Origin of the sequence: Bacillus sp. SKDU12 (genome assembly GCF_010093085.1) — a bacterium.
GTDB classification, from domain to species: Bacteria; Bacillota; Bacilli; order Bacillales; family Bacillaceae; genus Bacillus; species Bacillus mexicanus.
In genome coordinates, this window is sequence record NZ_MSRC01000011.1 from 1 (window position 1) to 57,671 (window position 57,671).

Here is a 57,671-nt window from a genome sequence, read left to right on the forward strand (position 1 = left end):
TGGCGCTGAGCCGTTTCTTCAAATAGCTGATGAACCGTTTTGTCTGTCGGCACAGGCAGTGTTTTTCCTTTCCATGCCTCAAGAAGCGTTTGTTTTTCTGTTTCAGTAACGAGTGACAGGCTCGAAAGCGGCTGGTTCGGGTTTCCGGTTACTGCATCTAGAATTTGCATCCAGTATTGCTTCCAACGTTCAATTGTTTCAGGCTTAAACAGCGCTGTATTGTATTCAAGCACGAACGTCAGCCCTCCGTCCGTTTCGTCAGCCGTCAGTGTGATGTCAAACTTGGCCGTTTTCCGCTCAAACGGATGCGGCTCAAGCTGAATCCCTTTCATCGTTAAATCCTTGATGTTCGCATTTTGCATTGAAAATACGGCATCAAATAACGGATTTCTGCTCGTGTCTCGCTGAACCTGTACGTTCCCGATCAGGTCCTCAAGCGGGTAATCCTGTGCTTCAAAAGCGCTGAGTGCTGTTTCTTTCACTTCGCGAAGATAGTCAGTAAATAACTTTTCACCCTGCGGATACGTGCGCAGCGCCAATGTATTGACGAACATTCCGATCACGCGGCTGACTTCTGCTTGAGACCGTCCAACTACAGGTGAACCGACAATGATATCGTGCTGTCCGCTCAGTTTGGATAAAAATGCACTGTATGAAGCCAGAAGCACCATGTACAATGTGGAATCCGTTTCTTTTGCAAGCCTGCGCAGTTCATCAGCTTTGCCCGCTTCCAATGTAAAAGCAATGCGGTCACCTTCGAACGTTTGAACCGCAGGCCGGCTATAGTCAGTTGGAAGCGTCAGCACCGGCAGCTCGCCTTCCAACTCCTTCAGCCAATGCTCCTCTTGCTTCCTGTAAAGCTCAGACTGAATGAACTGCTGCTGCCACACGGCATAATCCTTATATTGAATACGGAGCGGTTCAAGGGTTTCTCCGTCGTACAGCTTCGAAAGCTCCTCAATCAGCACACCGACAGACGTACCGTCAGAAATAATATGATGCATATCGAATAGCAGCACATGCTCAGTGTTTGAATGCTTGATCAGACCCATTCTGAATAGCGGAAGCCGATCGACATGGAAAGGCTTGATAAACTCAGATACAATCCGTTCCGTCTCTTCTTCTGCAGCTTCAAAATAGGTCAGCTCACACTCAGCTTCCTCCCAGATCCGCTGCACCGTTTCTCCATCTTTCATTTCAAAGGTGGTTCTAAAGGCTTCATGTCGCTGCATTAACTGCTGCATGACGCTGTTCAGCCTTTCAACATCAAGTTCACCCGTAAGGCGCAGAACCGCCGGCATGTTATAGCTCGTTTGCGCTCCCTCAAGCTTTTCGAGTACGTACATCCGTTTTTGCGGTGAAGAAACAGGGTACGTATCTTGTTTCTTTGCCGGGCTGATGCTGATGGCTGTCCCTTTTTCAGCAGTGGCAATAACCTGTGCAAAGCCTTCAAGCGTCGGTGACTGGAAGAGATCTTTGAGTGACAGCTCAACACCCAGTTCCTGATGGACCAAGGCAAGCATCTTCATGCCTGCTAATGAATGTCCGCCGATATCAAAGAAATGGTCATAAACGCCGACTTGTTCAGCCTGAAGCACCTGTGCCCAAATGTCTGCGAGTTTTTCTTCGGTTTCATTTCGAGGCGCAACATATGACACACCTCTTGAGACACTGGCATCAGGAAGCGGGAGCGCTCTCCGGTCGATTTTTCCGTTTCCGGTCAGCGGCAGCTCGTCCATTTGGATAAATACCGCAGGAACCATATAAGCCGGCAGATCCTTCGCCGCATGCTCCCTTAGCTCTTGAGATGGGATGTCTCCCTCTCCGACAAAGTAAGCGCAGAGCAGCTTGCCTCCCGCTCCTTGATCAACAGCAAGCACGACAGTTTCCTGCACACGGTCATGGGTTTGCAGCTGATGTTCGATTTCTCCAAGCTCAATGCGCTGTCCGCGGATTTTCACCTGATGGTCGATTCTCCCGATGAATTCAATGTCGCCATTCGGCAGCCATCTGGCAAGGTCACCCGTTTTATACATGCGTTCGCCGGACATAAACGGATTCGGAACGAACTTCTCCTCAGTCAGTTCTGGACGGTTGTAATAGCCTTTCACAAGCCCTTCGCCGCTGACACAAAGCTCTCCGGCAATCCCTGCAGGCTGCACGTGTCCCGCCTGATCAAGGATATATACCTCTGTATTACTGACCGGTTTTCCAATCGGAACAGACAGTGTATGCTCCGGCAATTCATCAACCGAATGATATGTTGCGAAAACCGTGCTCTCAGACGGCCCGTACATGTGAAGCAGTTTGCCTTTCCCGACCGTTTGCAAAGCTTTTCTGATATGCTCAACCGAAGCCCGCTCCCCGCCAAACATAATCTTGCGCAATGTTGACAAGCACGATGGATTCAAGTCCACAAGCAGATGAAACAAAGCGGTTGTAATCATGAGAATGCTGATGTTTTCCCGCTCAATAACGCGAGACAGGCGAGCCATATCCAATACGGTTTCCTTCGGTATCAGCACAAGCTTGGCACCGTTTAATAAGGAACCGAACATATCAAACATAAACGCGTCAAACACGTAATTGGAAAGTCCGAGAATCGTATCCTGTTCAGTAATACTGAGATAATTCGTTTCCTTCACCGTGCGCAAAATATTGGCATGTGTCACGATATTCCCCTTTGGTGTTCCTGTCGTTCCGGAAGTATACGTCAGGTTGGCCATCGCCCCCGAATCAAGAGGCAGCGCGAGATTTTGGGCATCGGCATGATAGCTTTCTTCCTCATCCGCGAGTACAACAGCACCATCGAATTCTGCTTTTTCTGCTAAATCCTTTAATGTCTTCTGAGTGAGAAGCACCTTCGCTCCGCTGTCATGGAAGAAATGCCGCATCCGCTGGATCGGGTGCTCCGGATCAATCGGAACATAAGCTGATCCTGCTTTTAACACCGCGAGAATCGACACAATCATGTCCAGGGACCGATCACATAATACAGCCGCTGTTCTGCCTTCGCCTGCGCCAAGAGGAAGAATGCCGCGCGCTAACCGATTGGCCCGTTCATTCAGCTCACGATAAGTAAGTGATTCGCCTTCATATTGAAGCGCAGGATGATCTGGTGTTTTCGCCGCTTGCTCTTCAAACAGCTGAACGATCGTTTTGTCTTTCGGATAAGATGTTCTTTCTGGATTAAACTGTTGAATGTGAGAAGCAGCCTCCTCTTCAGAAAGAAGCGTGTATTCAGCTATTTGTCTTTCAGGCTCAGCCGAAGTATCTTCAAGCAAACGTGCAAAATGGTTGAGCATCCTTTCAGCCGTGCTTTGTTTAAATAGCTTCGTGCTGTAGTCCAATTCAAGCTCAATGCCTTGATCGGTTTCTCTCGCCTGCATCGTCAAATCAAATTTAGCAATCTTGAAGTTGGTCTCATGAACAGATATAGCCAGATCACCGACAGCCGGAATGCCCTCTGTCGCGTTTTGAAGACTGAACATCGTGTCAAACAGCGGATGTCTGCTTACATCACGCGGGATATTCAAATCATCAACAAGCCACTCAAACGGATAATCCTGATGAGAAAAAGCCTCCAGCACGTGCTTGCGTACGCGCGCGATTAAATCGGTAAACGTCTCGTTCTGCTTCACCTCACTGCGGATCGCGAGCGTATTGACAAACATCCCGACAATGCCCTCTGTATCAGAGTGGTTTCTGCCCGCTAACGGCGTCCCGACAATAATGTCATCTTGCCCGGTATACTTTGACAAAAGCGTATAGTAAGCAGATAGCATGACCATATACAGCGTGGCGCCATTTTGTTCAGCCAAACGATTAAGGCGATCCTTCAAACAAGCATCCAGCTTGATTGACACCCGGTCTCCTTCAAAGCTTTGAACAGACGGTCTCGGGTAATCGGGCTGAAGCTGAAGCACAGGAAGCTCGCCCGCAAAAGTTCCCTTCCAATACGCCCGGTCGCTCTGATACCCTTCAGCGGCCTGACCGCTTTGCCACACGGCGTAATCCTTATACTGAACACGAAGCTCTGGAAGCTGTTCGCCTCTGTATAACTGTGCTAACTCCTCCAAGATAATGCCGATGGATACACCGTCAGAAATCAAATGATGCATGTCAAACAGCAGCATATGACGGTTCTCTTCAAGCTCCATCAAGCCGATTCTGAATAGCGGCGCTTTTGCCAAGTCAAATCTTCGGACAAATGAAGTTATAACCGCTTCATCGGAACGGCCGCCTCTTTCAATCAATTCAATATTGAAATCAATGCTGTCATGAATTTTCTGTCTCGGCGTGCTGCCTTCAAGAACAAATGACGTTCTTAAAGACTCGTGGCGGAGGATTAACCCTTGAAATGCGCGCTCCAGCTTGTGGATTTCTAAAGGCCCTTCCAAAATCGCTGCCGCAGGCATGTTGTATCCGACTCTGGTATCGTCGAACTGGCTGACGATATACATTCGCTGCTGGGACAAGGAAAGCGGGTAATGCTCCTGTTTTTCGGCAGGTTCAATCGCCGCAAATGCCCGGCTGTCTCTGTGATCGACTTCCTCTGCAAGTGAAGCAATCGTCGGATGCTCAAACAAATATTGAAGCGGAATCTCAGCACCTGTTTCCTTATGAATCTTTGTTAAAAGCGTCATCGCCTTTAAGGAATGACCGCCCGTTTCAAAGAAATTGTCAAAAATCCCCGCCTTTTCAACATTCAGCACGTCCTGCCAAATGGCTGCGATTGCTTTTTCCGTCTCATTGCGCGGCGCCGTATAGACCGTTCCGCTGACTGCCTTCACCTCTAGTGCAAACAGCTTGCGTCGGTCTACTTTACCGCTTGGCGTAAGCGGAATTTCTGTGATTTCTGTAAAATATGCCGGCACCATATAGTCAGGAAGCTTTCTCGCCGCATGCTCCCGCAGACTGACTGGAGCAAATTCGCCGCCAGGCTTCCGCACCACATAGGCGCAAACCTCAAGATTTCCCTGTTCGTCAGGACGAGCCAAAACAACCGCTTTCGCAACGTCTGGCGCCTGCTGAATCACAGCTTCAATTTCACCAAGCTCAATCCGATATCCGCGGACTTTGACCTGATCATCTTCTCTTCCTAAATATTCGATTGTTCCATCTGGCAGCCAGCGCACCACATCTCCTGTACGGTACATGCGATCGTCTGGCACGAACGGATCTTGTAAAAACTTCTCATCCGTCAATTCAGGCAAATGCAAATAACCTCGGCCGACACCATCGCCCGCGATGTAAAGCTCGCCCGTCACGCCTTCCGGCTGCAGCCGGCCTTTTTGATCCAAAATATATAAGCGGTTATTTCCCAGCGCTTTCCCGATTGGCACATACGCTGATTGAACGGTACTCTCTGGATTAACCGGATGAACAGACGCGTCCACACACGTTTCGGTCGGTCCATACACATTTGTCAAACGCAGCGCTGTGCCTGCTTCCTTAAACAGCTTTAGCAGCTTGTCTGCAACAACAGACGAGAGGCCCTCTCCTCCGATCAGCATATGCTCCAGTTTGAGCCCTTCAAAATCTCCCGCTGCGATCAGCATTTGCAGATGGGCCGGTGTTCCGTCCGTCGCTTCAATGCTGTTCCTGCGATAATAGGCAGCAAGCGCAGATCCGTTCGTCACTGTTTTTTTCGGTACGATATAAAGTGTTTGTCCCAAAAGAAGCGACGCGAAGATCTGCTTTACTGACGCATCAAAATGGAACGGCGCAAGCAATGCCATCCGCAATGTCTGGCTGCCGCTTTGGTAAATCGTCCGCTGTAAAGATTCAACCAAATGATGAACCTGGCGATGCTCGATCATTACGCCTTTCGGACGTCCGGTTGTTCCCGATGTGTAAATAATATAAGCAAGGTTTCTCGCGTTCACATCTGCATTCAAGCTTTCACTCGCACCTTCTGCCATTGCCTGATCAAAATCAATCAGCTCAGCATTAGCTGCAGGAGTCGCAACCTTCGATTCAGTCAGGATAAAGTCCGCACCGCAGTCCTCCAGAATATATTGAATGCGCTCTGCCGGAAAAGCGGGATCGATCGGCACATAAGCTCCGCCGGCTTTTAAAATCCCCAAAATAGACGTAATCACCCGTTCTGAGCGTTCAATCAGTACCGCGACAGGACTGTCCGGGCCAATGCCTTTCTTTTTCAGCACATTGGCGATACGTGCAGATTGCTCATGTAACGATTGATAGGTCAATGTTTGATCTTCAAATACAACCGCCGGCTGATCAGCAAGCCGTTCAGCCTGTTCGCGGAACAGTTCTGGAATCGTCATATCCTTACGATAGCTGACAGATTCACCGCCGGCCATCTCAAGCAGCTTCTCTTTCTCCGACTCAGAAACCAGCGTTAATTCATCAATCGCAAGATCTGGATGCACTAACGCGTTTTGCAGCATCGTCATCATGCGTTCACAAACATTTTTGATTTCTTCACGCGAAAATAGATCAGTGCGATAATCAAAATCAATGGTAAGTTTCCCAGTATCCCATCGATCCTTCACATGAATGGAGACATCATTTAATCCGCTGCCGCTGAAAATCGGCTCAGTCAAAAAGGCAAGACTCTCTTCTTTCTGCCACTGCATCACTTGATATTCAAGAGATACCGTAAACAGCTTCGTCAAAGAACTTTTCGATTCACGCAAATCATTGATCAGAAGGTTATAAGGGTACTTTTGGTGACGAAGGGTCTTCATGAGATCCTTCATTCGGTCTTTGACAAAATCTAAAAACGCTTGTCCGCCGTCAATATTTGTTCGAAGCGGAACCGTGGAAACAAACATTCCGAGCATCTGCTTCTCTTTCGCATTCGTCCGGTTGCCCATAAAGGTTCCCGTCACAACATCATTTTGGCCGCTGACTCTGTATAAATAAGCGGCAAGCACCGATTGAAACACAGAAAGCACACTGACCTTGTTCGCCTCACAAAATGATAGAATCTGCTGATGAAGCGCTTCAGGCACATCTTCAGAGAACCTCTCAGCACTTAAACTTCCTCCTGCACCAGTATTCCGTTTCAAGGAAACAAGTTCAGGCACCGATTCAAATTGTTTGTTCCAAAACGTCTTGTCCTTTTCAAACCGCTTTGATTGAGCATAGTCCTGTTCAGATAAAACATGATCGATAAATGAATGCGAGATGCCTTCTTTTGTGTCTGAACCGCTGGCTAATTCTGAATAAATGTGCATAATCGCATTTCCGAGAATATTCATAGAAATTCCATCCGAAATCACGTGATGAACATTTGCATAAAACCACACTTCATTTTCCTTTAACGTAAACAAGGAAAAACGGAACAAATCACAATCGTATAACGGCAAAGGTTTTTTCGTTTCCTCCCGGCTCCATTGTGAAATGGACTCTATCGCATTTGGATCTCTAGTGGTGTCTGTATGTTTTATATCAACAGGCCGATACTCGCTTATATATTGGACTGGCTCCCCGTTTTCATCGAGCCGCAAACGAAGGCGCATGGCGTCATTTCTCCGGATAAACTCTTGAATGGCCTTCTCAACAAGCTCCCATTCAATTTTATCAACTGAAACCAGCTTACCAATCCCAGCAAGATTTGAAATACTTGTGTGAGGATAAAATTTTTCTGTATACCAAATTCGTTTTTGTGCATCCGTTAAAGGGTAAAAAGTTATTTCCATATTATGATTCCTCCCCTAATCTTTATAAGCCGTGAACATGTGCAACGTATTTTCTTTTTCTTATCCATAAAACCTTTTAATTCTTATGACCTAATAATCAAAAAAGTCTAAAGAACCACACAAAAAGCAGTGCAACGAAACAAAAAAAGCAGTTTACCTCTATTAAACGAACTGCCGCCAACCATCATTGTGGGTTTAACAAGCAGATTACGCCCCGTATCCCCCTCATTCCATTAGGAAACATTTCTGTCTATTTATTCATTGTTTTCAATATTTTTTACCTTGTCACCGTTCACTTTAAATGAAAAAAATATTTTTATCACCGAAAATTAGGTTAAAAGTTTCATGCGGTATACCGAAAGATTCCAGTTTATTTACTGGGATATTTTTGCGTCATGCCGCAAAAATTTCCACTAAACATTATTTACAGAAAAATAAAAACATTTCAAAAAAACGCTCGACCTATTTACCATAAGCTTTTTAATTCTTTACATAACATCTATTTACAGCGCAAAAACCGAAAAACACACAAAAAAAGACCTCTTTATGATAAGAGGTCTTACAACGATTCTTTAATGACATTTTTATTGATATCAATCAATTCCATATAGCCTTTCCCCCACTCATACATAGCTTCAAGTATGGGCATCAGGCTTTCTCCTTGCGGGGTTAAGGAATATTCAACTTTCGGCGGGACAACCGGATATACTTCCCTGTGAACAATCATATCCTCCTCAAGCTCTCTCAGCTGATTCACGAGAATCTTCTGCGTAATATCAGGAATCAAAGCTTTCAATTCATTGAATCGTTTTGTGCCTTCTTTTCCTAAATGCCACAAAATGAGCATTTTCCATTTACCACCGATCACCGCAAGCGTTAATTCTTTCTCACAATTAAACCTTTTGTTGTCCATCCGGCTCAAAAGAAATCCCCCCCTCAGTATATTTTTTGTATGTTAAATACGTATCATCACTTACTTACTTTTTTGCAGACACATTTTTATTATAAACACTCATAAAAATAAGCGAAAGAAATCTGATTGTTTTTCCTAACAGTATCCTCCAAGTAACTAGTTGACTTCAAAGTGCCTACTTCTCAATAAAAGAGGGAACCTATAGAATGAACAATACATTCGCAAAAAGGAGTAGATCAGAAATGGAATTACAACTAGCATTAGACCTCGTAAATATCCCAGAAGCCATCGAGCTCGTCAAAGAAGTGGAACAACACATCGACGTAGTTGAGATCGGAACACCGGTTGTCATTAATGAAGGCCTCAAAGCCGTTAAAGAAATGAAAGAAGCATTTCCGAAATTGAAGGTATTAGCAGACCTGAAAATCATGGATGCCGGCGGATACGAAATCATGAAAGCGTCAGAAGCAGGCGCTGACATCATCACTGTGTTGGGAGCTACAGACGACGCAACGATTAAAGGCGCTGTAGAAGAAGCGAAAAAACAGAACAAGAAAATTTTAGTAGATATGATTAACGTGAAAGATATTGAATCTCGCGCGAAAGAAATTGACGCACTCGGCGTTGATTACATTTGCGTCCACACTGGCTACGATCTTCAAGCAGAGGGCAAAAATTCTTTCGAAGAATTAACGACAATCAAAAATGCCGTAAAAAACGCAAAAACTGCAATTGCGGGCGGAATCAAACTTGATACGCTGCCAGAAGTGATCAAGCAAAAGCCTGATCTTGTCATTGTCGGAGGCGGAATCACAAGTGCAGCTGATAAAGCGGGAACAGCTTCAAAAATGAAACAGCTTATTGCCCAAGGATAACGTGATGAAAACGACTGAATACGTAACGGAAATTCTCAATGAGTTACGCCGTTCAGCGGCATATATTTCTGAGGAAGAAGCTGATCAGCTTGCCGACCGCATTCTCTCATCCAACCAAATTTTCACTGCGGGTGCGGGACGGTCTGGCCTGATGGCAAAATCCTTTGCGATGCGATTGCTGCACATGGGCTTCAACGCACATATTGTCGGTGAGATTCTCACTCCGCCGCTCCACGAAGGAGATCTCGTCATAATAGGCTCAGGGTCAGGCGAGACAAAGAGCCTGATCCATACAGCAGAAAAAGCAAAAAGCTTACACGGAGTTGTGGCCGCTTTAACGATCAATCCGGACTCAAGCATCGGCAAACAAGCGGATCTCATCGTCAAAATGCCTGGTTCTCCTAAAGACCAATCAAAAGGAAGCAATAAAACCATACAGCCAATGGGATCATTATTCGAGCAAACTTTGCTGCTGTTCTATGATGCAGTGATTTTAAAACTCATGGAGAAACAAGGACTCGATTCTAAAACCATGTTCACCCATCACGCAAACCTTGAATAGCGTCACACAACCGGCCTGAAGATCAGGCCGGTTTTATTATTTTCTAAAATAAAACTTTAAACCTGAAAATCCGATAAATAATATGATCTGCAAATCATAAAAAGGAGGAAATATAGTGATAAAACAACTAAAGCTTAAACTAGGAACAAAAATTCTATTCCTGGTTTTCGTGATTATTCTTTTGTTTTCAATATCTGTCGGCACTGTGATGCTTAAGGAGATTACAGGCGGCATGAAACAAATGGCGACTGAAAAAGCGAAAGGTGATCTCGCTTTAAGCAGCACATATATTGATGATGTCGTTTCAGGGGACTGGCAGGTAAAAAACAATAAGCTTTATAAAGGCCAAACACAAATTAACGGAAATGAAGATATCGTTGATCTGCTTGGCGAAAAAACAGGCGATACTATAACTATTTTTCTACAGGATACTCGTGTTGCAACCAATGTCATGAAAAACGGCGAAAGAGCTGTCGGCACTCAAGCTTCTTCTGAAGTTACTGACGCTGTTTTAAAGAATGGAAAACAATTCTACGGACAAGCAGACGTGGCGGGTTCTTCTTATCAGACGGCATACATGCCTTTAAAAGATCAAAACGGGAATATTATCGGCATGCTGTATACTGGAGCCAATCAAAACATCTTAGCATCACTGACGCATTCTCTTTTCACTCAATTCTCTATCGTTCTTGTTATTGTCATCATTGTATCAATTATCCTTGTTGTGCTTTTCACCAGAAGAATCAATAAACGGCTGAACACTTTAAAATCCGCCTTTGAAAGTGCCGGAGACGGAGATATGACAATCGAGGTGTCAGACAAATCCGGTGACGAGCTATCAGAACTCAGCGTCTATTACAATAAGATGAGAATGAAATTGAATGATACCATTCAAACCGTACAGCACTCAGCCCTTCAGCTAGCGTCTGCCTCTCAGCAGCTCTCAGCGGGAGCAGAGGAAACAAATCAAGCTTCAGAAAAGATTACAGAAGCTGTACAACAGATAGCAAATGGAGCTCAGCATCAAATCACCCGAATTGAAAACAGCGAAAGCTCATTAAAACAAGCTTCAGCGGACATCCGGCATATTTCTGCAAACACATCCGCTATCGCTGACAAAGGACAGCTGGCACAATCAAAAGCTGACATTGGGCAAAAGGAAATTTCAGATATACAGGCACAAATGGATGCGATTCACGATTCGATCGAGAAAAGCGGAGAAATCATACTCCAGCTGGAGGGCCGCTCTAAGCAAATTGAGGATATTTTGTCTGTTATCACCCAAATTGCCGATCAGACAAACCTGCTTGCGCTGAATGCCGCGATTGAGGCTGCAAGAGCCGGTGAACACGGTAAAGGATTTGCAGTTGTTGCTGATGAAGTACGTAAATTAGCGGAAGAATCTCAACGATCCGCGGGACAGATTTCAAAACTAATCACAGAAATACAAAAAGATATGAACCAATCTGCAAGATCTGTTGAGCATGTGAAAACAGAGGCTGCGGAAGGTGTCACCATGATCCAGCGCACCAGAGATGCATTTAAGGAAATTACAGCGGCAACAGGAGAAATCAGCGCTGAAATCAGTGACCTCTCAGCATCTGTATCAAACATTTCAGCCAGTACACACGACATAAATGAATCCTTTTCAGCCAATACAGCCGATATTAAAAGTTCTACTGAACATACCCGGCAGGCGGCTGCGTTAACAGAAGAGCAATTTGCTGCAATGGAAGAGATTACTGCAGCGTCTGAAACATTATCTCAATTAGCCGAGGAGCTTACTGGTATCATAAGCCAATTTAAAATGATTAATCAACCCGAAAACAGTCAATAACTTACTGTCAATATTGTAAATTGGCAAAGGTATTCTACTGAAAATTAATATTTCGATCTGCTAAAATTACAATTTCAGCAAAAAACTGATCGTAAAACTAAAAATTTCATCCTTTACACCATATACTTTCTGGATTACCCTTGGAACAGCTTTAAGTTGCTAAAAGCGGGAGGTGAACAGCACGATGAACATCATAAAAACAATACTTCTCGCCATCATCGTCATAGCAGCTGCAGCTGCCGGCCTGATAAAGGGAGACTTTTTCTCAACTGATCAAAAACCATCTCCAACGAAAGAGGATGACAAAACAATCGCTCTCCCTTCTGACCGTTATCCCGAAACGGCCAAACACATTAAGGATGCGATTAATGAAGGACACTCAGATGTGTGCACCATTGACAGAGATGGAGCTGAGGAACGCCGTGAGCAATCATTAAAAGACGTATCGCCAAAAACAGGGTATGACAGGGATGAATGGCCAATGGCCATGTGCAAAGAAGGCGGTGAAGGGGCTTCTGTAGAATATATTTCTCCCGCTGACAACCGCGGTGCAGGCTCTTGGGTTGGTCATCAGCTTACCGATTATCCAGACGGCACAAAAGTTTTATTCACGATTCAATAAATAATAGAGGAGGAACAGCACATTGATCAAGTCATGGAAACCGCAAGAACTGTCGATTTCATATCATCAATTTACTGTATTTCAAAAGGGTTCTGCACCTCCTGTTATGGATTGGACTGACGAAGCGATCGAAAAAGGATTTGCGGCGGCGGACGGAGCGATTTCTTTTGAAGCACAGAGAAATACAAAGGCTTTTATTCTTGTGCGCCTAAACAGTTTAGAAACCGTAAACTCCTGCGAAAAGAAAGTGACTGTTCCTTTTCAGGTCACAGAAAACGGAATTGAAATTGAAAGCATCATGTCTAAAAGGCTGGCCTATGACCTTCCGAAGGGAGACTATCAATTGACATGCTGGACTGTGCCGGCTGAAATGTCAGACCTTCACGCAGACACTTATATTATTGATGCTGTTTCTGTGTAATGATAATGTCCCTGAGAGTATGACTCTCTCAGGGACATTTCATAAACTTTCCCCATTCGTCTTCATTACATCCGGATACCTAAAACGTTTTAAATGATTCATCGATATTTTTTTAAAAAATTCACTTACAAAACTGGCATTATACCCTATAAAAAAGCACCCAATTCCTGTTGGATGCTTACCGTTGATGTGTATGAGGATGAGGCTTTGGTACAAAGCCGTTTTGTTTCATCATGTCAAAGTGTTTGTCCATGTGATCTTTGATGTGTTCTCCTCTTTCTTTTGGCAGAACACCGTATTGAACATACTTTGAAATTACATCTTTACGCTTTTTTAGTATCTCTGCTTCCAGCTGTTCAATTTCCTTCTTTTGCTGATCTGTCAATGTGACATTTGCGGGAGGCTGCTGCTGTTTGTCAGCGGCTTCAGCTGCGCCGGCCAGAGATATGAGTGTCGCGGCAATGAATATTGTGATGATATTGAGTTTTATTTTCTCCATCCAATTTATTCCTCCAATCGTATTTTTTATAGGGTTTGCTGCCGCGCTTTTTTTATACATGCAAAATAAAAAGAGCGAAACCATTATTCGCTCTTTCTAATCTGTTCGTCAGTATAAAGTTCTTCTTCACCAGGAGACGCGTAAGTGACATACGTTCCCGCGATTAAATCATGCAGTGTCCGTTTGTCATCTCGAACGCCAATCATAATCAGGCTGGCGATCAAGCCGAGTCCAAAGGTTATAGTGTATACCAGACCGGCAACAATAACCCGCAAAAACATTGTTAATAGATTAACCTGCGTCCCATCTTTTTTTACGATTCTGATTCCGCAGATTCTTTTTCCGATAAGATAGCCCTGCCAAAATACCGGCAGCACCATAGAGTACAGCAGGACAATCAGACTGATGAACATACTGTCGTTTGGGTCTTTTCCTGTAATCACCCAATAGATCAGCAAAAGAGGCACCGAGACAATAATGTAATCTAGCAATGAAGCTCCCAGTCTAATCCAAAATCCAGCTGGTTTGTAAATATTCATGTGACTCCCCCATTATGGTTTCAGTATTGCTTTGATGTTTCCATCTTTTTTCTTATCAAATATATCATATGCTTTAGGGGCGTCTGCAAGACTTAATTTATGCGTAATGATATCTGTTGGATCGATTTCTTGCTTTTTCACCATTTCATACAGCATCGGCATGAGATGGATGACTGGCGCCTGCCCCATTTTAATAGATATATTTCTTGTGAAGAAATCACCGACCGGAAAGCCGTCCGCTTGAGAAATATAGGCCCCTGTCAGCTGAACTGTGCCAAACTTTCGGACGGATTCAGCAGCGGTCAGGATCGGGCTGATTGTTCCAAACTGATTTGGCTTTTTAGACATATCTTCTTTAGAAAGCGGCGTTCCGTCCATTCCCACGCAATCAATGACAACGTCTGCTCCGCCATTTGTTTCATTATAAAGAAGCTTCCCGATTTCATCATGCTCTGTAAAATTAAATGTCTCTACCCCGTTTGTCCGTTTTGAGTGCTCAAGCCGATGCGGCACTTGGTCAACGGAGATGACACGTTTTGCACCCTTCATCCAAGCAAATTTTTGCGCCATCAATCCAATTGGTCCTGCTCCTAAAATTAAGACGGTATCACCTTTTTTCACACCGCTGTGCTCCACGCTCCAATACGCGGTCGGCATGACATCGGATAAAAATAATACTTGTTCATCCTCAAGCTCGCTGTCTGCCGGAATTTTAAAAGAAGAAAAGTCAGCGTATGGGACACGGAGGTATTCCGCCTGTCCACCTGGAAAATTGCCGTTAAATTCGGAGAATCCAAATAAGCCGCCTGCATCTGTATGCGGATTAGGGTTTGATTCATCACATTGGCTTTCCATCTGATGCTTGCAATAGAAGCATTCACCACAGCCAATGTTAAACGGAATGACAACACGATCGCCCTTTTTTAACGTTTTGACATCGTTTCCGACTTCTTCTACGATCCCCATTGGTTCATGCCCGATGATATAATCCGGAGCCGCTGGAATTCCGTTTTTATATAGATGAAGATCGGAGCCGCAAATTCCTGTTGCGGTAATACGAATAATGGCGTCCTTCGCATCCTGAATCCCAGGGTCTGCTACGTTCTTCACTTCAACATGCTCTTTTCCTTGATATGTCAGTGCTTTCATGCTTGTACAACTCCTTTTTTATCACTGGTTCCCTTTGCAGCTGCTTTTAAACGTTTCACACGTTTTTGTATACACAATTCTAACTTTTTGAAAACGCCATCAACATGTTGCAACCCATTATGTTCAATGCTATCTTTTTAGTTGATTAACAGATTGGGGGAAACATAGGTGAAATCATTCAAAGCCGTCATTTTCAGCTTTACAATGGCTTTCTTTCTTATATTGGCGGCCTGTTCCGGCAAAAATGAAGCCGAAAATACAGGCTGGGAGCAGATCAAAGAAAAAGGGAAAATTGTTGTTGCTACATCAGGCACGCTTTATCCCACGTCTTTTCACGATACCGATTCTGGTTCTGATAAGCTGACAGGCTACGAGGTTGAGGTCGTTCGTGAAGCGGCAAAACGTCTTGGGCTGAAGGTTGAGTTCAAGGAGATGGGTATTGACGGGATGCTGACAGCGGTGAATAGCGGCCAGGTTGATGCAGCCGCAAATGACATCGATGTCACGAAAGACCGTGAGAAGAAGTTCGCGTTCTCTACTCCATATAAATATTCATACGGCACAGCTATCGTCAGAAAAGACGATTTATCTGGGATTAAAACGTTTACGGATTTAAAGGGAAAGAAAGCGGCTGGCGCAGCTACGACAGTCTACATGGATGTCGCAAGAAAATACGGTGCCAAAGAAGTGATTTATGATAATGCGACCAACGAGCAGTATTTAAAAGATGTCGCCAACGGACGCACTGATATCATTTTGAATGACTATTACCTGCAGACGCTTGCGCTCGCAGCGTTCCCGGATCTCAACATTACGATCCATCCTGACATCAAATACATGCCGAACAAACAGGCGCTTGTTATGAAAAAAAGCAATGCGGCACTTCAGAAAAAGATGAACGAAACGCTGAAAGAGATGAGCAAGGATGGCACTTTGGCTAAGCTGTCGAAGCAGTTTTTCAATAAAGCAGATGTATCAAAGAAACTGGATACCGACGTTCAAGACGTTGATTTGTAATCGGACGCCATGATCAATAGCATTCAGTGGGAATATATTTTCAATACAAAGCTGGCCATTGAATCGTTTCCTTATGTCATTAAAGGCATTGGGTACACACTGCTCATCTCTTTTGTAAGCATGTTTGCCGGAATGGTGCTCGGCCTGTTCCTATCACTCGCCAGAATGTCTCAGCTTGCCTTGTTAAGGTGGCCGGCGAAGCTCTATATTTCCTTTATGCGAGGCGTTCCGATTTTGGTGATCTTGTTTATCCTTTATTTCGGATTTCCTTATATCGGCATTGAATTTTCCGCTGTCACAGCAGCTTTGCTTGGCTTTAGCTTTAACAGTGCCGCCTATATTGCGGAAATTAACCGTTCAGCTATTTCATCCGTTGACAAAGGACAATGGGAAGCCGCATCATCTCTCGGCCTTTCCTATTGGCAGACGATGAAGGGCATTATTTTGCCGCAATCAATCCGTATTGCCCTGCCGCCCCTTGCCAATGTATTGCTCGACTTAATCAAAGCGTCCTCTCTCGCTGCGATGATTACAGTGCCGGAATTGCTCCAACACGCAAAAATCATCGGCGGCAGAGAGTTTGATTACATGACCATGTATATTCTGACCGCTCTCATTTATTGGGCCATTTGCTCAGCAGCGGCCGCTATTCAGAATATCCTTGAGAAAAAATACGCTCATTATGTTTAAACAAACGTTTCATTAATAAAAGCCGCTCCGCAGGGGACGGCTTTTTTCTATTGATTCAGCTTCATCCCCACAATGCGCGCTAGGCTTGTTCGCAATAGAATATGCCAGACGCACCAGATAATTCTTAGAAGCGAACAGTTTTTTGGTTCACCATTTTAAAACCTAAACATCAGCCGGGCTGCTTTCTGCTCTCAAGCTTTTTTTCCAGTAAAAGCTTGCGGCAAGCACGAGCGCAAACGCCAGCAGCGCGATACAGGCAAACGTGATAAAACCGATTGCATATGTGCCTGTCATCTGTTTTAGCGATCCTAAAATGTTTGGCAGGAAAAAACCTCCAATACCGCCGGCTGCGCCGACGATTCCCGTCACCATGCCGATTTCTTTGCGAAAGCGCTGCGGGACGAGCTGGAATACGGCTCCATTCCCCATTCCGAGTCCCATCATTCCGACAAATAAAAGAACAATGACCATTGAGAGAGATGGCAGGCTGCTGACCCCGGCCATACAGAGGGTCACGATGATAAATAAGACAGAAAGAACTTTCGTGCCGCCCACAAGATCTGAAATCCAGCCCCCGACAGGCCGGAAAAAGCTTCCCGCTGCCACACATAATGTAACGAAATCACCCGCGTGAATTTTTGACAGCTGGTATTGATCGACAAAGAAAATAGATAAAAAGCTTGATAGCCCGACAAACCCGCCGAATGTGACGCTGTACAGCAGGCAGAAAAACCATGTTTCCTTTTGCCTGAACACATGCAGATAGTTTTTAAGCGGCTGCGGCGCCAGCTGTGCAGGAGAATCCTTTGCCATAGATAGAAAAAGAACAAAGACGATCAGTAAAGGAATAAGCGCAAATCCCATGACGATATGCCAGCCGAACTGCTCGGCGAGACGCGGGCCAAACAGGGTTGCAAACAACGTACCGCTGTTTCCCGCACCAGCGATCCCCATCGCCAGCCCTTGCAAATGAGGCGGATACCACCGGCTTGCCATAGGCAGTGCTACAGCAAAGCTTGCCCCCGCCACGCCAAGCAGAATCCCGATGGCATAAAGCTCAGGCAACGAACGGCCGCCAAATGTCCCCCACAGCAGCGGAATCATTGTCACCAGCATTCCGATTACTGCCGTTTTTTTCGGTCCGATTCTGTCTGTTAACACACCTAAAATGATTCGAAATACAGATCCTGATAAAATCGGCACAGCTACGACAAGCCCTTTCTCAAAAGGAGACAGGCCAAAATCCTGAGAAATATAAACACCCAGCGCTCCAAGCATAACCCATATCATAAAACTCACATCAAAGTATAAAAAGGAACAAAACAAAGTGAGTGGATGTCCGCTGGTTTTCAGTTCCGATAGCTTCATAAGATTCCCCTTTCTTGGCTCTCGATTATTTTAAATTTTCTGAATTAAGGATATATGACCATTTTTTTCTGGAAAAGACATGTGTCAGTTTTTATGACACGTTTAATGCGTTAACAATGCATTGTGACATAATTTTTGATAAGAGAACACTTACATGCTGCGTCAAAGGAGGTCTGGTACATGAAGAAGCAAAAATTGGTGTTAGCAGGAAACGGAATGGCCGGTATCCGCTGTATTGAAGACATTTTAAAGCTGAATCGCCACTTGTTCGACATTGTCGTTTTCGGAAGCGAACCGCATCCCAACTATAATCGTATTCTCTTATCCTCAGTGTTGCAGGGTGAGGCGTCACTCGACGATATTACATTGAACAGCAAGGATTGGTACGACAAGCATGGAATTACCCTGTATACAGGTGAAACGGTTGTTCACATTGATACAGATCAGCAGCGGGTCATCACAGATCAGAAACGCACTCTATCTTATGACAAATTAATAGTGGCAACAGGCTCCTCCCCTTATATTCTCCCCGTCCCCGGGGCGGACAAAGAAGGTGTCTTCGGATTTCGAACAATAGAAGACTGCCAAGCATTGATAAGCATGGCCAAACCCAATCGAAAGGCAGCGGTGATCGGAGCCGGGTTATTAGGACTGGAAGCAGCAGTCGGGTTACAGCATCTCGGCATGGAGGTCAGCGTCATCCACCACTCTGCCGGCATCATGCAAAAACAGCTCGATCAAATGGCGTCGCGGCTGCTGCAGTCGGAGCTGGAACGAAAAGGCTTAACCTTTCATTTGGAGAAAAACACCGTATCTATTTCTGGCACCATGCAGGCAGATGGAATTCGTTTTAAAGACGGCTCTTCATTGAAAGCAGACTTGATTGTGATGGCGGCTGGGGTGAAGCCGAATATTGAATTGGCTGTATCATCTGGAATCGCAGTCAACCGCGGGATTGTCGTGAATGACTATATGCAAACGAGCGAACCTAATGTCTACGCCGTCGGTGAATGTGCTGAGCATAGCGGAACAGTATACGGTTTGGCAGCTCCCCTTTATGAACAGGGAAAAGTCCTCGCCAAACATATTTGCGGAGTTCCTTGCGAGGGATATCAAGGCTCGGCGCGATTTGCAGCTTTAAAAATAGCAGGGATTGATGTGTGGTCAGCCGGAAAGGTTCACGAGGATAATCGCACAACGAGCATCAACATTTACGATGAACAAACTGGCATTTATAAAAAAGCACTCTTTGAGGATGACAAACTGGCCGGCATCATTTTATTCGGAGACACACGTGACAAGCAAAAATTTCTCGACGGCCTGCTCACACAACGAGACATCTCGATCGTGAAAAAACAGCTGCTTGAACCAGATAACTCGGATACATCTTTTGAATCCATGCCATCAAGTGAAACGATTTGCCAATGCAACTCCGTAACGAAAGGCGCGATTGAGGAGGCGGTGAATGTAAATGCCCTAACAACCGTCGAAGAAGTCAAACACTGCACCAAAGCATCCGGCTCCTGCGGTGGATGCAAGCCGCTCGTTGAAGACCTTTTGAGATACATGACCAGCGGCCAGTATACAGAACCCGCCGGCACACCTTCGTTTTGCGGCTGCACTGATTTTACGGAAGACGATATCATTGCCGAGCTTCAGCGCAGGCCATTCAGTAATCCGGCAGAAGCGATGAGCCAGTTTGGCTGGAAAACGAAAAACGGATGCAGCACTTGTGTTCCTGCGATTCAATACTACCTGGAAATGCTGTACCCCGGTTTCATCCAGCCTAATCCAGCCGCTGAAGACACTTGCATCCTGGTTCCGCAAATGTACGGCGGACGCACAAACGCGGAGCAGTTAAGAAACATCGCCAACATCATCGAGGCATACAGCATCCCTGACGTATCCATCACTCACAGCCAAAGACTGAAGCTTTCGGGGATCAACTCCACGGATCTCCCGCATATCAAAAAGGCTTTGAAAATGCCCGCTTTTTTAAATGAACGCCGGCGCGCGCTGCAAAGTGTCAAAGCTTGTACATGCGCCCAAAACCGGCCGATTCAGCAGCTGGCTGCTCAAATCGAAAGGCAGCTTGAGAGCCTTTCCATGCCGGCTTCTATTTCTATCAGCTTATCGTGTGAAACAGACTGCAGTGATGCCGCTATACAAGATGTTGGTGCGGTTCGAACGCTGGCTGGCTGGGATATCTACATCGGCGGTGTCCGAGGAATTCATGCACATTCCGGCACTCTGTTTTGCGTAACTGACAATGAAGACAGCACCGCCGCTATGATCAAAGGACTGATCCAATATTATCGTGAAACAGCTCATTACTTAGAAGCCGTTCATCAGTGGATGGACCGGCTCGGGATCGTTCGTATCAGAGAAGAGCTATTTGAAGAGTACCTTAGGGATCAGCTGCTGGAAAGCCTTCAATCAGACCTGTTACTAATTCAAAACGCTGGCGCACATCAGAAAGGATGAGACATTTTGACTGAACCGTTGCTTAGATATTTCCGCGAGAAACAGCAAGACATCCAATCAGAAAAAACGTATGACACCCAATGCCCGTTTTGCAGCATGCAGTGCAAAATGCAGCTCGTGGAACAAACCATCGGCACACGGAAAAAGTTCACAGCGATCGGGATTAATAATCCTACGACACAGGGCCGGCTATGCATGAAAGGCATGAACGCCCACCAGCATGCCCTGAACGCCTCCCGCGTCACCCGGCCGCTGCTCAAGAAAAACGGCGAATTTATGCCTGTTTCCTGGGAAGAAGCACTGCACCATATCAAAGACCAAGTAACGATGATACAGCACGAACACGGACATGACGCCATGGCTGTATACGGAAGCGCCTCAATTACGAATGAGGAGGCGTATTTGCTAGGGAAATTCGCACGGGTTGGCTTACAGACAAAATACATCGACTACAATGGAAGACTTTGCATGTCCGCCGCAGCAACCGCGGCCAACCAAACATTCGGGGCAGACAGAGGCTTGACGAATCCCTTATCAGACATCCCCCACACCCGTGTGATTATTTTAGCCGGCACCAATATTGCGGAATGCCAGCCAACGATGATGCCGTATTTTGAAAAAGCGAAAGAAAACGGAGCCTATATCATCGCCATTGATCCGCGTGAAACAGCCACCACCAACATCGCCGACCTTCATTTAAAAATCAAACCAGGCACAGACGCCGACCTTGCCAACGGTCTCGTCAAAATCATCATTGACGAACAGCTTGCGGACGAAGATTTCATTCAATCACGAACAAATGGATACGAAGAGCTGAAGCGGCATACGGACACGCTGAGCCTGGAGGATATCGCTGAACAGACGGATATTCCGCTGGCACATATGCGTAAGGCCGCTGTGAAGTTCGCCAAGGAAACATCAGGCCTGCTGTTCACAGCCCGCGGGATTGAGCAGCAAACCGATGGAACAGCGGCTGTGAAGGGTTTCTTAAACATGGTGCTGATCACAGGAAAAATCGGCAAACCGTACTCGGGCTATGGAGCGATCACCGGACAAGGAAACGGGCAAGGCGCCAGAGAGCATGGGCAAAAAGCTGATCAGCTTCCGGGCTATCGATCTATTGAAAACGAACAACACCGGGCGCATATTGCGAAAGTGTGGGGAATCCACCAAGATGATCTGCCGCGAAAAGGCGTCTCAGCCTATGAAATGATGGAAAAAATCAATGACGGCGATATCAAAGGACTGTTCCTCATGTGCTCCAACCCTGCTGTCTCCAGTCCAAATGCGAACCTCGTCAAAAAAGCTTTGAGAAAACTGAGATTTTTCGTCGCGATCGATTTGTTTATTTCTGAGACTGCGACATACGCAGATGTGATTTTGCCCGCCTCCTCTTATTTAGAAGATGAGGGCTCGATGACAAATGTCGAAGGCCTCGTGACATTAAGAGAAGCAAGCAGACCGTGCCCCGATGAAGCAAAGCATGATTGGCAGATCATTTGTGAAATCGCAGCTGCTCTTGGAAAAGAACGCTATTTTTCCTACTCATCAGCAGAGGATATTTTTAATGAATTAAGAGCAGCGAGCCGCGGCGGGATTGCTGATTATTCAGGCATCACATATGACAGGCTCAGGCGTGAAGGCGGTATTCATTGGCCATGTCCGGAACCGGATCATCCCGGAACAGGGCGTTTGTTTGCGGACTCATTTGCACATCCGGATCAAAAAGCGGCACTCAGTGTGATTCCGAACGAACCGACCGTTCCAAAAGAGAAACCCACAGCCGACTATCCGCTTTATTTAACGACCGGACGTGTCATGTCTCATTACTTAACAGGTGTCCAAACGAGAAAAAGCGCCGCCCTTGCCGCGAGACATTTTGAATCGTTTATGGAAATTCATCCGCAAACAGCGAGAGCCTACCATATTGAAGACCGTGTCCTCGTAAAAATTGAATCCCCGCGGGGAAGCATCACCGTCCGCAGCAAATTTTCAGAACAAATCAGAAAAGACACCGTTTTTGTTCCCATCCACTGGGCAGAGACTCAAAATGTGAATGATTTAATCGGCGAAGCCTTAGACCCAGCCTGTAAAATGCCCGGTTTTAAGGTGTGCGCCGTCCGAATCAGACCTATTTAAATTATTCATAAAATTTTTAGAACTTTTCGTATATTTTGTTACATTTTATAACATGCATCTTAAATATTTCTTTTCGCTATGCTACGCTGGAAAAAACATTGATAAGGAGCGGATCATCTGATGGGGAAAAAACAGCTAGTTCTTGTTGGAAATGGAATGGCCGGAGTAAGGGCCGTTGAAGAGATACTGAATGTGGCAAAAGACGAGTTTGAAATCACAATTTTCGGTGCCGAACCGCATCCCAACTACAACCGAATCCTTTTGTCAAAAGTGCTTCAAGGCGATACCGACCTCAAACATATTACGTTAAATGATTGGGATTGGTACGAAGAAAACAATATTCAATTGTATACAAATGAAACAGTCATCAAAGTGGATACAGAAAACAAAACGGTGATTACAGCCGCAGACAGAATCCAGCCATACGATGAATTGATCCTGGCGACAGGCTCTGTCCCTTTTATCCTTCCGATTCCGGGCGCAGACAAACAAGGTGTCACAGCTTTCAGGGACATAAAAGATACAGACACGATGCTCGCCGCGTCAAAACAATATAAGAAAGCAGCCGTCATCGGCGGAGGCCTGCTTGGTTTGGAAGCCGCTCGCGGACTGCTGAATCTCGGCATGGAGGTATCTGTCATCCACCTCGCTCCATACTTAATGGAACGACAGCTTGACCCAACGGCGGGACGTCTGCTGCAAAACGAATTAGAAAAACAAGGAATGACCTTTTTACTTGAAAAGCAAACCGAAGAAATTGTCGGTGATAACCGTGTCGAAGGCCTCCGCTTCAAAGACGGCACAAGCATTGAAGCGGATTTAGTCGTCATGGCTGTCGGCATCCGCCCAAATACACAGCTTGGCACAAAAAGCGGCATTCCGGTCAACCGCGGAATCATTGTCAACGACTATATGCAAACTGAAATTCCGCACATTTATGCGGTCGGCGAATGCGCTGAGCATCGGGGAATCGCATACGGGCTCGTGGCTCCGCTCTATGAACAGGCAAAAGTGCTGGCGAAGCATCTGTGCGGCATTGAAACCAAACCGTATGAAGGCTCCGTCCTCTCTACTCAGTTAAAGGTATCAGGCGTTGAAGTCTTCTCTGCCGGTGACTTTAATGAATCAGAGGACAAAAAAGCCCTCAAGGTCTTCGATGAGCAGGACGGCATCTATAAAAAAATCGTCTTGAGAGGCAATCAAATTGTCGGTGCTGTTTTATTCGGCGACAGCAGCGAAGGCAATCGCCTGTTTTCTATGATTCAAAAAGAAGCCGATATCACTGACACCTCAAAAATATCAGTCTTACAGCCGCTCAACCAAGAAGCAGGCACAAGCATGACCGCTGCAATGAGCGACGATGAAATCATCTGCGGCTGTAATGGTGTCTCAAAAGGCGACATCATTACAGCCATACAGGAAAAAGGATGCTCGTCAACAGACGAGATCAAAGCATGCACCGGTGCATCCCGCTCATGCGGAGGCTGTAAGCCGCTCGTAGAAGAAATCCTCCAGCATACGCTCGGATCAGACTTTGACGCGACAGCGCAAAAAGAAGCGATTTGCGGCTGCACCACATTGTCGAGAGATGAACTCGTAGAAGAAATCAAAGCCAAAGGGCTGTCGCATACAAGAGAAATCATGAACGTGCTCGGCTGGAAAACGCCAGAAGGCTGTTCCAAATGCCGACCGGCTCTGAACTACTACCTAGGCATGATCAATCCAACCAAATACGAGGATGAACGGACATCCCGCTTTGTGAATGAACGAATGCACGCCAATATTCAAAAAGACGGCACATACTCAGTCGTTCCCCGGATGTATGGCGGTGTGACCAACTCCACAGATTTACGCAAAATCGCAGATGTCGTCGACAAATATGAAATTCCGCTTGTCAAAATGACCGGCGGCCAGCGGATTGATCTCATCGGCGTGAAAAAAGAAGACCTTCCGAAAGTATGGAAAGATCTTGATATGCCATCAGGCTATGCGTACGGAAAGACACTGCGGACAGTAAAAACATGTGTAGGCGAGCAATTCTGCCGCTTCGGCACGCAGGACTCCATGGCGCTTGGCATTGAGCTTGAGAAAAAATTCGAAGGGCTTAACACACCGCACAAAGTCAAAATGGCCGTATCTGCCTGCCCGCGGAACTGTGCCGAATCCGGTATTAAAGACCTTGGCGTTGTCGGCATTGACGGAGGCTGGGAGCTTTATGTCGGCGGAAACGGCGGAACACATTTACGCGCCGGCGATTTGCTGATGAAGGTAAAAACAAATGAGGAAGTCTTAGAGTACGCAGGCGCTTACCTGCAGTATTACCGAGAAACCGCAAAGTATCTGGAGCGTACATCCGCATGGCTTGAGCGCGTCGGTTTACCCCATGTCCAATCTGTATTAAACGATCCTGAAAAACGGCAGGAACTCAACGACAGAATGAACGAAACACTTTCTGTCCATAAAGATCCATGGAAGAACTTCCTGGAAAACAAACAAACCTCTAAAGACTTATTTGAAAATGTCGTGACCACATCATAATGACAAAAACAAACATTAAGGAGGAACGGATATGGTAAACAAAGACGCAACAAAAGTATGGATCGGAAAAATTGAAGAATTGCCTGAACAATTGGGAAAAACAGTGTATATTGAAGATAAGGAACTTGCGGTCTTCAAGCTTTCAAACGGAAGTATCCGCGCCATCGAAAACCGCTGTCCGCACAAGGGCGGCGTCCTCGCAGAAGGCATCGTCAGCGGGGAATATGTTTTCTGTCCGATGCATGACTGGAAAATTTCTTTAGAAGATGGAAAAGTCCAGGAACCTGATCACGGATGTGTCAAAACATACGAAACGCTGATCGAAGGAGAACATGTTTATCTCATATATTAAACAAAAGACCGGATCACTTTTTTAAGTGACACTCAGATCGTTGGCAAAATCCTAAAACGGGTTATGGTTTTAGGATTTCAACATCTTGCGTGATTGAAAACCCTTGAAGTCTAGGAAGGCAGAACTTGAAGCAGACTTGCACAGAATGTGATGGCGGCGTTTTAGCGATTAGCCGCCATTCCTTTCCAAACCGCAGGCTTGACACAGAATGCGGGGTTTGTCGATACGCTGTGGATCACTTTTCAAGTGATCCTTCATTTTTTACAGTGACGGAAGGATGACATGATCATGAAGAATGGAATCGTTTATTTCGTGGGAGCCGGTCCCGGCGACCCAGGGCTGCTCACCATCAAAGGAAAACAGGCGCTGGAGGAAGCAGACGTGATTTTATATGACCGGCTCGCAAACCCGAAGCTGCTCGAATACGCATCATCGCACTGCCAGTTTATTTATTGCGGAAAACTGCCAGACCGCCATTTTATGAAGCAAAGAGAAATCAACGCCCTGCTGGTTGAAAAAGCCTTAAAGGGTTTAACCGTCGTCCGTTTAAAAGGCGGAGACCCGAGTGTGTTCGGCAGAGTCGGTGAAGAAGCGGCTGCCCTTCATGAGCAAGGCATCCGCTATGAAATGGTTCCTGGCATCACATCTGGCATTGCAGCGCCTCTCTATGCGGGCATCCCCGTCACACATCGGGATTTCGCTTCGTCTTTCGCCATGATTACAGCCCATGATCAATCATTAAAAGGCACGCCGAATCTTGACTGGGAGGGGCTTGCCCGAAGCGTTCAAACCCTTGTCTTCTACATGGGCGTCAAGAATTTGCCTTATATTTGCCAGCAGCTTATCGCGCACGGTAAATCTTCTTCTGTTCCTGTCATTGTGGTCCAATGGGGAACGTGGGGCCGTCAGCGGAGTGTGAAAGGATCGCTTGAGAATATTCAGCAAAAGGTTCAGGAGCACCAGATCACAAACCCTGCGATTATCGTCATCGGAGATATCGTTAACTTCCAAACACACAGCTGGTTTGAAAGCAAACCGCTCATCGGCCGTCACATGATGGTTGTTACTCATGGCGATGATGAAGATCCGCTCGCAGACAAGCTGCGCGCTTCTGGCGCCGATGTCATCGAATGGCCGAAATGGCGGACGGAGAGCATGCCTGTCAATGAAAAGATTCTTCGAGAGGTCGGCACCTTTGAAGAGATGGTTTTCACATCGCGCCGTGCGGTTTGTGAATTTTTTCAAGCGCTCACTTCCAAGAAAATCGACATCCGCCAACTGACAGCCCGATTGAGCGCGGCATCTGAACATGCAGAGACAGAGCTTAAAAACCGGGGGTTTCTCGTCTCCCCTATGCAGCCTGATTCAGGAAAACGCCTTGTTGTCGGAAGCCGCCATTCAGTGGAAAACATGCAGATGCATGAGTCCTCTTCGTTTTATATCACCCATGAACATGTCATAGATGGCCGGTTCACCCATATGATTCAGCGAACCATCAGTGAATCTCCGCTGCACATGGTCATTTGCCCAAACAAGCCGGCCGTTCAGCAATTGATCAGCGCCGGCGAACAAATCGGCATTTCACCGGAACCGTCAGCAAGCCGGCCTCCTATCTTCTGCAAAGATGATGACAAAGCTGCCAGCGCCTATGGATTCACAGCGGTCCAAAAGCAGGATGAATTATTTGCTTTCATTCAGAAACAACAAACAGAAAAAAAGCTTATTCACAGCTGATGGTAAACAGCCCTTTTATCTAGGGCTGTTTTATTTATGAGCCAATTTTTTGTGATGGGTAGAATACATCGCCATATTCTCGGCCTTAGGGTTCAGATAAGCCTTTGCACTGTTGACCGCTGTCGGGCCTTCTGTAAAGCCGCCGGCAATCAATCTCAGCTTGCTTTCATAAGAAGCTGCGTCACCCGCCACAAACACACCCGGAAGATTCGTCCGCATATGCCTGTCAGCTTTTACCCTGCCTTCTTCAATCTCAAGCCCCCACTCCTTCATTGACCCGAGATCAATCTTGAAGCCATGATTAACGATCAGCTCATCAATCTCTATGTCTTCACTTTGACCAGATTCAGTATGGCAAATTGTCACGCTTTGGATGCGCTCCTCTTCCCCGTTAAGCTGTTCCAGCCGATAAGGAGTAAGCACTCGCACCGATGATTGCTTCATTTTCGTCACACTGCTTTCCATTCCGCCGAATTCCTCACGCCGGTGAATGACAGTCACAGACGCCGCAATCGGTTCCAGCTCATTTGCCCAATCGACCGCAGTATCACCGCCGCCTGATATCACCACCCGCTTCCCTTTAAACGCATCAAGCTTCTCCACTCCATAATGAAGGTTTTTGCCCGCATACCGGGCGGCATCTTCACTGTCAAATTCCTTGACTTCAAGCGTTCCCATACCGCAAGCCAAAATCACAGTTCGTGTATAATGCTTTTCACCTTCAGAACCTGTCAGCAAAATGGTGCCGTCCTCCAAACGATCAAACCCGGTCACGCGCTGATTCAGTATAATGTCAGGCTCAAACGTCGCCGCCTGCTCCTTCAGCTGCTCAATCAGCTGCTTTCCCGCGATTCCCGGTATCCCGCCGATATCACGAATGATTTTCTCTGGAAAGAACAAAGACACCTTCCCACCGACCCGCGGCAAAAATTCGATTACTTTCGTTTTCAGCTCCCGCATCCCGCAGTAAAAAGCCGTAAACAGCCCGATCGGCCCCCCGCCTATAATCGTAACATCATATACCTCTTGATTCTCAGCCATCCATCTTGCCTCCCGTTCTCATCTATATCAACACTGTTTTAATTGAGAATGAATATCAATAAAAAGTATATCATATTTCTCGTACCATTGTTTATTCATTTCTTCTCCTTGTGATAAAGGGTTGAAAACCCTATAATAGGCAAAAAACAAATCGGAGGAACAGATGAAAAGACGAGTCGAAATGATCACTTTCGAAGGGTATACACTAGAATATTCTGTTACTGGCGAGGGAGCCCCCATTCTTGTCATGCATGGCGGGCATTCAAATTGTTACGAGGAATTCGGGTACACGGCGCTGGTTGAACAAGGGTATTGTATCATCACCCCATCAAGGCCCGGCTATGGCCAAACGTCAACAGAGATTGGGAAAAGCCTTGCCGACGCCTGCCGTTTCTATGTAAAACTATTAGATCACTTACAAATCGACAGCGTCCATGTAATCGCCATCTCCGCAGGAGGGCCGAGCGGCATATGTTTTGCCTCCCATTATCCTGAAAGGGTCAACACTTTAATCCTGCAATCCGCTATCACAAAAGAATGGCTCACCTCAAAAGACATTAAATGTCAAATAGGGAGAATGCTCTTTCGCCCGCCGATGGAAAAGTGGGTATGGAAGCTGATTTCTTCTTTGAACAACACCTTCCCCCGGTTAATATTTCAAGTCATGAGTCCGCAATTCAGCACACTTGCGTTTCAGCGAATCAAGTCTCTGATGGATGAAAAAGACACAGAAGCATTTCGGAAAATGAACAGCCGGCAGCGCTCAGGTGAAGGATTTCTGCTTGACCTATCACAAACCGCCGCTATCTCTTCAACAGAGCTGCAGGCCATCTCATGCCCCGTACTGGTCATGCATAGTGTTTATGATGGACTAGTCGACAAGTCACATGCACATTATGCAAAAAGACACATCCCTGACGCTACTCTCTGTTTGCTTCACTCATGGGGGCACCTCATCTGGCTCGGGATAGAAAGAGCTGAAACAGATAGAAGCCTATTCGAATTTTTAGAACCCTAAGTGAAACAAGCAGTGCCTTTTTTCTGGTATGATAAGAGGCAGTTTAATATGAGCGGAGGTTTTATTGTGACAGCACAATCATCTTTTCTTCAGCTGAATTCTATTTTTATCAGCATTTTAATAGAAGCCATTCCGTTTATTCTGATCGGCGTCATCCTTTCGGGAATCATTCAAATGTTTGTTTCTGAAGAAATGATTGCAAGAATCATGCCAAAGAACCGCTTTCTTGCCGTTTTATTCGGGGCGCTAGCCGGCGTATTATTTCCCGCCTGCGAGTGCGGCATTATCCCGATTACGAGGCGGCTTCTGTTAAAGGGGGTTCCACTGCATGCGGGCGTTGCTTTCATGCTGACCGCGCCGATCATCAATCCTATCGTCTTATTTTCTACTTTTATTGCGTTCGGGAATAGATGGAGCGTGGTCTTTTATCGGGGCGGACTGGCGCTATCCATTTCGGTGATCATTGGGATCATCTTATCCTATCAATTTAAGGATAACCAGCTTTTAAAGCTTCAGGAACCCGGGCATCACCGTCATCATCAACACACCCTGCTACAAAAACTGGGTGGGACCTTGCGTCATGCCATTGATGAATTTTTCTCAGTCGGGAAATATTTAATTATCGGTGCCTTTATCGCAGCCGCTATGCAGACGTATGTCAAAACATCCACTCTGCTTGCGATCGGACAGAATGATGTATCCTCTTCCCTTGTGATGATGGGGCTGGCGTTTGTCTTGTCGCTTTGTTCAGAAGTTGATGCGTTCATCGCGTCTTCCTTCAGCAGCACATTTTCATTAGGATCGTTAATCGCCTTTCTAGTGTTTGGTGCGATGGTGGATATTAAGAATCTATTGATGATGCTTGCGGCCTTCAAAAAACGATTTGTTTTCCTGCTGATTACGTACATTGTCGTGCTCGTCTTAGCGGGATCACTACTGGTAAAGGGGTGATTCAATGTTTCGACTATTTGTGCTGATGGGATTTACGTTTTTCTTTTATCATCTCCATGCCTCAGGAAACCTTACAAAGTATATTAATATGAAATATTCCTATCTTTCTTTTATTGCGATCTTCCTGCTGGCCATTCTGACAGCCGTTCAAGCCTATGTATTTATCAAATCGCCTGATAAAGGCCGGCATCACGATGATCATGATTGCGGATGCGGCCATGATCACGAACATGACCATGAACAAAACAAGCCATTTTATCAACGTTATTTGATTTATATTGTTTTTCTTTTTCCTTTGGTGTCGGGAATCTTCTTCCCGATTGCGACGCTTGACTCATCTATAGTCAAAACAAAAGGGTTCTCGTTTAAGGCGATGGAAAGCGGAGACCATTACTCCCAGACACAGTATTTGCGGCCTGATGCGAGCCTTTATTACGCGCAAGACAGCTATGACAAACAGATGAAACAGCTGTTTAATAAGTATTCCAGCAAGAAAGAGATTTCTCTGACCGATGATGATTTCCTAAAAGGAATGGAAACCATCTATAACTATCCAGGTGAATTTCTAGGCCGGACGATTGAGTTTCATGGATTTGCGTACAAAGGAAACGCGATTAACAAAAATCAGCTCTTCGTGTTGAGGTTTGGCATCATTCACTGTATCGCTGATTCCGGCGTATACGGGATGCTTGTGGAGTTTCCGAAAGACATGAACATCAAGGACGATGAGTGGGTTCAGATTAAGGGCACTCTCGCCTCAGAATATTACCAGCCTTTCAAGTCAACGCTCCCTGTCGTGAAAGTGACTGACTGGAAAACCATTAAAAAGCCTGATGACCCGTACGTTTACAGGGGATTTTGAAAAGATTTGAGGAACCAAACTATATCGGTTCCTCAAATCTATTTACATTTTTTATATTACTTTATCTCTCTAAATATTAATTCAATTTCTTTGGTCAGTTAAGTTTGATCACTCGACTGCATTGATTTGACACATAAGGATCATGAGTTACTATTATTATTGTTTTATTCATCTGATTCAATTCTTTTAACAGAGTGATAATTTCATTACGATTATTTACATCTAAAGATCCTGTCGGTTCATCTGCCAGAATAATATCACATGGTTTTAATATAATTCTTGCTATTGCTAATCTCTGTTGTTCGCCCCCAGAAAGTTCATGGACTTTTTGGTTTAAGGACACTTTTTGCAAGCCCACTTTTTCAAGAACCTCAATCTTCAATTTTTCCTTTTCTTCTCTCTTCAACTTTTTATAAGTTAATGGGACATCTAAATTCGCACTGATACTAGCATTATCAATCAAGGCGTAATTTTGAAACAAATATGATATTCTAGACCGTAACAATTTATTGGCTTTTCCAGAACCGATTCTCGGAGCAACATCTCCAAATATTTTAACAATACCACCATCTTGCTTCTCGAGCATTCCCATAATATTAAGTATTGTTGTTTTTCCGGAACCACTGCTTCCTGTAATTGCAACCATTTCCCCTTTTTCTATAACAATGTTGATGTTTTCCAATACAACATGTTCTCCGTAAGCTTTTCTTATATTCTGCAATTCCATAACATAACCCAATTAATCAGAAACCTCCTTTCATAACTTTAATCTTGTTTCTTCGTTCTATAATAATTAATGCAATTATCGAAGTAACCAATTCTAAAATTAAAAGAAATACAATACAAATTAATAGGTTTAAAGTTATTCCTCTTTTGACAACAATACAAGATATAAATTGAATGAGCCCTAGTATGAAAAACAAGGTCATATAATCTTTAAATGTTCTAAAAAAACCAATACCAAACAATCTATAGACTATAAACTTTTGTTGCTTTTTATTGAAGTATATTACAGAATTTTGCACGATAAGAAGAACCAAAGCGATAGCTAATACAACAGCTAGAGCTAAAAGCGAGCTAATTTCGCTATGTAACTCCTTTATTTCATTCAAAGCATATTGATTTAAAGAGACCAAGTACTTCAAATTATCATCAAGATGATATTTTTTTAAATAAGGCTCTAATATATTCATTGTCTTTTTTGAATCTCTATCATTTAATTTTATTTTAAGCGGATCTCGACTTCCATTTCCTAAAATTGTATTTCTGTCACCTACCAAGCTATTATTCTCTGTAACAACTTGTATAATAGGATCTATAATTATATTATCCTCAGCTTTAAAAACTTCTGGGTTAAAACTGAAAATTTTCTGACCACTAGCTGTCCAAATAATATGTATTTCAGGTTCTTTTAAATACTTTGGTACATGTCTCCCTAAAAATTCTTCATCATACGCTATTGCAGATTCTTTTCTATCTTCTCTAAAAAATTTTATTATTTTTTTTCTTTGTTGTTTATATTTCTCTGGGACAAGTAATATTAATCTTTTTTCTCTCTCATTGATTGATATTGATTGTTTTTCCGAATTGTATACAGGAAATTGTTTTAAATAATTATCATTTACAATGATAGACCTGATTCCCTTATAGCGTGAGTTTAATCGAATAAATTCCTCTTCATATTCTCTTGTATCTATTAAGAGAGCTCCCATTTTGTTTAAAACGGGATAAATATTGTCTATATCATTTGTAAGTTGCGGCTTTCCCTTATTTACATCCTCAATATCATGGCCTATATATAAAGGATTAAAAACACCATAATCCTTACTGACCTTCCAATCTTCTAAATGAGATTGTTTTGTTTTCACCTCGTTATATTGATTTAAAGTGGAACTACCTATTACAATTATTAAGACAGAACAGACTACTTTTAAAATAGAATTAATGATAAAGATGCTATTTGTATCTTTCTTATTCTTTATTGCTTGATTAACCTTTATCCTCCTTATGTAAAAATAAGTGATGATTGACAACAACCCTATAATCAAATAATTAATAAATAGTTTCATAACGGTATTCACAAAAAAAGAAAATGTCGATCCAGGTAAGAAAATTGTACATATGATTGATAAAAACAAGGAAAAACAAAAAGTTAATATTAATAATTTCCCTACTATTTGAAGCCAAATTCTTAAATTGGAATACCCATGTAATTTTAAAACACCTATTGTTTTTGACTCATTCACAATATAATAAATAAGAAGAAATAATGTTACAATAAGAACCAAATAGTTATACTGTTGTAATGATGAAGTAGACATTTCCGCGTAACCATCATTCACTTCTCTGTTTTGTAAAAAGTCACTTACTTCAAACGACGAATCAAATTTTTCATTTACCTCATTAACAAATCCATTTAAAAAATCTTCAAAAGAATATTTACCTTTAGTTTCAGCATAATATGTACCGTTTACAGGAAGATAATCAAAAGACTTTTTTAGTGGTTTAATTGTTATTTTAGAAGTGCTACCAAATATTTTTAATTGTCCTATCTGATTTTTATCCTTAGAATTTTCCGTACTTATGTATAAATTTTCAGATTGAGTGTCTAACTTACTAAAAAATGTCCCTTTTGAGAGTTCAAGGCCATTAAAATAGTCAGTTTGTTGAGTTAACAATACATATTTAGAAATTTCTACTTTATCGTTTGTAGAGAAATTAATAGCCGGACGGAAAATATTTGATTTATATTTTTTTGAACTACTAATAATTAGTTCTATCATTTCTTTAGGATCATTTAATAAGGGATCATCCGGTATTGTAAAAGGTTTACCGACAGAACTATCTAGCTGTTCAAACTCTTCAATTTGTTTATTTGCAGTTTCCCTAAAGGAAATCAAAAAGGAGAACAGTGAAGAAATCACAAGGAATAAAATCACAATTTTTCTCACAAAAAAAACTCCTTTATAAAAAGGAGAATCATCGAAAACTCTTTCTAAGTTTTCGATGATATCCTTATCATAGTTTTATATTAGTAAGTTTTCCAATTGGCCTTTGTCTTAGCATCTGTTGCTCCGCCTGACAAACTGGAGTATGAGGTTGTTCCTGCTTTAATTTTACCGCTTGAATTAGTTCTTGTCCCAAGGGCACAGGATGAAGCATGGGCCTTATCTTTGTGATAATAATTTGACCAAACTTTCTTTTTAATTCCCCAATCAAAGTAACCAGCTGTACCATAATCCCAGTTTCCTCCGCCAACATTTTCATTTTCAAATGGAGTTACTTCAGAGTTTTTCAGAGGGGTATTAGTTAAATCAACCTCGCCACTTGTTTCTGCACCTGCTGCTGATGCTGCTTGTCCAGTTGAGAATGCTAATGCTGCTATTAAAGCTGCACTCATGAGACCTTTTTTCACCATAACTGATCCACTCCTTCTTTTTTAATTTTAATGGAGATTGAATGACAGCGCGCTCACCCGTTCAATAACATCCTTATTATCCCATATAAGGGATATATATTAAATTAACAATTTTTCCTATAAATGGATTGTAAGAAAAAGTACTCTAGATATATTCTATTAACAAACTGGTAGAAGAACTCTCTTAAACAATCTGTTTTATTTCATCAGCATCAAATCAAGATAGAGCTGACATCGCGTTCTGAAATCACTTAAATTGATCGATGTCATTTCAGTAATCTGTTTAATGCGGTAATTTAGTGTGTTTTGGTGAATAAACAGCTGTTCTGCTGCTGGTTTTGTTTTGCAGTTGTTGAGGAGATAGATTTCCAGAGTTTTAAGCAGCTCGGTGCTGCTTTCTTGGTCCTTCGCTTTTAATAAAGATAAATCCTTATTTTCGTATTCCAAAAATTCGTTTTTCTGCTCAATGCTTTCTAAATAGCGGTAAATGCCGAGTTTGGCATATTCATATGGAATGTTTTCCTGATTTCCGGTGATTTCTGCGGCTTTGATGACTTCAAGTGCTTCTATGTAGCTCTTTCCAAGTTTTAAAAGATGATCATATTCGTTTCCGATACCGATATATATAGGGGTAGGAATTTTTTGAAAGTGAAAATGTGTTAACAGCTTGTTAATAAATTCAGAAGCTGCCGAGGAGACGGAGCTTTTTTGGGAAAAACTCGCTACGACGATGACAATATTTGATTCGATCGTTAAGACATGACTGACTTTATCTCGTAAATTCAAGTACGACCTGATATTTTCCTTTAAATCCTCTACCGCTTCCCCATCCCCGTTCGCGGCATGCAGGATGACAACCGAAAACATGGAAGGCAGCACGGTGTTGATCCTTTCGGCTTCCCGCCTGAGTTCCTTCTCAGTGGTAAATTGCTGATAGATCGCCCGTTTGATGAGATCTTCAGCTTTTTCTTCTTTTTCCTGTTTCAGCTTATTCGTTTTATAAATGATTTTCCCGACATGGAAAGAAGTCTCATACAAAAAATCAAGTTCTTCTTCCGTCAGATTTTGGTCCAGCTCCTGAACCCAGATATAGCCCATGACTTCCCCTTTATGCTTCGCACTCACGACGACCCTCTGATTTAGGCCGATGCTTTCCATTTTATTGACGCGAAAAGGCTCAGGTTCTGTTTTCAGTTTTTCAATGATGCCGTCCTTCAGAAACCTCTCAAAAATCTGAACCGGACATTTTTTCGAAAAAATAGTCTGCTGGTTGGCAGAATCAAAATGATTAATATAGTAAGAATTATAAGCTAACAAAAAGAAATCTACACTTTCCAGTATGACTGGTTTTTGCAATTCATAACTAATAAAATCAATCAGCTTATCAACATCTGAAAATGAAAAAACTCTCTCTAAAAGCTCTTCCATACTTTTTTCTCCTATACTTTTTTTACTTTAATCATATCCATACAGAGGCTTTTTGTATAGAAAAAAATGCGCTTGTTTCCAAAAAGAAAAAGTGGCCGTTTAAAAGGAGAAAAGAGGAAAAAGGGACAGCCCCTTCCTCCTCCTTTTGACCCTTATTGCGACATTGTATCTTGGTATTCTTTAAACTGGTCTGCGACAGCTTGTGACGGAGCCTGCGTCAATACACTGACGATAAAGACAGATAATAGACTCGCAGCAAAACCAGGTATCATTTCATACAGAAAGTCCGAAAGACCGGCATTCGCCCAAATGATTACAGTTGCTGCTCCCACAATCATGCCGGCGAGTGCCCCCCATTTGGTCATTCGTTTCCAAAACAGACTGAGCAGTACAACCGGTCCAAATGACGCACCGAAGCCCGCCCACGCGTAGCTTACCAATCCAAGGATCGTATTGTTTTTCTCCCAAGCAAGACATAATGCGATGACAGAAACCACAAGCACAGCCAAACGGCCTAAAAACACCAGCTCTTTATCAGATGCTGAGCGTCTGAACATCGACTTATACAAATCTTCTACCAGAGAGCTTGATGTCACAAGCAGTTGGGAAGAAATTGTACTCATAATTGCGGCCAAAATAGCTGAAATCAAAAAACCTGTGATAATCGGATGGAACAAAATGTTCCCTAATTGAATAAAAATCGTCTCAGGGTCCTTCAGTGTCATGCCATTTTCGTGGTAATAAGCGATTCCGCCTAAACCCGTCAGCACAGCACCGACTGCAGACAGCACCATCCAGCCCATTCCGATTCTGCGCGCTCTTTTGATCTCTTTGACAGACGTTATCGCCATAAAACGCACAATGATATGCGGCTGGCCAAAGTACCCCAATCCCCAGGCAAACAAAGAAATAATGCCAAGAATGCTTGTTCCTTTGAACATATTAAACATATCTGGATCAACAGAGCGGATTTCTGCAACTGTATCACTTGCCCCGCCCGTGTGGAAAAATGTAACGATAGGAACAAGGATGAGTGCGGCAAACATAATAATCCCCTGAACAAAATCTGTCCAGCTGACAGCCAAAAAGCCGCCAAACAAGGTATATACCACAACAACCCCCGTCACAACCCACAATCCGGTGTGATAATCCATCCCCAAAATACTGTTGAATAAAACGCCGCCGGATACCATTCCGGACGATACATAAAATGTGAAAAAGACTAATATCACAATTCCCGAAAACAGTCTGAGAAGCTTTGTTTGATCTCCGAAGCGATTTTCAAGGAATCCGGGAATTGTAATGGAATTCCCCGCCTGTTCAGTGTAGGTTCGCAGCCGCGGCGCAACGTAAAGCCAGTTCGCCCATGCGCCAAGACAGAGTCCGAACACAATCCAAATACCGCTCAGCCCTGTTGAAAACATGGCGCCCGGGAGCCCCATTAACAGCCAGCCGCTCATATCGGCAGCACCGGCACTGAGAGCAGTTACCGCCGGACCTAAGGAGCGTCCTCCAAGCATGTAATCCGTCAGATTGGATGTGCGCTTGTAAGCAAAGTAGCCGATCAGCAGCATTCCCGCCATATAAATACAAATCGAAATAATCAGCTGTGTGTTTTCTATGGCACTTCCTCCTCTTTTTTATAGGTTATGGATGAAATGGACATCCCCGCAGGGAGGATGTCCATTTAGTCCCGTTTTAGAACATTTCACTGATTGTTTTAGCCTGCATGTGGAGTGCCAAGTAATCCGGCCCGCCCGCTTTTGAATCCGTTCCGGACATTTTGAAGCCGCCAAACGGATGGTACCCGACGATAGCACCTGTACAGTTGCGGTTGAAGTACAGGTTTCCGACATGGAATTCCTGTTTCGCACGCTCGATGTACTTGCGGTTGTTTGTGATAACCGCACCTGTCAAACCATATTCAGTATTGTTCGCCACTTCTAAAGCTTCATCAAAGTCTGACACTTTAGAAAATGCGATGACAGGTCCAAAAATTTCTTCCTGCATGAGTCTTGCTTTCGGATCAAGGTCAGCAAAGATCGTCGGTTTGATGAAGTATCCTTTCGAATCATCACCAGTGCCGCCGCTTACTAAGCGTCCTTCCTGTTTTCCGATCTCAATATAGCTCATGATTTTGTCATAAGAACCTTGGTCAATGACAGGTCCCATATAAACATCCGCACTGTCAGGTTTTGCGGTAACTTTTGATTCCGTAATTTCGATGACACGCTTCAATACTTGATCATACACGTTTTCATGGACAACTGCACGTGAACCTGCAGAACATTTTTGTCCCGCAAAGCCGAACGCAGATTGGAAGATGGATTGTGCAGCTAGGTCAACATCGGCATCTTCACAAACAACAACTGTATCTTTTCCGCCCATTTCTGCAATCACACGCTTTAAGTGCTGCTGGCCCGGCTGAACTTTCGACGCACGTTCGAAGATTCTCGTCCCCACTTCTCTTGATCCCGTAAATGTAATCAGGCTTGTTTTCGGATGGTCAACAAGGTAGTCGCCGACTTCCGCTCCGCTGCCTGGAACAAAGTTGACTACGCCTTTTGGCAATCCGGATTCTTCAAGCACCTCAACAAATTTTGCAGCAATGACAGGCGTAGCGCTCGCAGGTTTCAGAACGACTGTGTTTCCGGTAACGATCGGCGCCACTGTTGTTCCCGCCATGATCGCAAACAAGAAGTTCCAAGGCGGAATAACAACTGTTACGCCAGTCGGCGTGTACACATATTGGTTTTTCTCACCTTCACGGCTGTTGACCGGCTTGCCTTTTGCCAGTTCGATCATTTGACGCGCATAATACTCCATGAAGTCAATCGCTTCAGCTGTATCAGCATCCGCTTCGTTCCAAGGCTTCCCTGCTTCTTTTACAAGCAAAGCGGAGAATTCATGTTTTCTTTTGCGTACTTTTGCAGCAGCACGGAACAGGACAGCCGCTCTTTCTTCCGGAGACGTGTATCTCCACTCTTCAAACGCTGTCGCCGCCGCTTCAATCGCTTGCTCAGCATGCTTTTGAGAAGCTTTTGACACTCTGCCGACGACCTCTTCTTTATCAGCCGGATTGATCGAAACGATTTTTGCTTCTGTTTCTACTTTCTCTCCGTTAATAACTAACGGATAGTCTTTTCCTAAATATTCGCTTACTGTTGCAAGCGCTTTTTTAAACGCTTCTACGTTGTTTTGATCCTGGAAATTTGTGAATGGCTCGTGTTTGTAAGGTGTTGTCATGATAATCTCTCCTTTTTTACTTCTTTGTCATTCCTTTGAAAGCAAATGCAATATTTGACGGACGTTCTGCAAGGCGTCTCATAAAGTAGCCGTACCAATCTTCGCCGTATGGCAGGTAGACTCTCATGTTATAACCTTCTTTTACGAGGTTGAGCTGGGTTTGCGACCGCATGCCGTACAGCATCTGAAATTCAAACTTGTCATTGGCAATGCCATTTTCCTTGGCAAGCTGCTTTGTAAAGCCGATCATTTTATCGTCATGTGTGGCAATCGCTGTATAGTGACCGTTTAAGAGCTGCTTTCGGATCATTTTTTTATAATTTTCATCGACATCACTTTTCTCCGGATAAGCTACTTTTTCTGATTCTTTATAAGCTCCCTTTACAAGCCGAAGGAACGGGTTTAAAGAATTCAAATCATCAATGTCACTTTCCGTCCGGTACAGATAGGCTTGCAACACTGTGCTCACGTACTCGTATTTCTTTTTGAAATCTTTGAAAACATCAAGTGTTTTCTGGCATCTGACCTCATCTTCCATGTCAATGGTAACCATGATTTTATGCTGATCAGCCGTCTGGAGGATTTTCGTCATGTTTTCATATACTAGATCCAAATCTATATCCAGACCTAAAGACGTCATCTTTAGAGAAACGTGTGAATTCAACTGCTGATCAGCTATGGCAGCGATAGTTTGGATGCACTCTTCCGTACGCTCCCGTGCGACCTCGGCACTGTTTACAAACTCGCCTAAATGATCGACAGTAACTGACAAGCCTTGGCTGTTAAGCTGTCGAATGGTCGGGATTGAACTGGTAAAGTCATTCCCGCCGATAATTTTACCCGCTGCCACCCGGCTTCCCCAGTTCTTTGCCATTTTATTGAGAAAGCCGCTTTTGGATAAAAATAAGAAAAAGTCTCTTGTGATCACTTCCAACCTCAACACCCCGCAATCTAAGAAGTATTTGTATGAGTTTATTGTAAATGGACAAAACCTCTGTTCACAATATTCTCAAAATACAAAGATTCTGATAATTTTTGTGAGTTTACCACAATCAGTTAGTTAGAAAGTCGGGGGATATTCTGTCGAATAAAGGAGAAAAGGAAGCGACAAAAAACATCAGCTTCCTCCATCCTTCCATACTTCTTCAACCGTATCCAAAAGCAAACGATTCAATTCAGGTGTCATATCCTTTTGTTCGGCTTTCAGCGTTTTTGCTACTTTCATGATTCTTTCGATTTCTGTTTCTATGAATTCATGAATGACATAAATTTTCGCTTCAAGGTCAAGCTCATCGCCTCTTCTTTTCCGTTCAAGCAAGGTTTCCATTTCTGCCTTCAGCTCAAGATCAGAAACAAGTTCATTCAGCAAAACGGTAAAATCCATTGGCGGAATGGTTCCATACTTTTCAATCCATTTGCAAGCCAAGATTGGCCGAAGCACATAGAAATATTTTTTGATTTTGACCTCTTGTCCTTGAAGGTAATCCTTGACGTTCCTTCTCGCCATATTGATATAGTGATACACGCTTGCTTCAGGCTTAAATGCCTCCATCCGCAGTTTTCTTAACTTCTCCGCAGTTGTAAATGCTTCGTAATACACAATGTCTGATGACAGCCATTCAAGGAGCGGCGGGTTTGATTTTTTGAAGAGGCGCAGCGTCTTTCTCAGCTCCCAGCCGCTGATATCCAGCAAATCGTGAATCGGTTCTTCTATCACATCACGCTCCTGCTCAATTGAAAAATACCACTCCTTCTTCGGCACATAAATAAAGCGGACATCATAATCACTGTCCTGCGACGGGAATCCCCAGGCGCGGCTTCCTGACTCAACGGCATATACAATTTTGACTCCGTATGACCGCTCGATTCGCTTTAATTCATCAATGATCCTTTGTTTCATATCTATTCGTCTCCAGTCTATTATCATTCCTGTAGTTTGCAAAAAAAACCCGCCTGTTGATGTGCGGCGGGTTTTCACGTTCATCTGCCTTTAAGGTGCTGCTTAAAGAAAGCAAGCTTTTCCGTTTGAAAAGCAGGGATATACTCATGCCCAAAGTAACGGTAGACTTTCAATTCTTTCTCTGTCTCCAAATGGTTGTATGCGGCAAATACGGTAGACGGCGGTGTGACCTTGTCAATCAGGCCGATCGACATCAGCACAGGCACCTTCACTCGGTCAGCGAGATTCATAATATCGAAATATGAAAGTGTCTTCATTGCCTGTTCTTCCGTTTCCGGACTGCCATTTCTTCTGAAGAAGGAATTGATTTCAAGATACGGCTCCTCAAGCGCCACATCAATGGCCCGCTCAAAGTTGCTTAAATAAGGATAATCGGCAGCCGCTGCGGCAATCGTTAAGCCGCCTCCCTGGCTTCCGCCTGTCACACCGATTCTTGTTTCGTCGACTTCGTCAAAGCTGCTGATCACTTCAAGCGCGCGTACGGCGTCCATATAAACGCCCCGGTAATAGTATGTATTTTTATCGAGAATGCCTTTCGTCATCCAGCCTAAAGCGTGACCGTGCGGAGAAATACTTGTATCCTCGCTGCTCTGCTGGCCGCGGACAAGCATGCCGAATGCGGCGTAGCCGTGGAGCGCCCAGTTCACCATTTCATGGATCTCACCATCATAGCTTGCGTTGTAGCCGTGGTATTTGACGATCGCCGGATGCGGGCCTTCCTTATCAGGCACCGCGTACCATCCGGCAATGCGGGCGTCTCCGAAGCTTTTATATGTAAGTCGGTACACCTTGACTCCATCAGCGGGATAATCAACAGGCTGTAAATCGGGTGCTGCTTGGACTTTCGCAAGTTCGTCCAAAGACGATTTCCAAAACTCAGAAAAATCTTGCGGAGCTGTTTTTTCAGGCTTATACGTTTGCAATTGGTCGAGCGGCAGATCGAATAGTTGCATTTCCGATTATTCTCCTTTGTTTTATAAGATTTGATTTGTATTCATATATTACCACGTTCCGAACTCATTTTCTAAATATTTTCACTTTTGTTTTTTCGAACAGCCTTCATCAAACGTTTGTTTAAGACTATCCGAATTAACTGAATAAAAAACTAAGTTGCGCCCAAAAACAGCTTCATCAAGGGCCTGTGACAAGCAGAGAAAAGCTCGTGACCAAGCTCCAGCATCTCTCAAGTCAGGCTTTTCGCTGCCATGGGGCTTAAACAGAGCAGCGAAACTGCGGAAAAGGGACAACCAATGCGTGCGTTTTGCCAATACACCAATCCGTGCGCGCACCGCACGGATTTTTACATCGGCTGATAAAGATCCCAGCCGATTTTTAATGTTTCTACAATGTAATCGGCGACCTCTTCCGGGGAAAGATTGTCTGTTGCGACTTTCGAATTGTGTTTGTCGTAAATGACTTTTCTTTCGTTAAACAGCTGTTCCATTTCATCCATTGAACGGTTATGCAGCACAGGGCGGCTTTCGATCAATAGATCCGCACGCTGCTTCCAGTTCTCCCAAGACAGATCCAAATGCAGCACAAGACAGTTTTCCAGACAGCACATTCTGATTTCCTCTTGTTTAAAAGAACCGCCGCCGAGAGATACGATCTTGAATCGTTTGTTCTGGCAGATATCTAAGATATATTCCTTCTCGGTTTTCCGGAAAAAGTCTTCTCCTTTTTCCTCAAAGATCTCCGGAATTGTCATCTTGAAATCCTTCTCGATCTCTTGGTCAATATCAATAAAATCTCTATATAATTTTTTAGCGACCAATTGGCCGATTGTCGTTTTTCCTACACCCATGAATCCGATCAGGACGATATTTCTTTCTCTTACTGGGATGGCTCGTTTAGCGTTCATCTTCGGCGAAATCCTCCTAAGGAATGAAATTTTATATTCATTATATGCTTCTTTAGCGAATATTTATATAGATACCGGCTTGCCCGTCCATTTCCGTTCAAACGTTTTTATCTGAATGACATTCATTTTACAACATATCCGCAGGCATTTTAATACTTCGACGCAAAAAAGCATTAAAACGATTTACAAAGCGCTTCATCATACCATCCCGCACATAACAAAAGCCCGCTCCGAGAGCGGGCTTTCTTCATTTTATTTCCACCAGTCATCAAACATGGACGCCGGAACCTGACGTTTATGCTCAGTGATGCTGTAGCGTTTTTCCAGCGCTTCTGACACTTTCGCTGATACTTCTTTTCCTTCTAGATAATCGTCAATTTCATCATAGGAAATGCCAAGCTCGGTTTCATCCGACTGCTGCGGTTTTTCATCGAGAAGATCGGCCGTTGGCTCTTTCAAGTATAAGCGTTCAGGTGCACCCAGCTCTTTCAGCAGGCTTCTTCCCTGACGCTTCGTCAAACCGGTCAGCGGAAGAAGGTCCGTTCCGCCGTCACCGTACTTCGTAAAGAACCCAGTGACAGCCTCAGCTGCGTGGTCAGTGCCCAGAACAAGAAGACCTTCCTGGCCTCCAATCGCGTATTGCGCGATCATTCTTGCTCTCGCTTTTACGTTTCCTCTATTAAAGTCAGTCAGCTGATCGCCTGTATCCTGCTGATATTGATCAGAAAACGCACTGACTGTCGACTTAATGTCAAACTTCCATGATTTGTCCGGTTTAATGAACTTCAATGCAAGCTGGGCATCGTCTTCATCATGCTGTGTGCCATGCGGAAGGCGTACCGCGATAAATTGAGCGTCTCCGCCCTCCTCGCGAATGCTCTCCACCGCAAGCTGAGCCAGTCTTCCCGCAAGTGTTGAATCCTGTCCGCCGCTGATTCCCAATACAAATCCTTTAGCACCGGTTTTCTTTACATATTGTTTTAAAAAATTGACTCGTTCCTCAATTTCTTTCTTTGGATCAATTGAGGGCTTCACATGTAATTCACGCATAATCTTTTCCTGCATGCTCATCCCAATCATTCCTCCTGTACGATTCACTGTTTCTTATTTGATCATTTCCCTAAATTGATGAAAATGAATCATGACAATCATGTATCTCCTTATAAATATAGCACAGGTTTTCATTTACAGTGAACAAGAGAGATCAGCTGACTTCCACCCGTATAGATGTGATACTATCGCCATTGCACTTCCCTTTTTCAATCGGACAGGAAGAAAACGCAACGATCAAATCCATTTCCGCTCGCAGCCTTACATAATCCCCGGCATTTGAGAGCGGCGTTTCCACAGATAAATTCCCTTTCTCATCAAGGACTGTATTCATGAAAATCGCAAACGGATAATGCATGTGAGGCTTTGGAACGCCAAACTGCTCAAGCGCACGGTTCATATTGTCATAGCACGTATCCTGGAATTCATCTTTTTGCTTGCCGTATAACAGCCTGTTCATATCCGGACGGCAGGCGGGAAGCAGCAAATCATGTTTGCCGACCGTATCCTCGATCAGTGTCAGCATCGGTTTATAGAGATTTGAGTAAATATGGTCATTCACCTTTACGTTTATGGAATGATTGGCATCAATTGTCGCTCCCTGATCAAGATGCTCATAAAAATCCTTGGCATGGTACGCGACAAAATCAGCAACCTGCTGCCCTTCTACATCAACCACCTTTACAATCTGCCCCTTTTTCAGTTCCAGCCCAAGCCCTTTTTTCGGCTCTATGATATATTGCTGTGTCATCTGCTCGCTCCTTTTTTCAATAGTATGAGCGTTCTCCGCTTTCCCCATGTAAAAAGAGGTAAAAATCTGATGTATATAAGCCTCGGGCGGGTTGCACTCTAACCGTAGATAAAAGGGGTTGAAATATTATGAGCCAAACAAAAAAAGACCCGCAAAAAGGGAATTTAGCCTGGTGGCAGCTGTCATTAATCGGTATAGGATGCACAATCGGAACAGGTTTTTTTCTCGGGTCCAGTATCGCAATAGTAAAAAGCGGTTTTTCCGTTCTGCTTTCATTTCTGATTGCGGGAATCGGCACGTATTTTGTCTTTGAACAGCTTGCCAAGCTGTCAGCAAAACAGCCTGAAAAAGGCTCATTTTGTGCGTATGCGCGAAAAGCGTTTGGCAAATGGGCCGGCTTCAGCAACGGCTGGGTGTACTGGTCATCAGAAATGCTGATCACAGGAAGCCAGCTGACAGCCATTTCACTTTTTACAAAGCATTGGTTTCCTCAAGTGCCGCTATGGGTGTTTGCTTCCATCTATGCAGTTCTTGGGCTTCTCATTATTTTCACCGGTCTGTCTGTATTTGAGAAGACTGAAAACGTGCTGGCAGTCATCAAAACAGCTGCTATTTTTATGTTTATTGTCATTGCTGTCCTCGCATTATGCGGCATCCTGTCCGGCGGAAGGCCTGATGTGCAAATTCCAAATAAGTCGAGTGAGTTTTTTCCATTCGGGGCCATGGGGCTGTGGACAGGCTTAATTTATGCGTTTTACGCCTTTGGCGGAATTGAAGTGATGGGGCTGATGGCGGTTCACTTAAAAAAACCAGAGGAAGCGTCAAAATCAGGAAAGCTGATGCTGGCGACGCTGGCGGTTATTTATATCATTTCAATCGGACTAGCCTTGCTGCTGGTTCCATTAGACACGTTTACAGAGCAGGACAGCCCGTTCATCACATCATTAAAAGGATATCACCTTAAAATCATTCTCGATATTTTTAACGGGATTTTCATCATCGCGGGGTTCTCAACTCTTGTCGCTTCACTGTTTGCAGTGACGACATTGCTTTGCACAATGGCTGATGACGGCGACGCGCCAAAATGCTTCACATTAAAGGAAGGCAAAAAAATCTGCTGGCCGGCACTGGGGCTGACGTTTGCAGGGCTTATCCTATCCATCATCCTGTCATTAGTGCTGCCGAAAAACATTTATGAACATATGACGACAGCGGCGGGACTTATGCTTTTATACACTTGGCTGTTTATCCTGTTCTCCAGCAAAAAACTGACTCAGCCCGAGGGCATGGGAAAAACGCAAATATATGCAGCTGTGATTTTGATCGCTGCGGCTGTGTCCGGCACACTGTTCGAGAAATCGAGCCGTCCTGGTTTTTTTGTGAGCATCGGTTTTCTCGTCATTATCGCCATTGTTACCATGATCTATCAAAAAAAGCAGGGCCGTAAAGACCACCCTGCCTGCCCATGATTTATTTCATTTTATTAAACATGTTTTTCAAATAAGAAAACGGGCACTTCGATACCTGTTGTTCATCATCACGGAGGAAATACTGTTTCCATTCACGGTTATCCTTTCCTCCGTACCAGCCTAATTGCGAGTGAATAGGCGCTTGATCGTAAGCCTTTAAACGAGATCTGATGAGCCTGCTCATGTTGCGGCCAAAAGCGGTTGATCCATTTAACTCTTCAAACACCCATCTTGGCTGAAATGTGATCATAAAATAGGGAAAGCTCCGGCTTCTTCTTGCCTCGTGCCCCGGTGTGGCGCAGAGAATAAAGTACGGCTCGCCATCAAAGCAAAACTCCCATTTATAATGCTCGGGATCGGCCGGAATGTCTGCCGGCCATTCTTTTTCGTCTTGATGACTCAGTCTATTTAAAAACCGCCAAAACAGCTCTTCATACGCTTCCACTGAATAATGCTCAGCCAAATCTTCCGGGGTTTCAAACAATACAACGAGGGATGCGTATTTTCCAGTATCCCGCGATATCCTGCCATACTCCGCAAGCAACGGAGCCAGTTCCTCCGCTGTATGATTTTCCCGCGGGTCTCCGGCAAAAGCGATGCGAAGCTGATCAGTCAGAAACGCCTGTCGTCCGGGAATGCATGGAAACGTATTCGCATCGTCCGCCACTGTTTCGGCCAAAAACTCAAAAGCGATTTTTTGCCATTCGGGAAGATCTTCTTGATTACGTTCCAGAAAACTTTTGGTGTAAATCCCATTCACCATTGATCCACCTCCAGTATCATCTGGATACTATATGAAAACCTGGAGCGGCAGGTGCCTATCCGCCATCAATCAGCCCAATAGCTGTTTGATGCCCTGATAGCCGAAGTAACAGCCAAATAGAAGGAGGGATACGCCGGCGATTCCAGTCAATCCTCTCAATAGCTTTTCATGAAGCAGATTTCTGAACATGCTTGCTGTGATAGCCATGCAAAAATCCCAAATTAAAATGCCCATCATGATGCCTGAGCTATAGATCAGAATCTGACTCATATTGTAGGTTTCTGCTGTTTTCGCAAGGATGCTCCCGTAAATCCCCAGCCAAAACAGGATGCTCAAGGGATTTGACAGTGAAATGAGAAAACCTGAAGCGAACGTTTTTCTATATGATGCTTTGCCTCGTGAGCTTCGCACATTCATCGGTTCTCTGACATTTTTCAGCGTTTCAATTCCAGTATAAGCCAAAACAAAAAAGCCGAAGAGCCACAAAAATGTTTTCACAAACGGAGCCGTTAAAAATTGCGACAACCCGAAATAGATAAAAAGCATGTACAGTCCGTCCGCTGTCATAGCGCCTAAACCAAAAATCCACGCATGCCAAAAACCGTTTTTAATTCCTTTGTCTATTTGCGCCGCGTTCACTGGTCCCACAGGCGCTGACAAGGACAGTCCCAGCACAATATAGCTCAAAAAAATGTTCACCGGCCCGTACTCCCTTCTCTTATGTAACTTGTACAATTTATTCGGGAACGGGCCAAGCTATGCACAATTTCACTTACTGTTTCAGACGTTCAAGCTCTTTTTCCATGATATCAGCCGCTTTTCCTACGAAACTGAAAATGAGTTCCAGTTCTTCTTCTGTATACTCGCGGCACAAATCCATCGTTGACTCTGACAGAGAGCGGAATAAATCCTTTACATGCTTCTTGGAAGCGGTCAAAGGAACGATCATGACTTTTCGGCGGTCGTTTGGGTCCTTTTCACGAGCCACATACCCCGCTTTTTCCAGCCGGTCAACAAGCGCTGTGACTGAACCCGTGCTAAGACCCGTCTTTTCCCCCAGCTCTCCGGCCGTCATTGGTCCCGTTTCATTTAAGATATCAGCTGATTTCAAATCGGTAGGGAACAGACCAAGAGCTTGAGCAGCCGCCTGGTGAAACAGAACCGTTCTGGTGCCCAATTTTCGGAAAAGCTGAACGGAAGTCTTTTCCAACTCACTTCTGGAATTCCTTGTTGACAACTGGCAGTCCTCCCTATAGAATCAATTTTATCTTGATAATCGAGATATTCAACGATTAAACTATTATCATGATATCAAAACTTACATAAAAAAGTAAGAGGAGGTAGAACAAATGGACACAGCATCAGCAAAACAGGCTTCCACTAAATTTGTGGTCCTCGGCCTCCTGCTGGGCATTTTGATGTCTGCAATGGACAATACGATTGTAGCCACCGCGATGGGAAATATCGTAGCAGATCTTGGAAGCTTCGATAAATTTGCTTGGGTGACGGCATCCTATATGGTTGCTGTCATGGCTGGAATGCCGATTTACGGCAAACTCTCCGATATGTACGGCCGAAAACGCTTTTTCCTATTTGGACTTATTTTTTTCTTAATCGGATCGGCTTTATGCGGGATTGCTCAGACGATGAATCAGCTGATCATCTACCGGGCCATTCAAGGAATCGGGGGCGGCGCGCTCCTGCCGATTGCCTTTACGATAATCTTTGATTTGTTTCCGCCGGAAAAACGCGGAAAAATGTCCGGCATGTTCGGTGCTGTATTTGGATTATCCAGTGTTCTCGGGCCGCTATTAGGCGCGATCATCACAGATTCAATCAACTGGCACTGGGTGTTTTATATCAACGTGCCGATCGGCGCATTGTCATTGTTTTTCATTATTCGCTATTACAAAGAAACTTTGGAGCACAGAAAGCAAAAAATTGACTGGGGCGGCGCAATTACCTTGGTCGTATCCATTGTATGCCTGATGTTCGCCCTTGAGCTTGGCGGCAAAACATACGATTGGAATTCCATTCAGATCATCGGTCTGTTTGTTGTATTCGCCGTTTTCTTCATTGCCTTTTTTATTGTGGAGAGAAAAGCGGAAGAGCCGATTATTTCGTTCTGGATGTTTAAAAACAAGTTATTCGCCACAGCACAGATTCTCGCCTTCTTGTATGGCGGAACATTCATTATTTTAGCGGTGTTTATTCCTATTTTCGTTCAGGCGGTATACGGCAGCTCAGCGACAAGCGCAGGCTTCATTTTAACGCCAATGATGATTGGCTCAGTTATCGGGAGCATGATCGGCGGGATCTTCCAAACGAAGGCAAGCTTCCGCAATTTGATGCTGATATCTGTTACGGCCTTCTTTATCGGCATGTTGCTTTTATCCAATATGACGCCCGAGACGGCACGAGTATGGCTGACAGTCTTTATGATGATTTCAGGCTTTGGTGTAGGCTTTAACTTCTCCCTGCTGCCGGCGGCATCGATGAATGATCTTGAACCTCGCTTCCGAGGAACAGCCAACTCTACAAATTCATTTTTGCGGTCATTCGGCATGACTCTCGGCGTTACCATTTTCGGAACGGTGCAAACAAACGTATTCACAAACAAGCTGAGCGACGCCTTCAGCGGTATGAAAGGCTCAGCGGGATCAGGCGCGGCGCAACATATCGGCGATCCGCAGGAGATTTTCCAAGCGGGAACGCGTTCCCACATTCCTGAGGCGATCTTGAATCGCATCATTGACGCGATGTCATCAAGTATCACGTATGTCTTTTTGCTCGCTTTGATCCCTATTGTCCTCGCGGCGATTACCATTTTGTTTATGGGAAAAGCAAGAGTGAAAACAACAGCCGAAATGGCGAAGAAAGCAAATTAACACAAAAAAGCAGTACATGTCAGCATGTACTGCTTTTTCTATTACAATCCTAATTTCGCAAGAATAAACGTCCATATACAAATGATCAATAACAGAATCAAGCTATAGGCCACTGTCCATTTAAACAGTTTAGACTCTTTGCCTGTCTGGCCGACCGCCGCAGCAGCGATGGCAATAGACTGAGGAGAAACGAGTTTCGCCATCACCCCGCCTGCTGTATTTGCAGCTAACAGCAAATCAGAACCCGCACCGATCTGCGCTCCGGTAACAACCTGCAAATGCCCGAATAACGCGTTATTGCTGACAACTGAACCGGTAATAAACACGCCGATCCAGCCAAGAACTGGACTGACAAACGGGAACAAATCTCCTGTTTTCGCCAATGCTAATCCAATTGAAGAGCTGAGCCCTGCGAAGTTGGCCAGATTAGCAAACCCCATCACAAAGCAGATTGTCATAATCGGCACCCACAGCTCTTTGCCTGTCTCCTTCAAGGAAGCAAAAGCATCACGAGAGGAGAAATTTTTACTGAACAGCCCTGTCACGATCACCGCCGCTAAAATAGCTGTACCAGTCGCTGACAGCAAATCGATTTTAAAGACCGCATCTAATGGCATGGCAGATGGCGCAATCGGCGGCATTTTCATAATTTGCTCATGCAGAAAAGGCATTTTCAAAAGTAGTGTTGTCTGATATAACAGTCCGCCTTCTTGAAAAAGCGCTTTGAAGGCAGGAAGGCTCCAAATTGTGATTGCCACAGTTAAAATGTAAAAAGGAGACCACGCTTTCGCAATGTCAGCGGCACTGTATACCTTTTTCTCACCAGTCTCGCCCGCTCCTTCCTCACGGTAAATCTCTTTCGGCTGCCATTTGCGGAGGAAGAGCGCAAGTCCGCCCATGCTGAACAAAGCAGCCAGAATATTTGCTAATTCCGGCCCAAGTACCGCCATTGTCAGCGTCTGAACCGCTGTATACACACCGCTCACAACCAACAGGGCAGGCCATGTCTGCTTGATTCCTTTCATCCGATCTAATAGGAATACAAGCAGAAACGGAATCAAAAATGAGATCATCGGCAGTGTCCACATCAATGTACGTGACAGTTCAAGTGCTGATAAATCACCGATCTGCGCTCCTGTAATTACAGGAATACCAATCGCTCCAAAGGCTCCAGAGGCCGCGTTCGCAATCAAACAGAGCGCCGCCGCTTTTAACGGCTTAAAACCAAGCTCGACCAGCAGTGCCGCACTTATCGCAATCGGAACACCAAAACCGGCCGCACCTTCCAAAAATGCGTTAAAACAAAAACCAATTAATAATAGCTGTAATCGTTGGTCAGGCGAAATGCCGGCAATGCTTGAACGAATAATGGTAAACTTCCCGGTTTTCACTGCGATTTTATACAGCCACACCGCCATCAAAACGATGTAGCCAATCGGCCACAGCCCGCTCCCGATTCCTAACAGAACAGAAGAAATCGCTTTTTCAACCGGCATTTGAAATGCCAAAACGGAGACGAAGAAACTGACGGCTAGCGTAAGAAATGCTGCAAGAATGCCTTTCATTTTTAAAACAGTTAAAGCCAAGAGAAAAAAAAGAATTGGAGTGAGCGCCACAAGTGCGCTCACATATTCATTTCCAAACGGATTATACAACTGCTCCCACATTGACAATCAGCCCTTTGCTCTATAGTTGCGATTAGTTAACCTGAAGTTCTGCAAAATGAGGTTTTAAAATGTTTTTAAGGACGTCTGCGCTGTGAAGAAACTGTTCTTTTTCTTTCTCATTTAAGTTCAGCTCAGCAATGCCTGCAATACCTCCGCGGTTCACGACAGCCGGAACGCCGATGTACACATCTTCTGCCCCGTATTGTCCTTCTAAATATGTGCTGACTGTTAAAATGCTGCTCTCATTATGGAGAATGGCTTTTGTAATACGGGCAAGGCTCATCGCAACACCGTAATAAGTCGCGCCTTTTTTCTCAATGATATGGTAAGCTGCATTTTTTACGTCATCTACGATCTGGTCAAGTTCCTCTTGTTTGTACGCTTCGTTTTTCTCAACGAGTTCACTGACCGGCACACCGCCGACATTCGCGTGGCTCCAGACAGGAAGTTCTGTGTCGCCGTGCTCTCCGATAATATGAGCGTGCACATTTTGAGGCGCTACGCCAAAATATTCGCTCAGCATGTAACGGAATCTCGCAGAATCTAGTGTTGTGCCGCTTCCGATGACCCGCTCTTTTGGCAGGCCGCTGAATTTCCATGTCGCGTAAGTCAGAATATCAACCGGATTGGTCGCAACTAAGAAAATACCGTCAAACCCGCTCGCCATGACTTCACCGACGATGCCTTTGAAAATCTTTAAGTTCTTTTCTACTAATTCAAGACGTGTCTCACCAGGTTTTTGGTTTGCTCCGGCACAGATGCAGACAATGTCAGCGTCCTTGCAGTCTTCATATGTTCCGTAAGATGTTTTGACCGGCTGCGGCGCAAACGCCTTTCCGTGGTTTAAATCCATCACATCGCCTATTGCTTTTTCTTTATTTAAATCAATGACCACAAGTTCATCTGTGATCGCTTGGTTAATTAACGCAAATGCATAACTGCTTCCAACAAAACCTGCTCCGATTAAAGCTACTTTATTTACATGTTTGTTCATCACTAATCATCCTTCCAAAGTTGTTCTTCTTTGATGCGTTTAGATTGTGAAGTATTTCACATTTATATTGTGCAATACTTCACAAACTTTTGCAAGTGAAAAGTTTTGTCCAATTTATGAACAAAAAAAACCACCCTCTATGATGGTTTCTATGGGATGTTTCCTCTGATGGCTTGCTCTCAATGAGGAAGAGAACCAGTTAGACCAGAATCGTTATATAAACCACTTTGCACATAATCAAACCCAGGCTGGTTCTGGCCGGGCACTTGGACGCTGCCATTGTTAAAAATCACTTTGGCATTGTCAGTATCCGTATCCGCAGGCAATGCCAGCTTGTAAACGCCGTCTGTATTTTTAGTCATTGCCTTTCCCGGCCAAGATCCGGTCAATTCTATTGTCCGGCCTCCATCCTGTTTATAGATATAAGCATTGACATGGCTCCAATGATTTGGATTTTGATAACCAATGGCTTTGTCTGCAGACGGATCTCTTTTGGCAAAGCTGTATTTTTGGGTCTTCGTTACACCCTCACTGTTCGTTCCTTTTAACGTGATAGTGTAAGTTTTGCCAAATGGATCTCCTTCTCCGATCGTTAATTGGTCTCCATCCTTAAATGCAGTCTCTTTCCCATTATTCATTTGATAAACGGCTTTTGTTGTATTCGCATTTGCACGCAGGGTAATCGTAAGCTGATCATTGAAAACATGTGTCACCCCTGTTTTGTGATTCTCAAGAGAGACGTGGGGCGCACTTTCAATATCGTCAGGATATAAAACAGCCACAGACCTTTCATTCATCGTGCCTGTCAGTTTACCGTCCGTTACCTGAAATGAACCGTTCCCAGCTTTATTAGCATACTTGCCGTCAGGTAATTTCGTTGAGGTATTGATGCTGACAGAAGATGAACCTGCATTGGCCAATACAACACCTTGTGAGCCGCGCTGATTCATAAAGAGTTGAGTGTTTCCATTCGGATTTGAGAGCTCTTCAGGCTGTCCGGCCATCACGTTGTGAAATATATTGACCGCAGTAATAGCCTGATCTTCAAATAAAGCACTGCCGCGATCGCCTATTTGAGTTTTCCCCGGGAATCTCACGCCATTTCCGCCGCCCTCAGGCCTGGAAAAGAAAAGAGGCGTACTGCCTGAGCGGGAAGCAATCACTGCCCAGCCTAAGCGAATATCATCATCACTCATCCATGTAGACTCTTCTTCATCGTTGGCATACGTATCATGTGATTCCACCCATGTCACTAACTTGTCCGCAGCCACGTCAGATGCATAAGGGGAAATATTCGATACGCTCAGATTACGATTCTTTAAAGCAGACCTTATGGAATGTCCGTAGTTAGATGCTGTCACATGCATATATTTCGCATATGCTTTATCTCTGGAGGCACTATCTTGCAGGATTTCTCCATATTGAAACTTGGCAGATGTATTTATGATATTCGGCCAAAATTGGCTGCCGTAATCACCATCATCCGGAAGCTCAATATGCTTTGCGGCATCATAGCGAAATCCATCTGCTCCGTCATTTAATGCCCTTTCTAAGAAACGTTTCAGATAGGTTTGCACCTCTTTATTCTGAGTATTCCAATCATACAGCCCAAGCAGTGAATTCTGTGTAACATCCCATCGGTCAGACCAATTTTTAATTTGTGTGTTACCATGAGTCCAGTTTGGAATACTCTTAATCTCATTGGAAATCGCGGCATGGTCACTGGTGGTATGATTGATGACTGCGTCAACAATGACCTTTACGCCATATTTTTCAGCAGCGGCACACATGTCTTTAAATTCTTGTTCAGTGCCTAAGTATCGGTTGCCAATTTGATATGATGTCGGCTGATACAGCCAGTACCAGTTCGACATGCTTTTATTTCCTTGGTTCCCTTCCTTTACTTGGTTAATCGGAGACGTCTGTATAGCTGTATATCCCGCATCATGAATATCCTGCATATTTTGTTTTAACGTATTGAACGACCAATTCCAAGCATGAAGAATGGTACCGCTTTCAACAGACGGCGCTGTCAGCTCATTTGATGTGTTCTGTGTTTCAGCCTTTGCCGCCGCTGGTCCTCCCAGAACAAAATGAAACAGCAATAAAAATCCAGCGAATAACGGAAGTAAAGAGGTTTTAAATCGTTTTGGAGACATTCTTATCACTCCTTATTTATTTTTTAGAAACTGACTGCGGAGTCAAAAGTCCATCTTATAAATCCTTCTCCTTCCTCCTTTCCAACTGATGTGAAGACTAGATATATTTGTTAACGCTTACATTTTAAGCTATCACAATCACTCTAGCAAAACAACTTGATAGAGTGAATACAAATCAAAGTTCCTATAGAAAAAGCTGTCCGGAATTGTGAACATTTTCCTCGTAAAAAAAGAAACCATCCATCAAGATGATTTCTTTTTCCTGTCTTCTTTTACCGCCCTGCTGTAAACCAGCTTCACCACCACATACCGAAGCAGAAACAGGACGCCGGCGCAGACGATAAAAAGAAGAATCATTTTCATCCAAGCGAAGAATGTATGGGGAATCCCCCTGTCGTACATCGTAAGCACCACTACCGCAAAAGCAACCGCAAGTGAATCTACGCGCTGCTGCTTTACTCGTTTTTGCAGTTCTTCTTTGGTGTCTATTCTTGGCATGAGCGTTCCCGATGCTCCTGCCCTGATGCAGTAATATAAGATAATGAAGAACAAAAACACAAGGCTTGCAACCCATTCTTTAAACGGAAATTCAAACATAATACCGCGGATGATCACATCAAGTAACGCAAACGCTCCTGCTATCATCCCAATCTCCGCCCAGAATTTTCGCTCTTTTTCTTTTACTCTCTTACTTTTCCCATTCACGCCTGAAAGTCTATTATGCAGATTCTTCATGACCTTCCTCCCGCATTTTTATGAATGGCTTATGGCTAACATGTTACAATAACAGCCGGCGCTTCTGCAATGAATAACTCAAAAGCCCGCCGTACAAGCCGGCGGGCAGCAATCGTTAAAACGGCCCCCAATTGATCATGACGCCGATCACAATAAAGACAAGCCCAATCAGAAACCAAAGCAGAGCAAGCGGCACCATAAACCGAAGCCACTTGATATATGGAATGCCGCTGGCAGCAAGCACCGCCATGAGAACGCCAGAGGTTGGGTTCACACAGTTGACGACTCCTTCACCAAGCATAACAGCTTCTACCGCAACCTGTCTTGTCATTCCCATCAAATCAGCAAGCGGAGCCAGAATAGGAATAAATACAACGGCTTCTCCAGACCCTGAAGAGATGAGAAAATGCAGCAGCGCACTGGCGATATACATGCCGATCGCGCCGGCAATCGGGCTGAAACCATCCAAAAGCGAAGCCAAAGCATTGACGACTGTATCGAGAAGCTTGCCGTCTTCAAGAATGACGGAAATGCTTCGTGCCATCCCGACAATCAATGCCCCATACACAAGGCTTTGGCAGCCCGTAATAAACGTTTTGGCAATATCATTCGCCGCAAGTCCGCCTATTAAACCGGCAAGGACAGAAATAAAAATAAACGTCGCAGCCATTTGGGAATCAGACCAGCCCAGCTTCAAAGCGCCGTATAAAAATCCGAGGAGCGACAGTCCCGTCACAGCTAAAATCAGCTTATGGCGAACGGTAAACGCCACTGACTGATCTTCTTTACCGGCTTTGCCCATACCTGCCGCCGGGAACCAATTTGTTCCTAACACACTGGCATCCTTTGATTTTTTTAATTTTCTTGTGTACAGATAGATATAAAGAATAGAAGACAGCAAGAAGCATATGTATATCGCAACACGCAGGCCGATTCCTGAAAAAAGAGGCAATTCCGCGATTGATTGCGATAAGCCGAGCGGAGACGGCGATAAGATGGTGGAGTTAAAGCCAGCGTAGCAGCCAATGTAAATAACAGCGGCCCCCGCAACTGCGTCCCATTTTAAGGATCGTGCGACAATAAGGCCGATGGGGATAAACCCGATAACTGAATTCACGACAATTCCGGTTGTTCCGAGAATGGAGAACAATGCGCTGACAATACAAATAAATAACAATTGCTTCGTGCGGAATTTGCTGATGACATTGTAGATCAGGCCGTTGATGGCACCCGTTTTTTCCAAAATGGCAATGGTGCCGCCTGTGAATAAAATCAGAAAGATAATCGGTGCTGATCCAACCATTCCATCCTGAAGAGAAGTAAAAAAGCTGAACAGGCTGATCGGTGACTGATCAATTGAATGGTAGCTTCCCGGAACAGCAGTCGTGACATCCCCCTTTGACACGCGGTCAAATTCACCCGCCGGTATAATATACGAGGCAATGGCACAAATGAAAGCAATGATAAATAAGAGGACATAGGCGTCAGGCATTTTGAATGTCGTTCTTTTTTTCTTAGGCTGTGTTTCGGCTGCTGGTATGCTCATATTTTGATCCATCCCCTCTGTTTGAAAATATTAATTATTCTGAAAAATATAAATATGTGCTATATTATATACAGTCTATATGCCTGTTTCAATAGAAAAAAAGGAAAGAAGGTAAAATTCATTCTGGATAAAAGGAGGCACTTCTTACCATGCAAAAGCTTTCAGAAAACATGAAACAAACCGTTATGGACGTCTTCGAGCATCTGCATGCAAACCCTGAAGTCAGCTGGAAGGAATATGAGACAACTGCATTTCTCAAACAAAAGCTTGATGATTTAGGATGCCGGACACGCACGTTTTCAGATTGTACCGGAGTTATCGGTGAAATCGGGTCAGGCACGCCGGTTGTAGCCGTTCGCTCTGACATTGATGCGCTATGGCAGGAGGTTAACGGCACATTCCGCGCCAATCATTCCTGCGGCCACGATTCACATATGACAATGGCATTGGGC

General features: G+C 44.4%; 44 protein-coding genes and 1 pseudogene (1 of these 45 running past the window's edge). 18 read left to right on the forward strand and 27 right to left on the reverse strand.

The genetic code is table 11. From position 1 onward, the window contains the following. The coding region (gene srfAA / locus BTW01_RS10960; RefSeq protein ID WP_162103018.1) for a surfactin non-ribosomal peptide synthetase SrfAA at positions 1-7,673 on the reverse strand (7,673 nt) is incomplete at its 3' end. Between the two features lie 559 nt (positions 7,674-8,232). After that, complete coding sequence (hxlR, locus tag BTW01_RS10965) at positions 8,233-8,595, reverse strand: transcriptional activator HxlR (RefSeq protein ID WP_162103019.1); 363 nt, start codon at positions 8,593-8,595, stop codon at positions 8,233-8,235. A 233-nt stretch (positions 8,596-8,828) separates the two neighbouring features. Here hxlR and hxlA point away from each other — a divergent pair, with 233 nt between their 5' ends. From hxlA to BTW01_RS10990, 5 genes are all read left to right on the forward strand, one after another. Continuing rightward, entirely contained in the window at positions 8,829-9,461 is a 633-nt protein-coding gene (gene hxlA, locus BTW01_RS10970; protein ID WP_162103020.1) for a 3-hexulose-6-phosphate synthase, read from the forward strand. Between the two features lie 4 nt (positions 9,462-9,465). Beyond that, the gene (gene hxlB, locus BTW01_RS10975) at positions 9,466-10,023 is read left to right on the forward strand and encodes a 6-phospho-3-hexuloisomerase (RefSeq protein ID WP_162103021.1); all 558 of its coding nucleotides are present in this window, start codon (positions 9,466-9,468) and stop codon (positions 10,021-10,023) included. A gap of 112 nt (positions 10,024-10,135) precedes the next feature. Next, positions 10,136-11,860, forward strand: coding sequence for a methyl-accepting chemotaxis protein TlpC (gene tlpC / locus BTW01_RS10980; RefSeq protein ID WP_162103160.1), 1,725 nt, complete (start codon positions 10,136-10,138; stop codon positions 11,858-11,860). Positions 11,861-12,032: 172 nt separating this feature from the next. After that, a complete protein-coding gene (gene nucA / locus BTW01_RS10985) occupies positions 12,033-12,482 on the forward strand; it encodes a DNA-entry nuclease (RefSeq protein ID WP_162103022.1) in 450 nt (149 codons plus the stop codon). A 22-nt stretch (positions 12,483-12,504) separates the two neighbouring features. Next, positions 12,505-12,903 (forward strand): competence protein ComJ, encoded by a 399-nt coding sequence (locus BTW01_RS10990; RefSeq protein WP_162103023.1) that lies wholly within the window; start codon positions 12,505-12,507, stop codon positions 12,901-12,903. A 178-nt stretch (positions 12,904-13,081) separates the two neighbouring features. Here BTW01_RS10990 and BTW01_RS10995 read toward each other — a convergent pair whose 3' ends face one another. The 3 genes from BTW01_RS10995 to BTW01_RS11005 form a co-directional block, all read right to left on the reverse strand. Then, positions 13,082-13,402 carry a YckD family protein gene (locus tag BTW01_RS10995; protein ID WP_162103024.1) on the reverse strand — a complete coding sequence of 107 codons (321 nt, stop codon included), beginning with the start codon at positions 13,400-13,402 and terminating at the stop codon, positions 13,082-13,084. Between the two features lie 83 nt (positions 13,403-13,485). After that, a complete protein-coding gene (locus tag BTW01_RS11000) occupies positions 13,486-13,941 on the reverse strand; it encodes an RDD family protein (protein ID WP_162103025.1) in 456 nt (151 codons plus the stop codon). Between the two features lie 12 nt (positions 13,942-13,953). After that, a complete protein-coding gene (locus BTW01_RS11005; RefSeq protein ID WP_162103026.1) occupies positions 13,954-15,090 on the reverse strand; it encodes a zinc-dependent alcohol dehydrogenase in 1,137 nt (378 codons plus the stop codon). A gap of 168 nt (positions 15,091-15,258) precedes the next feature. On the opposite strand from BTW01_RS11005, the gene BTW01_RS11010 reads away from it, so the two are divergent. Together BTW01_RS11010 and BTW01_RS11015 are read left to right on the forward strand one after the other, a co-directional pair. Beyond that, entirely contained in the window at positions 15,259-16,107 is an 849-nt protein-coding gene (locus BTW01_RS11010) for a transporter substrate-binding domain-containing protein (RefSeq protein WP_162103027.1), read from the forward strand. A gap of 9 nt (positions 16,108-16,116) precedes the next feature. Continuing rightward, on the forward strand, positions 16,117-16,797 hold the full coding sequence (locus BTW01_RS11015; protein WP_162103028.1) for an amino acid ABC transporter permease: 681 nt from the start codon (positions 16,117-16,119) through the stop codon (positions 16,795-16,797). A gap of 162 nt (positions 16,798-16,959) precedes the next feature. Here the strand turns inward: BTW01_RS11015 and BTW01_RS11020 are convergent, their stop codons facing one another. After that, entirely contained in the window at positions 16,960-18,165 is a 1,206-nt protein-coding gene (locus BTW01_RS11020; protein ID WP_162103029.1) for an MFS transporter, read from the reverse strand. Between the two features lie 180 nt (positions 18,166-18,345). Here BTW01_RS11020 and nirB point away from each other — a divergent pair, with 180 nt between their 5' ends. From nirB to cobA, 5 genes are all read left to right on the forward strand, one after another. After that, entirely contained in the window at positions 18,346-20,649 is a 2,304-nt protein-coding gene (nirB, locus tag BTW01_RS11025) for a nitrite reductase large subunit NirB (protein WP_162103030.1), read from the forward strand. 6 nt (positions 20,650-20,655) lie between these two features. Next, positions 20,656-22,788 carry an assimilatory nitrate reductase catalytic subunit NasC gene (gene nasC / locus BTW01_RS11030; RefSeq protein ID WP_162103031.1) on the forward strand — a complete coding sequence of 711 codons (2,133 nt, stop codon included), beginning with the start codon at positions 20,656-20,658 and terminating at the stop codon, positions 22,786-22,788. Between the two features lie 120 nt (positions 22,789-22,908). Beyond that, on the forward strand, positions 22,909-25,326 hold the full coding sequence (gene nasD, locus BTW01_RS11035) for an NADPH-nitrite reductase (RefSeq protein WP_162103032.1): 2,418 nt from the start codon (positions 22,909-22,911) through the stop codon (positions 25,324-25,326). A gap of 31 nt (positions 25,327-25,357) precedes the next feature. Further along, positions 25,358-25,678 carry a nitrite reductase small subunit NirD gene (nirD, locus tag BTW01_RS11040; protein WP_162103033.1) on the forward strand — a complete coding sequence of 107 codons (321 nt, stop codon included), beginning with the start codon at positions 25,358-25,360 and terminating at the stop codon, positions 25,676-25,678. A 282-nt stretch (positions 25,679-25,960) separates the two neighbouring features. Then, positions 25,961-27,412: a uroporphyrinogen-III C-methyltransferase gene (gene cobA / locus BTW01_RS11045; RefSeq protein ID WP_162103034.1), complete on the forward strand. Its 1,452-nt coding sequence runs from the start codon at positions 25,961-25,963 to the stop codon at positions 27,410-27,412. Positions 27,413-27,442: 30 nt separating this feature from the next. On the opposite strand, the gene BTW01_RS11050 is transcribed toward cobA, so the two are convergent. Next, positions 27,443-28,453 (reverse strand): NAD(P)/FAD-dependent oxidoreductase, encoded by a 1,011-nt coding sequence (locus BTW01_RS11050; protein WP_162103035.1) that lies wholly within the window; start codon positions 28,451-28,453, stop codon positions 27,443-27,445. Positions 28,454-28,616: 163 nt separating this feature from the next. On the opposite strand from BTW01_RS11050, the gene BTW01_RS11055 reads away from it, so the two are divergent. The 3 genes from BTW01_RS11055 (at position 28,617) to BTW01_RS11065 (ending at position 31,284) form a co-directional block, all read left to right on the forward strand. Further along, a complete protein-coding gene (locus BTW01_RS11055) occupies positions 28,617-29,471 on the forward strand; it encodes an alpha/beta fold hydrolase (RefSeq protein ID WP_162103036.1) in 855 nt (284 codons plus the stop codon). Between the two features lie 66 nt (positions 29,472-29,537). Then, positions 29,538-30,422, forward strand: a complete 885-nt coding sequence (locus BTW01_RS11060; protein WP_162103161.1) for a permease — start codon at positions 29,538-29,540, stop codon at positions 30,420-30,422. 4 nt (positions 30,423-30,426) lie between these two features. Further along, on the forward strand, positions 30,427-31,284 hold the full coding sequence (locus BTW01_RS11065; protein ID WP_162103037.1) for a TIGR03943 family putative permease subunit: 858 nt from the start codon (positions 30,427-30,429) through the stop codon (positions 31,282-31,284). Between the two features lie 94 nt (positions 31,285-31,378). On the opposite strand, the gene BTW01_RS11070 is transcribed toward BTW01_RS11065, so the two are convergent. The 12 genes from BTW01_RS11070 to BTW01_RS11125 form a co-directional block, all read right to left on the reverse strand. Then, positions 31,379-32,023 carry an ABC transporter ATP-binding protein gene (locus tag BTW01_RS11070; protein ID WP_162103038.1) on the reverse strand — a complete coding sequence of 215 codons (645 nt, stop codon included), beginning with the start codon at positions 32,021-32,023 and terminating at the stop codon, positions 31,379-31,381. A 4-nt stretch (positions 32,024-32,027) separates the two neighbouring features. Then, positions 32,028-34,235 (reverse strand): bacteriocin-associated integral membrane family protein, encoded by a 2,208-nt coding sequence (locus tag BTW01_RS11075; protein WP_162103039.1) that lies wholly within the window; start codon positions 34,233-34,235, stop codon positions 32,028-32,030. Between the two features lie 80 nt (positions 34,236-34,315). After that, complete coding sequence (locus tag BTW01_RS11080; protein WP_162103040.1) at positions 34,316-34,702, reverse strand: lactococcin 972 family bacteriocin; 387 nt, start codon at positions 34,700-34,702, stop codon at positions 34,316-34,318. A gap of 198 nt (positions 34,703-34,900) precedes the next feature. Further along, the gene (putR, locus tag BTW01_RS11085) at positions 34,901-36,130 is read right to left on the reverse strand and encodes a proline utilization transcriptional regulator PutR (RefSeq protein ID WP_162103041.1); all 1,230 of its coding nucleotides are present in this window, start codon (positions 36,128-36,130) and stop codon (positions 34,901-34,903) included. 152 nt (positions 36,131-36,282) lie between these two features. Continuing rightward, complete coding sequence (gene putP, locus BTW01_RS11090) at positions 36,283-37,737, reverse strand: sodium/proline symporter PutP (RefSeq protein ID WP_162103162.1); 1,455 nt, start codon at positions 37,735-37,737, stop codon at positions 36,283-36,285. Between the two features lie 91 nt (positions 37,738-37,828). Further along, entirely contained in the window at positions 37,829-39,376 is a 1,548-nt protein-coding gene (pruA, locus tag BTW01_RS11095; protein ID WP_162103042.1) for an L-glutamate gamma-semialdehyde dehydrogenase, read from the reverse strand. 16 nt (positions 39,377-39,392) lie between these two features. Then, positions 39,393-40,304, reverse strand: a complete 912-nt coding sequence (gene putB, locus BTW01_RS11100; protein ID WP_162103163.1) for a proline dehydrogenase PutB — start codon at positions 40,302-40,304, stop codon at positions 39,393-39,395. A gap of 189 nt (positions 40,305-40,493) precedes the next feature. Next, the gene (locus BTW01_RS11105) at positions 40,494-41,276 is read right to left on the reverse strand and encodes a nucleotidyltransferase domain-containing protein (RefSeq protein WP_162103043.1); all 783 of its coding nucleotides are present in this window, start codon (positions 41,274-41,276) and stop codon (positions 40,494-40,496) included. An 80-nt stretch (positions 41,277-41,356) separates the two neighbouring features. Then, on the reverse strand, positions 41,357-42,289 hold the full coding sequence (gene cah / locus BTW01_RS11110) for a cephalosporin C deacetylase (RefSeq protein WP_162103044.1): 933 nt from the start codon (positions 42,287-42,289) through the stop codon (positions 41,357-41,359). A 347-nt stretch (positions 42,290-42,636) separates the two neighbouring features. Continuing rightward, positions 42,637-43,197 carry a shikimate kinase gene (locus tag BTW01_RS11115; protein WP_162103045.1) on the reverse strand — a complete coding sequence of 187 codons (561 nt, stop codon included), beginning with the start codon at positions 43,195-43,197 and terminating at the stop codon, positions 42,637-42,639. A 252-nt stretch (positions 43,198-43,449) separates the two neighbouring features. Then, on the reverse strand, positions 43,450-44,268 hold the full coding sequence (gene nadE / locus BTW01_RS11120; RefSeq protein ID WP_162103046.1) for an ammonia-dependent NAD(+) synthetase: 819 nt from the start codon (positions 44,266-44,268) through the stop codon (positions 43,450-43,452). A gap of 133 nt (positions 44,269-44,401) precedes the next feature. Further along, positions 44,402-44,998: a DUF1989 domain-containing protein gene (locus BTW01_RS11125; RefSeq protein ID WP_162103047.1), complete on the reverse strand. Its 597-nt coding sequence runs from the start codon at positions 44,996-44,998 to the stop codon at positions 44,402-44,404. 128 nt (positions 44,999-45,126) lie between these two features. On the opposite strand from BTW01_RS11125, the gene BTW01_RS11130 reads away from it, so the two are divergent. Then, the gene (locus tag BTW01_RS11130) at positions 45,127-46,467 is read left to right on the forward strand and encodes an amino acid permease (RefSeq protein WP_162103048.1); all 1,341 of its coding nucleotides are present in this window, start codon (positions 45,127-45,129) and stop codon (positions 46,465-46,467) included. A 1-nt stretch (position 46,468) separates the two neighbouring features. On the opposite strand, the gene BTW01_RS11135 is transcribed toward BTW01_RS11130, so the two are convergent. From BTW01_RS11135 to BTW01_RS11145, 3 genes are all read right to left on the reverse strand, one after another. Beyond that, positions 46,469-47,230, reverse strand: coding sequence for a YqcI/YcgG family protein (locus BTW01_RS11135; protein WP_162103049.1), 762 nt, complete (start codon positions 47,228-47,230; stop codon positions 46,469-46,471). A 69-nt stretch (positions 47,231-47,299) separates the two neighbouring features. After that, positions 47,300-47,929, reverse strand: a complete 630-nt coding sequence (locus tag BTW01_RS11140; protein WP_162103050.1) for a LysE family translocator — start codon at positions 47,927-47,929, stop codon at positions 47,300-47,302. A 73-nt stretch (positions 47,930-48,002) separates the two neighbouring features. Further along, positions 48,003-48,467, reverse strand: coding sequence for a MarR family transcriptional regulator (locus BTW01_RS11145; RefSeq protein ID WP_162103051.1), 465 nt, complete (start codon positions 48,465-48,467; stop codon positions 48,003-48,005). 112 nt (positions 48,468-48,579) lie between these two features. Between BTW01_RS11145 and bmr3 the strand changes: the two genes are divergently transcribed. Further along, positions 48,580-50,118, forward strand: a complete 1,539-nt coding sequence (gene bmr3, locus BTW01_RS11150; RefSeq protein ID WP_162103052.1) for a multidrug efflux MFS transporter Bmr3 — start codon at positions 48,580-48,582, stop codon at positions 50,116-50,118. A 41-nt stretch (positions 50,119-50,159) separates the two neighbouring features. Here the strand turns inward: bmr3 and BTW01_RS11155 are convergent, their stop codons facing one another. The 5 genes and pseudogenes from BTW01_RS11155 to BTW01_RS11175 all read right to left on the reverse strand — a co-directional run bounded on the left by BTW01_RS11155 (position 50,160) and on the right by BTW01_RS11175 (position 57,219). Next, positions 50,160-51,785 (reverse strand): L-lactate permease, encoded by a 1,626-nt coding sequence (locus BTW01_RS11155; RefSeq protein WP_162103053.1) that lies wholly within the window; start codon positions 51,783-51,785, stop codon positions 50,160-50,162. A 31-nt stretch (positions 51,786-51,816) separates the two neighbouring features. Further along, positions 51,817-52,782, reverse strand: coding sequence for an L-lactate dehydrogenase (locus tag BTW01_RS11160; protein ID WP_162103054.1), 966 nt, complete (start codon positions 52,780-52,782; stop codon positions 51,817-51,819). Between the two features lie 176 nt (positions 52,783-52,958). Beyond that, positions 52,959-54,938, reverse strand: a complete 1,980-nt coding sequence (gene amyE / locus BTW01_RS11165) for an alpha-amylase (protein WP_162103055.1) — start codon at positions 54,936-54,938, stop codon at positions 52,959-52,961. 143 nt (positions 54,939-55,081) lie between these two features. Continuing rightward, positions 55,082-55,673, reverse strand: a pseudogene (locus tag BTW01_RS11170) (DUF6773 family protein). A 115-nt stretch (positions 55,674-55,788) separates the two neighbouring features. Then, positions 55,789-57,219, reverse strand: a complete 1,431-nt coding sequence (locus BTW01_RS11175; RefSeq protein ID WP_162103057.1) for a YfcC family protein — start codon at positions 57,217-57,219, stop codon at positions 55,789-55,791. 149 nt (positions 57,220-57,368) lie between these two features. On the opposite strand from BTW01_RS11175, the gene BTW01_RS11180 reads away from it, so the two are divergent. Next, positions 57,369-57,671: the beginning of a M20 peptidase aminoacylase family protein gene (locus BTW01_RS11180; RefSeq protein WP_162103058.1), read on the forward strand. It continues 849 nt past the right edge of the window; 303 of the gene's 1,152 nt are visible here — the first part of the coding sequence; the start codon lies at positions 57,369-57,371; its stop codon lies off the right edge, out of view.

Coding starts and splice junctions, on each gene's coding strand:
- cobA (WP_162103034.1), top strand. CDS start 25,961: ATGATCATGAAGAATGGAATCGTTTATTTCGTGGGAGCCGGTCCCGGC.
- BTW01_RS11050 (WP_162103035.1), bottom strand. CDS start 28,453: ATGGCTGAGAATCAAGAGGTATATGATGTTACGATTATAGGCGGGGGG.
- BTW01_RS11125 (WP_162103047.1), bottom strand. CDS start 44,998: ATGACACAGCAATATATCATAGAGCCGAAAAAAGGGCTTGGGCTGGAA.
- amyE (WP_162103055.1), bottom strand. CDS start 54,938: ATGTCTCCAAAACGATTTAAAACCTCTTTACTTCCGTTATTCGCTGGA.
- BTW01_RS10995 (WP_162103024.1), bottom strand. CDS start 13,402: ATGGAGAAAATAAAACTCAATATCATCACAATATTCATTGCCGCGACA.
- nasD (WP_162103032.1), top strand. CDS start 22,909: ATGGGGAAAAAACAGCTAGTTCTTGTTGGAAATGGAATGGCCGGAGTA.
- hxlA (WP_162103020.1), top strand. CDS start 8,829: ATGGAATTACAACTAGCATTAGACCTCGTAAATATCCCAGAAGCCATC.
- BTW01_RS11175 (WP_162103057.1), bottom strand. CDS start 57,219: ATGAGCATACCAGCAGCCGAAACACAGCCTAAGAAAAAAAGAACGACA.
- BTW01_RS11065 (WP_162103037.1), top strand. CDS start 30,427: ATGTTTCGACTATTTGTGCTGATGGGATTTACGTTTTTCTTTTATCAT.
- pruA (WP_162103042.1), bottom strand. CDS start 39,376: ATGACAACACCTTACAAACACGAGCCATTCACAAATTTCCAGGATCAA.
- BTW01_RS11115 (WP_162103045.1), bottom strand. CDS start 43,197: ATGAACGCTAAACGAGCCATCCCAGTAAGAGAAAGAAATATCGTCCTG.
- hxlB (WP_162103021.1), top strand. CDS start 9,466: ATGAAAACGACTGAATACGTAACGGAAATTCTCAATGAGTTACGCCGT.
- BTW01_RS11000 (WP_162103025.1), bottom strand. CDS start 13,941: ATGAATATTTACAAACCAGCTGGATTTTGGATTAGACTGGGAGCTTCA.
- BTW01_RS11015 (WP_162103028.1), top strand. CDS start 16,117: ATGATCAATAGCATTCAGTGGGAATATATTTTCAATACAAAGCTGGCC.
- nirD (WP_162103033.1), top strand. CDS start 25,358: ATGGTAAACAAAGACGCAACAAAAGTATGGATCGGAAAAATTGAAGAA.
- nadE (WP_162103046.1), bottom strand. CDS start 44,268: ATGAGCATGCAGGAAAAGATTATGCGTGAATTACATGTGAAGCCCTCA.
- putR (WP_162103041.1), bottom strand. CDS start 36,130: ATGGAAGAGCTTTTAGAGAGAGTTTTTTCATTTTCAGATGTTGATAAG.
- BTW01_RS11005 (WP_162103026.1), bottom strand. CDS start 15,090: ATGAAAGCACTGACATATCAAGGAAAAGAGCATGTTGAAGTGAAGAAC.
- BTW01_RS11055 (WP_162103036.1), top strand. CDS start 28,617: ATGAAAAGACGAGTCGAAATGATCACTTTCGAAGGGTATACACTAGAA.
- BTW01_RS11105 (WP_162103043.1), bottom strand. CDS start 41,276: ATGAAACAAAGGATCATTGATGAATTAAAGCGAATCGAGCGGTCATAC.
- bmr3 (WP_162103052.1), top strand. CDS start 48,580: ATGGACACAGCATCAGCAAAACAGGCTTCCACTAAATTTGTGGTCCTC.
- BTW01_RS11155 (WP_162103053.1), bottom strand. CDS start 51,785: ATGTGGGAGCAGTTGTATAATCCGTTTGGAAATGAATATGTGAGCGCA.
- BTW01_RS11020 (WP_162103029.1), bottom strand. CDS start 18,165: ATGAAGCTATCGGAACTGAAAACCAGCGGACATCCACTCACTTTGTTT.
- BTW01_RS11130 (WP_162103048.1), top strand. CDS start 45,127: ATGAGCCAAACAAAAAAAGACCCGCAAAAAGGGAATTTAGCCTGGTGG.
- nirB (WP_162103030.1), top strand. CDS start 18,346: ATGAAGAAGCAAAAATTGGTGTTAGCAGGAAACGGAATGGCCGGTATC.
- cah (WP_162103044.1), bottom strand. CDS start 42,289: ATGCAACTATTCGATCTGCCGCTCGACCAATTGCAAACGTATAAGCCT.
- BTW01_RS11080 (WP_162103040.1), bottom strand. CDS start 34,702: ATGGTGAAAAAAGGTCTCATGAGTGCAGCTTTAATAGCAGCATTAGCA.
- BTW01_RS11135 (WP_162103049.1), bottom strand. CDS start 47,230: ATGGTGAATGGGATTTACACCAAAAGTTTTCTGGAACGTAATCAAGAA.